The 48,235-nt window shown below is 68.8% G+C and carries 45 protein-coding genes, 3 tRNA genes and 1 pseudogene; 16 read left to right on the top strand and 33 right to left on the bottom strand.

Going from position 1 to position 48,235, the window contains the following annotated elements; translation table 11 throughout:
* Positions 1 to 239 precede the first annotated feature (239 nt).
* The 15 genes from VN779_RS07660 to clpS all read right to left on the bottom strand — a co-directional run bounded on the left by VN779_RS07660 (position 240) and on the right by clpS (position 15,888).
* Positions 240 to 2,630, bottom strand: coding sequence for an excinuclease ABC subunit UvrA (locus tag VN779_RS07660; protein ID WP_325721588.1), 2,391 nt, complete (start codon positions 2,628 to 2,630; stop codon positions 240 to 242).
* Between the two features lie 99 nt (positions 2,631 to 2,729).
* A complete protein-coding gene (locus tag VN779_RS07655; protein WP_325721586.1) occupies positions 2,730 to 3,020 on the bottom strand; it encodes a DUF1905 domain-containing protein in 291 nt (96 codons plus the stop codon).
* Positions 3,021 to 3,847: 827 nt separating this feature from the next.
* Positions 3,848 to 4,735: a carbohydrate ABC transporter permease gene (locus tag VN779_RS07650; protein ID WP_325721584.1), complete on the bottom strand. Its 888-nt coding sequence runs from the start codon at positions 4,733 to 4,735 to the stop codon at positions 3,848 to 3,850.
* Between the two features lie 2 nt (positions 4,736 to 4,737).
* The gene (locus tag VN779_RS07645; protein ID WP_325721582.1) at positions 4,738 to 5,649 is read right to left on the bottom strand and encodes a sugar ABC transporter permease; all 912 of its coding nucleotides are present in this window, start codon (positions 5,647 to 5,649) and stop codon (positions 4,738 to 4,740) included.
* A gap of 248 nt (positions 5,650 to 5,897) precedes the next feature.
* The gene (locus tag VN779_RS07640; RefSeq protein WP_325721580.1) at positions 5,898 to 7,166 is read right to left on the bottom strand and encodes an extracellular solute-binding protein; all 1,269 of its coding nucleotides are present in this window, start codon (positions 7,164 to 7,166) and stop codon (positions 5,898 to 5,900) included.
* 333 nt (positions 7,167 to 7,499) lie between these two features.
* Positions 7,500 to 8,108: an XTP/dITP diphosphatase gene (locus VN779_RS07635; protein WP_325721578.1), complete on the bottom strand. Its 609-nt coding sequence runs from the start codon at positions 8,106 to 8,108 to the stop codon at positions 7,500 to 7,502.
* Entirely contained in the window at positions 8,105 to 8,926 is an 822-nt protein-coding gene (rph, locus tag VN779_RS07630) for a ribonuclease PH (protein WP_325721576.1), read from the bottom strand. The genes VN779_RS07635 and rph overlap by 4 nt, the downstream gene beginning before the upstream one ends.
* A complete protein-coding gene (gene murI / locus VN779_RS07625) occupies positions 8,923 to 9,729 on the bottom strand; it encodes a glutamate racemase (protein WP_325721574.1) in 807 nt (268 codons plus the stop codon). Before murI ends, rph begins: the two co-directional genes overlap by 4 nt.
* 63 nt (positions 9,730 to 9,792) lie before the next feature.
* Entirely contained in the window at positions 9,793 to 10,740 is a 948-nt protein-coding gene (locus VN779_RS07620) for a cysteine synthase (protein WP_325721572.1), read from the bottom strand.
* A gap of 8 nt (positions 10,741 to 10,748) precedes the next feature.
* Positions 10,749 to 11,027, bottom strand: a complete 279-nt coding sequence (locus tag VN779_RS07615) for a MoaD/ThiS family protein (RefSeq protein WP_325721570.1) — start codon at positions 11,025 to 11,027, stop codon at positions 10,749 to 10,751.
* 144 nt (positions 11,028 to 11,171) lie between these two features.
* Positions 11,172 to 12,689, bottom strand: a complete 1,518-nt coding sequence (mptB, locus tag VN779_RS07610) for a polyprenol phosphomannose-dependent alpha 1,6 mannosyltransferase MptB (RefSeq protein WP_325721568.1) — start codon at positions 12,687 to 12,689, stop codon at positions 11,172 to 11,174.
* Between the two features lie 65 nt (positions 12,690 to 12,754).
* A complete protein-coding gene (locus VN779_RS07605; protein WP_325721566.1) occupies positions 12,755 to 14,293 on the bottom strand; it encodes a glycosyltransferase 87 family protein in 1,539 nt (512 codons plus the stop codon).
* 195 nt (positions 14,294 to 14,488) lie between these two features.
* Positions 14,489 to 14,902, bottom strand: a complete 414-nt coding sequence (locus VN779_RS07600; RefSeq protein ID WP_325721564.1) for a M67 family metallopeptidase — start codon at positions 14,900 to 14,902, stop codon at positions 14,489 to 14,491.
* 70 nt (positions 14,903 to 14,972) lie between these two features.
* On the bottom strand, positions 14,973 to 15,551 hold the full coding sequence (locus tag VN779_RS07595; protein ID WP_325721562.1) for a DUF2017 domain-containing protein: 579 nt from the start codon (positions 15,549 to 15,551) through the stop codon (positions 14,973 to 14,975).
* A gap of 34 nt (positions 15,552 to 15,585) precedes the next feature.
* Entirely contained in the window at positions 15,586 to 15,888 is a 303-nt protein-coding gene (gene clpS, locus VN779_RS07590) for an ATP-dependent Clp protease adapter ClpS (RefSeq protein ID WP_349260693.1), read from the bottom strand.
* Positions 15,889 to 15,978: 90 nt separating this feature from the next.
* On the opposite strand from clpS, the gene VN779_RS07585 reads away from it, so the two are divergent.
* Both VN779_RS07585 and VN779_RS07580 read left to right on the top strand, forming a co-directional pair.
* Complete coding sequence (locus VN779_RS07585; RefSeq protein WP_325721558.1) at positions 15,979 to 17,334, top strand: nicotinate phosphoribosyltransferase; 1,356 nt, start codon at positions 15,979 to 15,981, stop codon at positions 17,332 to 17,334.
* A gap of 69 nt (positions 17,335 to 17,403) precedes the next feature.
* Entirely contained in the window at positions 17,404 to 17,973 is a 570-nt protein-coding gene (locus VN779_RS07580; protein WP_325721556.1) for an isochorismatase family protein, read from the top strand.
* Between the two features lie 48 nt (positions 17,974 to 18,021).
* On the opposite strand, the gene VN779_RS07575 is transcribed toward VN779_RS07580, so the two are convergent.
* Positions 18,022 to 18,957, bottom strand: coding sequence for an aminoglycoside phosphotransferase family protein (locus VN779_RS07575; protein WP_325721554.1), 936 nt, complete (start codon positions 18,955 to 18,957; stop codon positions 18,022 to 18,024).
* A gap of 43 nt (positions 18,958 to 19,000) precedes the next feature.
* Between VN779_RS07575 and VN779_RS07570 the strand changes: the two genes are divergently transcribed.
* On the top strand, positions 19,001 to 19,408 hold the full coding sequence (locus VN779_RS07570) for a VOC family protein (protein ID WP_325721552.1): 408 nt from the start codon (positions 19,001 to 19,003) through the stop codon (positions 19,406 to 19,408).
* A gap of 117 nt (positions 19,409 to 19,525) precedes the next feature.
* Positions 19,526 to 20,089, top strand: a complete 564-nt coding sequence (locus VN779_RS07565) for a cysteine hydrolase family protein (RefSeq protein WP_325721550.1) — start codon at positions 19,526 to 19,528, stop codon at positions 20,087 to 20,089.
* Here the strand turns inward: VN779_RS07565 and VN779_RS07560 are convergent.
* The 3 genes from VN779_RS07560 to VN779_RS07550 all read right to left on the bottom strand — a co-directional run bounded on the left by VN779_RS07560 (position 20,086) and on the right by VN779_RS07550 (position 22,815).
* A complete protein-coding gene (locus VN779_RS07560) occupies positions 20,086 to 20,922 on the bottom strand; it encodes an ABC transporter permease (protein ID WP_325721549.1) in 837 nt (278 codons plus the stop codon). The genes VN779_RS07565 and VN779_RS07560 overlap by 4 nt on opposite strands.
* A 1-nt stretch (position 20,923) precedes the next feature.
* The gene (locus tag VN779_RS07555) at positions 20,924 to 21,694 is read right to left on the bottom strand and encodes an ABC-2 family transporter protein (protein ID WP_325721548.1); all 771 of its coding nucleotides are present in this window, start codon (positions 21,692 to 21,694) and stop codon (positions 20,924 to 20,926) included.
* Between the two features lie 110 nt (positions 21,695 to 21,804).
* The gene (locus VN779_RS07550) at positions 21,805 to 22,815 is read right to left on the bottom strand and encodes an ABC transporter ATP-binding protein (RefSeq protein ID WP_325721547.1); all 1,011 of its coding nucleotides are present in this window, start codon (positions 22,813 to 22,815) and stop codon (positions 21,805 to 21,807) included.
* 185 nt (positions 22,816 to 23,000) lie between these two features.
* Here VN779_RS07550 and VN779_RS07545 point away from each other — a divergent pair, with 185 nt between their 5' ends.
* Entirely contained in the window at positions 23,001 to 23,861 is an 861-nt protein-coding gene (locus VN779_RS07545; RefSeq protein WP_325721545.1) for a hypothetical protein, read from the top strand.
* Between the two features lie 40 nt (positions 23,862 to 23,901).
* Here VN779_RS07545 and VN779_RS07540 read toward each other — a convergent pair whose 3' ends face one another.
* A complete protein-coding gene (locus VN779_RS07540; protein ID WP_325721543.1) occupies positions 23,902 to 24,894 on the bottom strand; it encodes an RDD family protein in 993 nt (330 codons plus the stop codon).
* 123 nt (positions 24,895 to 25,017) lie between these two features.
* Between VN779_RS07540 and VN779_RS07535 the strand changes: the two genes are divergently transcribed.
* Both VN779_RS07535 and VN779_RS07530 read left to right on the top strand, forming a co-directional pair.
* On the top strand, positions 25,018 to 25,719 hold the full coding sequence (locus VN779_RS07535; protein ID WP_325721541.1) for a DUF5819 family protein: 702 nt from the start codon (positions 25,018 to 25,020) through the stop codon (positions 25,717 to 25,719).
* Entirely contained in the window at positions 25,716 to 27,338 is a 1,623-nt protein-coding gene (locus tag VN779_RS07530; protein ID WP_325721539.1) for a DCC1-like thiol-disulfide oxidoreductase family protein, read from the top strand. Before VN779_RS07535 ends, VN779_RS07530 begins: the two co-directional genes overlap by 4 nt.
* Here the strand turns inward: VN779_RS07530 and VN779_RS07525 are convergent.
* From VN779_RS07525 to VN779_RS07490, 8 genes are all read right to left on the bottom strand, one after another.
* Positions 27,243 to 27,893: an IclR family transcriptional regulator gene (locus tag VN779_RS07525; RefSeq protein ID WP_325721537.1), complete on the bottom strand. Its 651-nt coding sequence runs from the start codon at positions 27,891 to 27,893 to the stop codon at positions 27,243 to 27,245. The two genes, VN779_RS07530 and VN779_RS07525, sit on opposite strands and share 96 nt — an antisense overlap.
* A gap of 81 nt (positions 27,894 to 27,974) precedes the next feature.
* A complete protein-coding gene (locus VN779_RS07520) occupies positions 27,975 to 29,750 on the bottom strand; it encodes a DEAD/DEAH box helicase (protein WP_349260695.1) in 1,776 nt (591 codons plus the stop codon).
* Between the two features lie 65 nt (positions 29,751 to 29,815).
* A complete protein-coding gene (locus VN779_RS07515; RefSeq protein WP_325721535.1) occupies positions 29,816 to 31,240 on the bottom strand; it encodes an MFS transporter in 1,425 nt (474 codons plus the stop codon).
* A gap of 102 nt (positions 31,241 to 31,342) precedes the next feature.
* The gene (locus tag VN779_RS07510; RefSeq protein WP_325721533.1) at positions 31,343 to 33,829 is read right to left on the bottom strand and encodes a xanthine dehydrogenase family protein molybdopterin-binding subunit; all 2,487 of its coding nucleotides are present in this window, start codon (positions 33,827 to 33,829) and stop codon (positions 31,343 to 31,345) included.
* The gene (locus tag VN779_RS07505) at positions 33,826 to 34,530 is read right to left on the bottom strand and encodes a (2Fe-2S)-binding protein (RefSeq protein WP_325721531.1); all 705 of its coding nucleotides are present in this window, start codon (positions 34,528 to 34,530) and stop codon (positions 33,826 to 33,828) included. Before VN779_RS07505 ends, VN779_RS07510 begins: the two co-directional genes overlap by 4 nt.
* Positions 34,523 to 35,593, bottom strand: a complete 1,071-nt coding sequence (locus VN779_RS07500) for an FAD binding domain-containing protein (RefSeq protein ID WP_325721529.1) — start codon at positions 35,591 to 35,593, stop codon at positions 34,523 to 34,525. Before VN779_RS07500 ends, VN779_RS07505 begins: the two co-directional genes overlap by 8 nt.
* 5 nt (positions 35,594 to 35,598) lie before the next feature.
* Positions 35,599 to 35,895, bottom strand: a complete 297-nt coding sequence (locus tag VN779_RS07495; RefSeq protein WP_325721527.1) for a DUF3039 domain-containing protein — start codon at positions 35,893 to 35,895, stop codon at positions 35,599 to 35,601.
* Positions 35,896 to 35,986: 91 nt separating this feature from the next.
* Positions 35,987 to 36,559: a YqgE/AlgH family protein gene (locus VN779_RS07490; protein ID WP_325721525.1), complete on the bottom strand. Its 573-nt coding sequence runs from the start codon at positions 36,557 to 36,559 to the stop codon at positions 35,987 to 35,989.
* A 359-nt stretch (positions 36,560 to 36,918) separates the two neighbouring features.
* Between VN779_RS07490 and murA the strand changes: the two genes are divergently transcribed.
* Together murA and VN779_RS07480 are read left to right on the top strand one after the other, a co-directional pair.
* Positions 36,919 to 38,346 (top strand): UDP-N-acetylglucosamine 1-carboxyvinyltransferase, encoded by a 1,428-nt coding sequence (gene murA / locus VN779_RS07485; protein ID WP_325721523.1) that lies wholly within the window; start codon positions 36,919 to 36,921, stop codon positions 38,344 to 38,346.
* Between the two features lie 80 nt (positions 38,347 to 38,426).
* Positions 38,427 to 39,410 (top strand): quinone oxidoreductase, encoded by a 984-nt coding sequence (locus VN779_RS07480; protein WP_325721521.1) that lies wholly within the window; start codon positions 38,427 to 38,429, stop codon positions 39,408 to 39,410.
* Between the two features lie 141 nt (positions 39,411 to 39,551).
* Here the strand turns inward: VN779_RS07480 and VN779_RS07475 are convergent, their stop codons facing one another.
* Entirely contained in the window at positions 39,552 to 40,952 is a 1,401-nt protein-coding gene (locus VN779_RS07475) for an NAD-dependent malic enzyme (RefSeq protein ID WP_325721519.1), read from the bottom strand.
* A 128-nt stretch (positions 40,953 to 41,080) separates the two neighbouring features.
* On the opposite strand from VN779_RS07475, the gene VN779_RS07470 reads away from it, so the two are divergent.
* Both VN779_RS07470 and VN779_RS07465 read left to right on the top strand, forming a co-directional pair.
* Positions 41,081 to 41,647, top strand: a complete 567-nt coding sequence (locus tag VN779_RS07470) for a GNAT family N-acetyltransferase (RefSeq protein WP_325721517.1) — start codon at positions 41,081 to 41,083, stop codon at positions 41,645 to 41,647.
* Positions 41,648 to 41,700: 53 nt separating this feature from the next.
* A tRNA-Leu gene (locus VN779_RS07465) sits at positions 41,701 to 41,785 on the top strand.
* Positions 41,786 to 41,887: 102 nt separating this feature from the next.
* Here the strand turns inward: VN779_RS07465 and VN779_RS07460 are convergent.
* Positions 41,888 to 42,493 carry a malonic semialdehyde reductase gene (locus VN779_RS07460; RefSeq protein ID WP_325721515.1) on the bottom strand — a complete coding sequence of 202 codons (606 nt, stop codon included), beginning with the start codon at positions 42,491 to 42,493 and terminating at the stop codon, positions 41,888 to 41,890.
* 129 nt (positions 42,494 to 42,622) lie between these two features.
* Positions 42,623 to 44,380 carry a hypothetical protein gene (locus VN779_RS07455; protein ID WP_325721513.1) on the bottom strand — a complete coding sequence of 586 codons (1,758 nt, stop codon included), beginning with the start codon at positions 44,378 to 44,380 and terminating at the stop codon, positions 42,623 to 42,625.
* Positions 44,381 to 44,548: 168 nt separating this feature from the next.
* Between VN779_RS07455 and VN779_RS07450 the strand changes: the two genes are divergently transcribed.
* The 5 genes from VN779_RS07450 to VN779_RS07430 all read left to right on the top strand — a co-directional run bounded on the left by VN779_RS07450 (position 44,549) and on the right by VN779_RS07430 (position 46,152).
* Positions 44,549 to 44,621 (top strand) — tRNA-Thr (locus tag VN779_RS07450).
* Positions 44,622 to 44,686: 65 nt separating this feature from the next.
* Positions 44,687 to 44,762: transfer RNA gene (locus tag VN779_RS07445), tRNA-Met, on the top strand.
* Between the two features lie 102 nt (positions 44,763 to 44,864).
* On the top strand, positions 44,865 to 45,029 hold the full coding sequence (gene rpmG / locus VN779_RS07440; RefSeq protein WP_325721511.1) for a 50S ribosomal protein L33: 165 nt from the start codon (positions 44,865 to 44,867) through the stop codon (positions 45,027 to 45,029).
* A gap of 212 nt (positions 45,030 to 45,241) precedes the next feature.
* Positions 45,242 to 45,733 carry a MaoC family dehydratase N-terminal domain-containing protein gene (locus tag VN779_RS07435; protein WP_325721509.1) on the top strand — a complete coding sequence of 164 codons (492 nt, stop codon included), beginning with the start codon at positions 45,242 to 45,244 and terminating at the stop codon, positions 45,731 to 45,733.
* Entirely contained in the window at positions 45,733 to 46,152 is a 420-nt protein-coding gene (locus VN779_RS07430; RefSeq protein ID WP_325721507.1) for a MaoC family dehydratase, read from the top strand. Before VN779_RS07435 ends, VN779_RS07430 begins: the two co-directional genes overlap by 1 nt.
* A gap of 96 nt (positions 46,153 to 46,248) precedes the next feature.
* On the opposite strand, the gene VN779_RS07425 is transcribed toward VN779_RS07430, so the two are convergent.
* Both VN779_RS07425 and VN779_RS07420 read right to left on the bottom strand, forming a co-directional pair.
* Complete coding sequence (locus VN779_RS07425; protein ID WP_349260694.1) at positions 46,249 to 47,817, bottom strand: Rieske 2Fe-2S domain-containing protein; 1,569 nt, start codon at positions 47,815 to 47,817, stop codon at positions 46,249 to 46,251.
* A 206-nt stretch (positions 47,818 to 48,023) separates the two neighbouring features.
* Positions 48,024 to 48,235 (bottom strand): annotated as a pseudogene (locus tag VN779_RS07420) (UDP-N-acetylenolpyruvoylglucosamine reductase); the annotation flags it as partial.

Raw genomic sequence — 48,235 nt, 5'->3', positions numbered from 1 at the left:
CGTGTGCAAGGTGAAACCGGCGTCTGCCGCGAAGTGGCCGCGTGTCGCGTGCCTTCACGGCTGGCCGAACGCGATGTTAAGTCCGCCAACAGGCAACGTTCAGTGGGTGACGCCGCCCAGATCGCAGGAGGTGACCATACCAGAGCGATTATCACCGCGGAGCGGCGCGCTCCTGACATTGGCCGCGACCGCCGCCTCTTCGCGGTGCATCGGCCAGACAGGTCAATCGCAGGGTCATTTCACGCCCCGACGTAGCCCGCCAGGTGCTTGCCGGTCAGCGTGGAGCGGGCCGCGACCAGATCGGCGGGAGTGCCCTCGAAGACGATGCGGCCGCCGTCGTGTCCGGCACCTGGGCCGAGGTCGATGATCCAGTCGGCATGGGCCATGACCGCTTGGTGGTGTTCGATTACGATGACCGACTTTCCGGAGTCGACCAGCCCGTCGAGCAGGCCGAGCAACTGTTCGACGTCGGCCAGGTGAAGTCCGGTGGTTGGTTCGTCGAGCACGTAGACGCCGCCCTTCTCGGCCATGCGAGCGGCCAGCTTCAACCGCTGCCGCTCGCCGCCGGACAGCGTGGTGAGCGGCTGGCCGAGGCTGAGGTAGCCGAGCCCGACGTCGGCGAGCCGGTCGAGGATGGCCTGCGCGGCGGGGGTGCGCGCCACACCAGTGCCGAAGAATTCTGCCGCGTCTACTACGGGCATCTCCAGCACTTCGGCGATGTTGCGCCCGCCGAAGGTGTACTCGAGCACCGAGGCCTGGAACCGCTTGCCCTCGCAGTCCTCGCAGGTCGTCGAGACACCGGCCATGATCGCCAGGTCTGTGTAGACGACTCCGGCGCCGTTGCAATTGGGGCAGGCGCCTTCGGAGTTGGCGCTGAACAGCGCCGGCTTCACTCCGTTGGCCTTCGCGAAGGCGGTGCGGATCGGGTCGAGCAGGCCGGTGTACGTCGCCGGGTTGCTCCGGCGAGAGCCCTTGATCGGGGCCTGATCGACCGACACGACGCCCTCGCGGCCGGACACCGAGCCATCGATCAGCGAACTCTTTCCCGAGCCTGCGACGCCGGTCAGGACGACCAGCACGCCGAGCGGGATGTCGACGTCGATGTTCCGCAGGTTGTGCGCGTCGGCGCCGCGGATCTCCAGCGTCCCGGATGCCTTGCGCACCGAGGATTTCAGGCGCGCGCGGTCGTCCAGGTGCCGGCCGGTCAGCGTGTCGCTCGCGCGCAGCCCCGCCACGGTGCCCTCGAAGCAGACCGTGCCGCCAGCCGTGCCAGCTCCGGGGCCGAGGTCTACGACGTGGTCGCCGATCGCGATCGCCTCCGGCTTGTGCTCGACGACCAGCACCGTGTTGCCCTTATCGCGCAGCCGCAGCAGCAATTCGTTCATCCGCTGGATATCGTGCGGATGCAGGCCCACGGTCGGCTCGTCGAAAACGTACGTGACGTCGGTCAACGGCGAACCGAGGTGGCGGATCATCTTGACGCGCTGCGCCTCGCCGCCGGAGAGCGTGCTCGACGACCGGTCGAGCGAAAGGTAGCCCAGCCCGATCTCCACGAAGGAGTCGAGCGACTGCCCCAGCGAGGTCAGCAGCGGCGCGACTGACGGCTCGTCAAGCGCGCGCACCCACTCGGCCAAATCGCTGATCTGCATCGCGCAGGCGTCCGCGATGCTGACGCCCCTGATCTTCGAGGATCGAGCCGCCTCGCTGAGCCGGGTGCCGCCACAGTCGGGGCACGAGGTGAACGTGACCGCGCGTTCCACGAAGGCGCGCACGTGCGACTGCATCGACTCCTTTTCCTTGGACAGCATCGACTTCTGGATCCGCGGCACCAGACCCTCGTAGGTCATGTTGATGCCGGCGATCTTCATCCTGGTTGGCTCGTGATAGAGGAAGTCGTCCAGTTCCTTCTTGGTGAACTCGCGGATTGGCTTGTCCGCGTCGAAGAAGCCGGACTCGGCGTAGAGCCGGGTGTTCCAGCCGCCGCCGGTATAGCCGGGGACGGTGATCGCGCCCTCGCTGAGCGACTTGGACTGGTCGTAGAGCTGGGCCAGGTCGATGTCGGTTACCGCGCCCCGGCCCTCGCAGCGCGGGCACATGCCGCCGGTGATGCTGAACGCGCGGCGTTCCTTGACGGTCCTGCCGCCGCGCTCGAGAGTGACCGCGCCCGCGCCGCTGACCGAGGCGATATTGAACGAGAACGCCTTGGGCGAGCCGATGTGCGGCTTTCCGAGCCTGCTGAACAGGATGCGCAGCATCGCGTTGGCGTCGGTCGCGGTGCCGACCGTCGAGCGGATGTCCCCGCCCATGCGCTGCTGGTCCACGATGATCGCGGTGGTCAGCCCCTCGAGCACGTCCACCTCGGGACGCGCCAGCGTCGGCATGAAGCCCTGGACGAACGAGCTGTAGGTCTCGTTGATCAGCCGCTGGGACTCGGCCGCGATGGTGTCGAACACGAGCGAGCTCTTGCCGGATCCGGAGACGCCGGTGAACACGGTCAGCCGCCGCTTGGGGATCTCGACGCTGACATCCTTGAGGTTGTTCTCGCGCGCCCCGTGCACGCGGATCACCTCGTGGCTGTCCGCTCCGTGCGGTGCGGTCGAGTTCGTGTGCGTCTCCCTGGCCTTGCTCATCGTGTCTCCGTCTCTTGTGCATCGGCGCCTCTGCGATGCTACGAGCGGCCGGGGTGGCTTCGCTTCTCGATTCCTGACCTCAGGTCCACGGTGCAAAGCTCAAACGCCGATGACGGTCAACTCGACCTCGATCGTGTCGCCGAGCTCGACCGATTCGGCGCGGCGCACCGCGTCCTTGAGGGGCAGCACGTACCCGCCGTCCTTCGGGAACAGCGAAGTCTTCCAGGCGGTGCCGCCGAGCCGCACCTGTACCGGGATCATGCCCCAGCCGTACGTGACATCCGACGCCAGTGCCTGGATGTCCGCGGCCTGCTCCTCGGGGACCGTGACGAAGTGGAACGGCGCCGGACCGCGCCAGTGCCAGATCTCCCCAGTGAACTCGAATTCCACCAGACCCAGACCTCCCGCTCGACTCCTGCCCTATGCTTGCACCCGCCGGCGACATGTGCGCCGCTCAGGCGGGAGGGGCACGTGTTCGGGAGTGCATTGCGGCTGCGTTCTGCGGCCGCCTTCGGCGCAGCAGTCGCGGCGTTCGTAGCGTGCGCCACTGCGTGTGGCGGCGCGGGGCGAACTGAGCCAACGGCGCACTCGGCGACACCGGTCGCAGTGAGTACTAGCGCGAGTGCCTCGGCGGATTCGAGTCCGACGCCGTCACCCTCCGCGAGGGCGAATGCGGCCTCGCCGTCACCGACGCCGTCTTCGGTCCATTCACCGGCTGGGGCACATGGCGCGTCAGGCAGCTCGCCCAAGCCGGCCAAGACGACCGCACCCACTTCGCCGAAGCTCTATGCATCGCCGACAATCGCCTACGGTCAGATCGATTTCCTCTCACTGACCAGCGGCCGGTTGTGTGTGTCGATTCCGGTTACGGTCTCGGATCACGGCGACGGCCGCATCTATTCGATCGGGGTCTCCCTGGGCGTGGCGCAATGGCGCTTGCAAACAGGGAAGAGCACATTCCCGGTAGCTCCGCACTCGTCTCGCTCAGCAACCTTCACCGTGTGCACTTCGGGCTTCACACAGCCAGCGGGAGTCTGCTACTCGGTGTACGAGGGCGGCGTCGAATATTGGGGTGATCCCAACCCCGACATGGCCAGCATCGATGCAGTGACGCCTGGGACCGGATCCCTGTGCATTCCGCGCCAGCCGTAACACGCGGAAAGGCCCGGCTGTTGCCCGCCGGGCCTTCGCTGCGCCTTATCACTTCGCCGCTGCTGCTACTTCACCGAGCCGGCGGTGAGGCCGGAGACCACCTTGCGCTCGATGAGGGCGAACAGGACGATCACCGGGATCGTCGCGATGACCGAGCCCGCGAACAGGTGCTGCCAGTCCACCGAGTAGGCGCCGATGAAGTTGTTCAGGCCGACGGTCAGCGGCTCGTTGCTCGGCGTCGAGGTCAGCGTCAGCGCGACGATGAACTCGTTCCAGGCGGAGATGAACGTGAAGATCAGGGCCGTGACGATGCCGGGCAGCGCCAGCGGGATGATCACCTTGAACATCGCGCCGAGCCGGGTACAGCCGTCGACCAGCGCCGCCTCCTCCAGTTCCTTGGGGATGGCGCCGAAGTAGGCGTTGAGGATCCAGATCGCGAAGGCCATGTTGAAGCCCGCGTTGACCAGGATCAGCGCGGTCGGGTCGTCGATCATGCCGAGCTGGTTGAACTGGCCGAAGATGCCGACGACCAGGGCGGTCGGCTGGAACATCTGGGTGACCAGCACCAGCAGCAGGAAGACCGTGCGGCCGCGGAACCTGCGACGCGCCGTGTAGTACGCCGCGGGGGTCGCCACGAGCAGCACCAGGGCCGTCGCGCCGCCGGCGACCATCAGCGAGACCCGCAGGTTCGAGCCGATGCCGGTGGACCACAGCGAGGTGAAGTTGGACCAGGCGAAGTGGTGCGGGATGTAGTTCGCGTCCAGCAGTTCCTTCGGCGGGCGCAGCGCGGTCAGCGCCATCTCGAGGTAAGGCAGGATGAAGATCAGGGCCACGACATACGCCGCGGCGGCCAGGATGACGGTGCGCAGCCTCGGCGGCTTGCGGCGGGACTGTGGCGAGCGGGCGCTGTCGGGGACGGTCCGCGCGGCGGCGGGGGCGGTGGTCGCGGCCATGCTCAGGCCACCTCCTTCTTCCAGTTGCTGACCCGCAGGAACACCAGCACCATCACGATGATCACGGCGAAGTTCACCACCGACATCGACGCGGACTCGCCGATGAAGTTCTGCTTGAGGTTGAACATGTAGACGGTCGAGGTGTTCGTCTCGTAGCCGGGCCCGCCCCGGGTCATCTCCCAGATGATCGGGAACGAGTTGAACACGTTCATCACGTTGATCAGGGTCGCGACCAGGATCGCGGGGCGCAGCAGCGGCAGCGTGATGGCGAAGTAGGTGCGCACGTGCGACGCGCCGTCGATCTTCGCCGCCTCATACACCTCGCCGGGGATCGTCTGCAGCCCGGCCAGGATCGTGTAGGTGGCGAACGGGACCGAGACGAACACTGCTACCGCGATCATCCATAGGAACGCGGCGTCGGGGCGGCCGAGCCAGTCGGCCTGGCTGGTGCCGAGCTTGGAGATCAGGCCGAGATCGCGCAGCAGCAGGTTGATCGCGCCGGTGTTCGGGTCGAGCATCCAGCGGAAGATGATCGCGGTCATCATCACCGACGCGGCCCACGGCGCGATCAGCGCCCAGCGCGCGATGCGCCGGCCGGGGAAGCGCTGGTTGAACAGCTGCGCCACGCCGAGCGAGATCGTCATGGTCAGGCCGACCACCGCGACGACCCAGATGACGCTGCGCACCATGATCGGGCCGAAGTTCGGGTCCTGGAACAGCTTGGTGTAGTTCTTGAATCCGGCCGAGCCGAGCAGGAAGCCGTCCGGGCTGTAGTGCTGGAACGAGATCCGGAACATCTCGTAGACCGGCCAGATCACCGCGAAGGCGATCAGTGCGACGGCGGGGCCGACCCAGCCGAGAGGGGCCGCGGCTCGGCCGAGCCGCCGCAGCGGAAGGTTGGAGGATAGTGACATGGGTCTCTCCGCCGAGTTCGGGAAGGGCCTGGGCGGCCGGGCGGTCGGTCGGCAAGTGCGTCCCGCCGGACGGCTTGCCGCGCCGGACGCACCGTGCGGGTGCGTCCGGCGCGGCGCCGGTGGAGCCATCGTTCCGGAGCGCGATACATCAGGAGCCTGATGTATCAGGGGCCTTCGGGTCCCGGCCGAGCGCGCCGCCCGCGCCGAGGGGAACGCGGCCGGGACCCGAAGCTTTGGCGGCCTCGTCCTTACTGGCCGGAGGTGGCGGTCTGCTGGATCTGGCCGAGCACCGACTTGGGGTCGCCGGTGATCGCGGTGCCGATCTGCTTCTGGATCGCGGTCAGCACCGTGCTCCAGTTGGCCTGCGAGCTCGGGTACAGCGTCGCGGTGCCCAGGTTCTTCACGAAGCCGGCGAACTGCGGGTTGCTGGACATGCTGTTGGTCGCCGAGGTGGTGGCCGGCAGCAGGTCGTACTCGTTGTCGAAGGCCAGCTGGTTCTGGTCGTTGTAGGCGAAGTCGAGGAAGGACTTGATCGCGGCCTGGTGGTTGTTGTTGTTCAGCGCGACGACGTAGTCCGCGACGCCCACGGTCGAGGTCAGCGGGGCGCTCTTGCCGGGAACCGCGATCACGCCGTAGTCGGAGCTCTGCAGCACGCCGGCCTTCTGGATGATCGGGATCAGCGCCGGGGAGCCGTTGATCATGCCGACGTTGCCCTGCGCGAACTGCTGCCACAGGTCGGTGCGGTTCTTGGTGGCCGGGTCCGGCTCGGTGGCGCCGGACTTCACCAGGCCCTGCAGGTACTGGTAGGTGGCGATGTTCGCAGCCGAGTTGATCGCGTATTTGCCCGAGGCGTCGGTCAGGCCGCCGCCGTTGCCGAGGAACCACAGCAGCGACTCGGCCTGGGCCTCCTCGGAGCCGAGCGGCAGGCCGAAGCCGGTCTTGCCGGTCTTCGTCGCGATGGTCTGCGCGTCGGCCTTCAGCTGGTCCCAGGTGGTCGGCGGGGTGGTGATTCCGGCCTGGGTGAACAGCTTCTTGTTGTAGAACATGGCGCGCGACGAGGTGGTCCACGGTATGCCGTACTCGGTACCGCTGACCTCGCCGGCCTTGCCGAAGATCGGGTTGATGTTCGAGAGCGTCGAGGCGTCGAGGACGTCAGAGGCCTTGTACGCGATGCCGTCCTGGACGTACTGCGCGTAGGTCAGGCCTTCCAGGACATCCGGGTACTGCTTGTTCTGGATCATCGTCTGGACCTTGGAGCTCAGGTCGTTCCAGTCGATGGTCTGCACCTGGACGGTGACGTTCGGGTTCGACTTGTGGAAGGCGTCGGCCACAGCCTGCCAGTAGGTCTGCGAGGAGTTCGACGCGCCGGTGCCGTAATCGGCCGCGACCAGCTTGATGGTGACGGCGCCGGAGGCCGAGCCACCCGAGGAGGAGGATTTCGACGAGCTGCTACAGGCGGCGAGCGCCAGCGTTGCGCTGAGCCCGAGGACCGCCGCAGCCGCGAGACGTTGCTTCATGGGGATGCCTTTCACCGAAGGTGGCGTCAGTCCGGACCGGGAGGGAGATGGAGCGCCGAATTTTCCGGAGTGCGGTCACCGTAGGCCTGCCGGTTCGGTCTGGTCTAGACCAGAAGGCGGACCGGTCTATACCAGTTATCAAACTGTGACCTTTGGCCGAAGCCTGTGCGACCGGTTGGTGAAGGGCGGTGCGGATCCACTGTCGAGATCCACTGTCGAGATCCACCGCGCGGTGACAGTGCGGCGACGAATTGCCGAGCATGACGACGGCGCGGCGCCCGGCCGTAGAGCCGAGTGCCGCGCCGTGCCGCAGCGCAGGTCAGATGACGTGAGTCAGCGCAGAGCGGCCAGATCTTGCGCTAGTGCCTGGAAGGCCCGAGTGCGATGCGAGATCGCGTTCTTCTCATCGGCCGGCATCTCGGCAGTGGTCCGCTCGTAGCCGTCCGGGAGGAAGATCGGGTCGTAACCGAAGCCGTTGGCGCCGCGCGGGGCGTGCAGCAACGTGCCGTCGATCCGGCCCTCGCGCACGACCCGGGTTCCGTCGGGGAGGGCGAGCGCGGCCGCGCAGGCGAAGTGCGCCTGCCGATGTTCGTCCGCGATGTCGGCGAGCTGAGCGAGCAACAGCTCCAGGTTCGCCCTGTCCTCGCCGTGCTTCCCAGCCCAGCGAGCGGAGAAGATGCCGGGCGCGCCACCGAGCACGTCGACGCAGAGCCCTGAATCGTCGGCGATGGCGGGCAGCCCGGTGCGGCTCGCCACATCCACGGCCTTCAGCAGCGCGTTCTCGGCAAAGGTCACGCCGGTTTCGGCCACGTCGGGCAGGTCCGGGAACTCGGCGACGCCGAGCAGTTCGACCTCCACGCCCGTCGCCGCGAGGATCGCGCGCAGCTCATCGATCTTGTGCTTGTTGCGCGTAGCGAGCACCACCCGCGGCGCGTCACTCACAGCCCGAGCGCCTTGCGCTGAATGGCCGTCAGATCGCCGCAGCCGGCCGCCGCCAGGTCGAGCAGCGCGGTCAGCTCCGCGCGGTCGAAGGGCGCGCCCTCGGCTGTGCCCTGCACTTCGACGAAGCGGCCGTCGCCGGTGCAAACCACGTTCATGTCGGTTTCCGCGCGCACGTCCTCCTCGTAGCAGAGGTCGAGCATGGGCACGCCGCCGACGATGCCCACGGACACCGCCGCGACCGAGCCGGTCAGTGGCTCCTTGCCGCCGCGCAGCGAGCCGTTCTTCTTCAGCCAAGCCACCGCGTCCGCGAGCGCGACGTACGCGCCGGTGATCGCCGCCGTGCGCGTGCCACCGTCCGCCTGAAGCACGTCGCAGTCCAGCACGATCGTGTTCTCACCGAGCGCCTTGTAGTCCACCACGGCCCGGATCGCCCGGCCGACCAGGCGCGAGATCTCGTGCGTGCGCCCGCCGATGCGGCCCTTCACCGACTCGCGGTCGGACCGGTCGTGGGTCGCGCGCGGCAGCATCGCGTACTCGGCAGTGACCCAGCCAAGGCCGGAACCCTTGCGCCAGCGCGGCACGCCCTCGGTCACCGACGCGGCGCACAACACGCGAGTACGGCCGAACTCGACAAGCACCGAGCCCTCGGCGTGGTCGAGCCAGTCGCGGGTGATGGTCACCGGGCGCAACTGGTCGGCGCAGCGGCCATCGCCGCGGCCGCCGGACGCGGCATCCGATCTCGAAGCAGGGTTCGAAGCAGCGTTCGATAAAGGGCCGGTCGAAGGCTGCCTGGCAGCGGGGGAAGATCCCTGGGTCATGAGTCGAGCGTAGTCGCCGCGGAGACCCGGCTCAGTTCGGGTCCGAGAAAACGGCGTCCGATCTCCTTGAACCGTTCCGGGTCGCCGGTGGTGTGGAACTCGTGCACCGGCGCGGGCAGCGACTCGTCACGCATGAGGCCGAGCTTGGCCAGCCGCCGGTAGACGTCCTTCGCGGTCTCCTCGGCGCTGGAGATCAGCGTGACCCCCTCGCCCATGACGTACGAGATCACACCGGTGAGCAGCGGGTAGTGCGTGCACCCGAGGATGAGTGTGTCGACTCCGGCCGCGGCGACCGGGTCGAGATACTCGCTCGCGACCTTGATCAGCTCCTCGCCGCCGGTGACCCCGTCCTCGACGAACTCGACGAAGCGCGGGCAGGCCTGCGTGGTGAGCTTGATGTGCGGGGCGGCGGCGAAGGCGTCCTCGTACGACTCAGAGGTCTTGGTCGCCTGGGTGCAGATCACGCCGACTTGGCTGTTGCGGGTGGCGGCCACGGCGCGGCGGGTCGCCGGGTGAATCACCTCGATCACCGGGACCGCGTAGCGCTCGCGGGCGTCACGTAGCACCGCGGAGCTGGCCGAGTTGCACGCGATGACGAGCATCTTCACGCCCTGATCCACCAGCGTGTCCAGGCATTCGAGCGAGTATTTGCGAACGTCGGCGATCAACTTGGTGCCGTACGGCTGCCGCGCGGTATCGCCGAGGTAAAGGATCGGCTCGTGCGGCAACTGGTCGAGGACGGCACGAGCGACGGTCAGTCCGCCGTAGCCGCTGTCGAAGATTCCGATCGGTGCGTCAGCCACCGGGAAACCATAACCGCAGAAGGGCCGGCTTTAACGCGCGCATGGCGAAAGACGCGTGCGACCCTACGCCCACAACTGGCCTTCGAGCCGGTCGCCGGCCTCGTCGAGGGTGCCTTCGTAGGCGCCGGTGGACAGGTACTTCCAGCCGCCGTCCGCGACGATGAACGCGATGTCGGCACGCTCGCCGGACTGCGCGGCCTTGCGGGCGATGCCGAGCGCGGCGTGCAGCGCGCAGCCGGTGGAGATTCCGGCGAAGATGCCTTCGACCTCGAGCAGTTGCCGGGTGCGGCGTAGCGCGTCGGTCGAGCCGACCGAATAACGGGTCGTCAGAACCGACTCGTCGTACAGCTCGGGGACGAAGCCCTCGTCCAGGTTGCGCAGCCCGTAGATCAGATCGTCGTAGCGCGGCTCGGCGGCCACGATCTGAATGCCCGGCACCTTTTCGCGCAGATACCGGCCGACGCCCATCAGCGTGCCGGTGGTGCCCAGGCCCGCGACGAAGTGCGTGATGGTGGGCAGGTCCTCGAGCAGTTCCGGGCCGGTGCCCGCGTAGTGCGCGCCGGAGTTGGCCGGATTGCCGTACTGGTAGAGCATCACCCAGTCCGGGTGCTGCGCCGCGAGACCCTTGGCGACGCGAACCGCCTCGTTCGAGCCGCCCGCCGCCGGGGAGGGGATGATTTCCGCGCCCCACATGCGCAGCAGCTGGCGACGCTCCTCGCTGGTGTTCTCGGGCATCACGCAGATCAGCCGGTAGCCCTTGAGCTTGGCCGCCATCGCCAGCGCGATGCCGGTGTTTCCGCTGGTCGGCTCGAGAATGGTGGCTCCGGGGGCGAGCCGGCCCTGAGCCTCGGCGGCCTCGATCATGGCCAGGGCGGGGCGGTCCTTGACCGATCCGGTGGGGTTGCGGTCCTCGAGCTTCGCCCAGATGCGCACGTCGGGGCTCGGGGAGAGCTTGGGAAGACCGACCAGGGGCGTGTGCCCGAGCGAGTCGAGCAGCGAGTCGTAGCGCATCGTCTCGGTTAGCGCGCGCCGCCGGCTACCGCCGGGAGCACGGTGACCGCGTCGCCGTCGGCCAGCGGAGTGGTCAGTCCGCCGGTGAAGCGCACGTCCTCGTCGTTCAGGTACACGTTCACGAAGCGGCGCAGCTCGCCGTTCTCGATCAGCCGGTCGCCGATGCCGGGGTGCCGCTGGTCGAGGTCGGTGATCAGCTCGCGCAGCGTGCCGCCCTCGGCCTCGACGCGCTTGGCGCCGTCGGTGTAGGTGCGCAGGATGGTCGGGATAGAGACCTGGACGGCCATGAATTCAGCTCCTGGACGGTATCGGCTCTTGGCGCGTTGGCGGCCATGGGCACACCAGGCAACGCCAGAACCAATGCTATCGATTCCCGCCCAGGCGGCCGTTCGGTGCTCGCAGTGTGGTCAGCGGCGTGGACAGCAGTGTGGTCAGGAGTTCGCCCACGGCGCCGGGCCGCCGCCGGAGGAGTGCATGAGCGCGAGGAACACCGTGACCAGCGTCAGCCAGCGGGTCATCGGGTTGCGTGGCAGCAGCGCCAGGACGACCCAGGCCAGCGCGGCGTACCAGGGCAGCGACCAGGGCGCCACCACGATCCAGGCGAAGCAGAGCGCGAACGGCACGGTGACCATGGCCGGCTGGTCCGGGGAGAACCGCCGGTAGATCAGCACCGCGACCACGATCATGAGGATCGGCCAGAGGATCGAGGTGGCGGCCGAACCGATGCTCTGCCCCAGATCCCCGTGCCCGAACACGGCGAAGACGCCCTGCAAAGCCAGCTGGAACGCCCGCCACGGCGAGGGGGTGGCCACCAGGCTGGAGGCGGTGAGCAGCTGCTTGAGCGCGTGCAAGCCGTAGAACGAGTAGAAGAACACCACGGAGCCCACGCCGCCGATCGCCAGCCGCGCGAGGTTCCACCAGTCGCGCCGCATCGCCAGCGCCCAGGCGAGGCCCGCGCCGACCAGCCCGGCGTTGATCTTGAAGGCGCAGGCGATGCCGACCGCGAGCCCGGCCGCGAGGTAGCGCCAGCCCTGCGTGCCGCGCCGGGCGATCTGCACGCCGACCACCACCGCGGCGGCCGCGTAGGTGTCCAGGTGGCCGCCCGCGACGAGCTGCTGGATCAGCACCGGGTTGGCGACCCACATCAGCGAGGCGCGGACCGGGTCGTCCGCCGTTTTCAGCAGGAAGTAGCCGACACCAAGGAAGACCGCCCCGTTGAAGATCATCAGGTAGTGCACGGTCGAGCCGGGGCTCAAGCCGCCCAGCCAGGCCGCGAGCTGCTGCACCCAGGTGGCCATCGGCCCGTATACGGAGGGGGTGCGGGTCCACATCGGCCCGACCGACCGTGTGTACGGGTTCTGCTGGCCGAGGATGTCCGGGCCGTTCGTATACGGATCGAAGCCGTGATTGGCCACATGCCCGTAAGCCGCGTAGCTGGCCGCATCCGAGGAGCCGACCGGGGTGATGTTCACCATCACCGCGACGATCGCGCTCACCGCGAGGAACAGGTGCCGCGGATTCGGCCGCCAGCCGCGGCTGTTCGCCCACAGCAGCCCGGCCAGGCCGAGGCACTGCAGCACGATCGCCAGGTACGTCAGCGGGAAGGAGACGAACCAGGGCAGCTGCCAGAGGTGCCCGGACAGCGGCAGGACCAGCGGCTTGAGGTTGGCCGGGTCGCCGGTGTAGTTCGGCGGCAGCGTGTTGAAGTTCGGCGACAGGACACCGACGAGCATGATCAGCAGCAGACCCGCCAGCGAGACGCCGACCGCCACCCGTGGCGTGGCCAAGGTCGATCCGGCCAGTCGGTAGATGAACTCGATGAGTTCGCTGATCAGGCGGCGCGGCCCGGCCGACCTCGCGTTGCGCGGCGAGCGCTCGTCGAGCGGTCCGGGCAGCACACTCGGCGAGGTGGCGGTCCCGCCTCCTGGCCGCGCGGCCGATTCGCTCATCGCTCCCTCACACGTCCCCGCGACCCGCCGGATCCACGGTCGAGACCCGCGCGTGATGATAGTCCCTACGTGGTTGAGGCGCTCCTGGGTTCTGCGCCGGCTGGTGCCTGGCCGGCCCCCGCGGGCTGCAGGGCGACCAGGTCACCCTCGGGTTCCGCGATCGCGTCGGCTTCGGCGGTTGCGCCCGCCGTGGACCGCGCTCCGAGCAACTCGCCTGCCGCCGAGTCGGTCGGCTGCGGCCGCGTCGGTTCGTCCGCCACCGCTGTGGTCGCCGACCACAGCTTGCGCAGGGCGATGATCGTCGCCGCCAGCAGGACCAGGTTGCGTGCGGCCACCACCGCGGTGCCGAGGAATCCGTGGTGCATGACCTGAAGGAACAGGATCGGGAATTCCAGCTGGCTGACCAGGGTGCAGGCCATCACCATGCGCGCCGGCAGCGCCATCAGGGTGCCGCGACGCCCGCCGATCTCGTTGATCTGCGCGCTTTTCTTAGGTGTTGCCTCGGCGAGGCAGAGCGCGGACAGGCCGATCAGCCAGATCAGGTACTGCGGGCTGAGCACCCGGCTGGTGACCACCATGACCAGCAGCACGGTGAACCCGGCGTCGTACATCAGCGCCGGTGACCAGCGCTCCGGGTGGAAGCGCCGCAGCCGCCACCACAGCACGATGCCGAACCCGAGCAGCGTGGTCAGGATCGCGCCGGAGGCCACCAGGCTGGTGCCGGGCCCGGCGAGCTGGAAGTTGCCGTCCTCGTGCACCGTGCTGACCGGGTAGCCGAACCAGGAGGCGATCATGAACGGCGAGGCGAACACGGCCTCGACCTCGATGCCCCGGCTGGACTGATGGCCGAGGAAGGACAGCGCCCCGGAGAGCCCCGCGGCCAGCAGCCCGCAGATCACCACGACGCCGACGATCGCCGAGACCACCGCCCGCGCGCCGCGCCTGCCGCCCGGCAGCCCCGCGAGCAGCACCACCGGCCAGACCTTCACCACGGCGCCGAGCCCGAGCAGGACGCCGCGCAGGCTCCAGGTCCACTTGTCGGCCTGCTCCGGCGTGCGTCGGCCGACCGCTTTGACCGTCCCGATCATGCCGCCCACGGCCAGCGCGGTGACGATGACGTCGTACCGCATGAACAGGATGGGCCCGAGCGCGAAGCCGCCGAGCACCCACGCCCACACGCCGGACAGGTGCGGCTCTCGGCCGGTCTCCGCCGAGATCCGGTCCGCCTGCCCGATCAGCAGCGCGAACACCACGGCGTCCGCGGCCAGCGCGAAGAAGAAGAAAGAGTTGACGTACCCGATGCCCACGTGCGCGATCAGCTTCGGAAAGAGCATCACCAGCGCGGCGGCCGGAGGGTACTGCCACTGCGGATCGCTCGACGGGAACGATCCGTGGACCATCGTGTTGGCCCAGCCGTTGTAGATGTTCACGTCGCCGATCACCGCGCCGCGTGAGAAGTACGGCATGGCCTGCAGCGACCAGAGCATCAGCAGGAAACGCGACCCGGCCCACCAGAACGAGACGCGTCGGTACCGCGGCGCGAAGACGGGCGCCGAGGCGAGCCGGCGCGCGGCGCTCGTCCCTGGGCTCGTCTCTGAATTCAACTCTCGCTCATTCCTCCGTGGTCACCGGCGGTCCGGCCGTTGGCTGGCGGGGCGCGTCCGCGTCCCGGCACCGCCCCAGTCGATGGTACGGGCGGCAATCGGGGTAAATCGGCCCCGTACCGGGCTCAGGACGGGACCGTTGCCGAACCGTCATGCATGATTCGCCACGCGGAAAGCCGGGCGGCGGCTGCCCGGCTACCCGACGACGACCTCTTCCTCCGAGACGACTGCGTCCACGATCCGGAACGAGCGAAACTGAAACTCGCCGAGGCCGTCCGCGTCACGGGTGGAGACCAGCACGTAGTGCGCGTTCGGTTCCGAGGCGTAAGAGATGTCCGTGCGCGACGGGTACGCCTCGGTGGAGGAGTGCGAGTGGTAGATGACAACCGGTTCCTCGTCGCGGTCGTCCATCTCGCGGTACAGCTTCAGCAGATCGGCCGAGTCGAACTCGTAGAACGTGGGCGAGCGCGCCGCGTTGGCCATCGGGATGAACCGCTCGGGCCGGTCCGAGCCGGCCGGTCCGGCGACCACGCCGCAGGCCTCGTCGGGGTGGTCGGCGCGGGCGTGCTCGACGATCGCGTCGTAGATGGCCTTGTCGATGGTCAACACGGGACCAGGGTAGGGCACGCGCCCGCTGGCAGGCGGGTTCCCGGCCACCAGGCGAGGATCTTCGAACGGGTTATCCGGACAGCGCCTCGACCAGCGTCTCCTGGAGGTAGCCGAGGTAGTAGTAGACCGGGATGTACGCCGTACGGGGGTCGCTCGGGCCGAAGTCCTGGCCCGGTTCCTGGTCATCCGTGGTGATCTCCAGCCGGGTGCCGAGCACGAGCCGCAGGTCGTTGAGCGCGCCGAGCCAGGCGGCCGCCTCGACCGGGATGAGGCTCAATCGCCCGCCGCCCTTGATCCGTTCGAGGCTCTCCAACGCCACATTGGCCCGGCGCCGCCGCTCGGCGGTCAGGTCGGCTTGGGTGTACCTGCGGAACTCCGCCGTGGCGTCGGGGTCATCGGGATAGGCGTCGGGGAAGAGGCGAGCGAGGGCCGGGTCGTCCGGGCGGGCCGTGGGTGTGTCGTCACCGAACCCGTCGAGGCCGAGTTCGGCGGCCAGCGGATCGACCTCGTTCGACCGCGGCGGCTGCGGATCGTCGTCGGCCAGCAAGTCCAGCAGGTCGCCGAATAGGTCGGCGAGCAGTCGCGCCTCGGCCGAGCGCAGGTCGACGAGCACGGTCCCGTTGGGCCCGCTGGTGAACGCCGCGATCACGGCACGCCTGTCCTTTCGAAAGGGCACTAGTCGCTCACGCGCGCTGCATCGTGGCCCACAGGCCGTAGGAGTGCATGGCGGACACGTCCCGCTCCATCTCCTCGCGGGTGCCGTGCGCGACGACGGCCTTGCCGCGGTGATGGACGTCGAGCATGAGCTTGTGCGCCTTGGTCTTTGGATAGCCGAAGTAGCTCTCGAAGACATAGGTGACGTAGCTCATGAGGTTGATCGGGTCGTTCCACACGATGGTGGTCCACGGCCGGTCGGTCTCCTCGGCGACCTCCTCCTCGCCGCGGACGTCCGGCCGGTCGACTTCAACCGGTGCGCTGGTCACCATCCCATCTTCGCATCATCTGAGAGCGGCCTCACACCGCGGATCGGTCGCTTGGGCGAGACATACCCGACGCGTCGGAGTACACTTATCGTCATGATGACGATAAGTGGGGGTCAGGGGAGTGCGGAGCGCAGCACGGCGGCCACGGCCTCGACGGCGCTGCTGACGGACCATTACGAGCTGACGATGTTGCAGGCCGCGCTGCGCAGCGGGGCCGCGAACCGGCGGTCGGTCTTCGAAGTCTTCGCGCGACGGCTGCCCGATGGCCGGCGCTACGGCGTGGTCGCGGGAACGGGGCGGCTGCTGGACGCGATCGCGACCTTCCGGTTCGGCGACGAGCAACTGGCCTTTCTGGAGCGGACCGGCGTCGTCGATCGCGTCACGCTCGATTGGCTGGCCGAGTACCGATTCCGCGGCACCGTGCGTGGATACGCCGAAGGCGAGGCCTACTTCCCGCAGTCGCCGATCCTTGAGGTAGAGGGCACTTTCGCCGAGGCGGTGCTGCTGGAGACGCTGATCCTCTCCGTGCTCAACCACGATTCGGCCATCGCCGCCGCGGCTTCGCGAATGACCTCGGCGGCGGCCGGGCGCCCGTGTATCGAGATGGGCTCGCGCCGAACCCACGAGGAAGCCGCCGTCGCGAGCGCGCGAGCGGCGTACTTGGCCGGGTTCGCATCGACCTCGAACCTTGAGGCGGGATTCCGGTACGGCGTGCCGACTGTCGGAACGAGTGCGCACGCGTTCACGCTCGTGCACGACACCGAGCGCGAGGCGTTCCAGACTCAGGTGGACACGCTCGGCAAGGGCACCACGCTTTTGGTCGACACCTTCGACGTAACGGAGGCGGTGCGCGTGGCGGTCGAGGTGGCGGGGCCCGACCTCGGCGCGGTGCGGCTGGATTCCGGCGACCTGCTGTGGATGGCGCACCGGGTGCGCAAGCAACTCGACGAACTCGGCGCCCGCAATACGAAGATCGTGGTCACCAGCGACCTCGACGAGTACGCCATCGCAGCGCTCGCGGTCGCTCCGGTGGACGCTTACGGGGTCGGTACGCAACTGGTCACCGGGAGCGGCGCGCCTACCGCATCGATGGTCTACAAGCTGGTCGCGCGGGCGGAATCCGAGGAGCCGGACGGCGCGCTGGTACCGGTGGCGAAGCGGTCGCCGGACAAGCCCAGCCAGGGCGGCCGCAAGTACGCCTACCGACGCATCGATGAGGACGGCGTGGCCACCGCGGAAGTGATCGGCGTGGGCGAGGCTCCAGCCGATCTGCACGATCGCGGTCGCAGTCTGATCAGGACACTGATGGTGAATGGTGAGCCGGTGGACCGGCAGACGTTGGCGGACGGCCGGGAGCTGCACCGCCGTGCGCTGGCCGAGCTGCCGATCTCCGCGACACAGCTCTCGCGCGGTGACGCGGTGATCCCTAGCTTTTACGAGAACGCGTGAACGACTGAACGCCCGCATGCCTTATTGCCTGAGACCGCCTAGCCGAAGTGGAAGAGGACGAGCGCGCTGATGAACAGGGCACTGATCGTGGTGGACGTGCAGAACGACTTTTGCGAGGGCGGCTCGCTGCCGGTGGCCGGGGGAGCCGCCGCGGCCGAGCTGATCTCGCGGTATGTCGCGGCCGGTTCCGGCGGCGCGCAGTTCACCGTGGCGACCCGTGACTACCACGTGGATCCGGGTGCGCACTTCGGCACGCCGCCGGATGGACCGGACTTCGTCAACAGCTGGCCGGTGCATTGCGTCGTGGGGACACAGGGCGCTGATTTCCATCCCGCGGTCGCGGGTTTGTCGTTCGACGCCGAGTTCCGCAAGGGAGCGAACGAGGCGGCGTACTCGGGCTTTCAGGGTTCGACGATCGATGGCAAGTCACTGGCCGCTTGGCTGGCCGAGCATGACGTGACCGAGGTCGACGTCGTCGGCATCGCCACGGACCACTGCGTGCGCGCGACGGCGCTGGACGCGGCGGAGCAGGGCCTCGCGGTGCGCGTGTTGTTGGACAAGACCGCGGCGGTCTCACCGCTGACGCTGGCCAAGACGCTCGCGGACTTCGAGACGGCCGGGGTCGTCGCGGTGCCCTGACGCCGCCTGACGCCGAGCGCAGCATCGAGCGAGCTCGCCGGGATCGCGTTACAGCTCGGCGAGCTTCGCTAACGCCCGGGCCTTGTCGATCGAGCCGACTGGCGATTGCGTATCCGGATGCTCGAGACGCCACAATGCGGCTTCGATTTCGCGCGCCAGTGCCCAGGCCGCAAGCCGTCGCACGTCCTCGCCGGCCATGCCGGCGACCAGCGTCATGCGCTCAGTGAGGATGCGTTGGGCGTCGTCGTACGCAAACGGATCATCGATCTGCGATACCAGCGGCCACACGTCGTAGCCCGGGTCGCCGATCATCGGCTTGGCGTCGATCACGAGCCACGGCTTGCGCTGAGCCGAAAGGATGTTGCCGGGGTTGAAGTCGCCGTGCACGACCACCTCGCGCGCCGCGCCGCGGGGAAGCTCGCGCAGCAGTTTTGCGGCGAGCGCGACGAGGCCGGGATCGAAGTCCGGCTTGAATCGCGCCATCCGCGTCTCCACCAGGTCGGCCCACTCGGCGGTCACGTCGGCAAGCGACTCCAGGCCAGTGTGCTGCGGCAGCGGGACAGACCACAGTTCGTAGAGCAGTTGCGCGCCGATCAGCAGTCGCCGATCCGGGGTGAGCTGAGCCGACTCGGCGAGCGTGACTCCGGGCTCGCAGCGCTCGATGAGGACCGCGAGGTGGTCCCGGTCCTCCTCGAACAGAAGCACCGCGCCGCGGCCAGACCACAGCCGAAGGCCCTCCGCCTCACCCATCGCTTCGCGGTGCGGCCAGGTGACCTTGAGCACCGCGGGTTCGCCATCAGGCCGCCACACCGGCGCGACCCACGAGCAACTACCGCCGTGGAAAGGCGCGCCGATCCGCAACGACCAGCGTTCGCGCAACTCCTCGACGACGCTTGGCAGCCTGGCCAACCAGTCCGGGCCGCCGTCCTGATCGTTCGCGGTGGCGACGACCGGAAGCGAGGGAGGGAAGAGGTCGAGGTCCACGCAGTCCTCCCGGGGCGGTCGCGGCTGGGCGAGAATGGGCCGCATGTTGAGCCAGATCAGAATTCTCGTTGACGACTTTCCCACCAGCTACCGCTTTTACCGCGACGTGCTCGGGCTCACGCCGCAAGAACACGGCGGGGACCCAGCGCAGGCAGCGGAGGCCGGTCCGTACGGCAACTTCAAGGACGAGAGCGGCGGCACGGACGTGGCTCTGTTCGATCGCGCCATGATGGCCAAAGCGATCGGGGCGGATCATGCCGAGCGCGGTCCGGCGGATCACGCGGTCCTCGCCTTCCGGGTGCCGGACGTGGACGCCGCCTACGCTGACGCGATCGGGCGCGGCGCGCAGTCCGCGGCGACGCCAGTGGACCAGCCGGTCTGGGGCATGCGAGTCGCTCACGTGCGCGCACCGGAAGGCACGTTGATCGAGTTCTGCGCTTGGGACGACTGAGGCTGGAAGGACTGAGCCCGCGCCGACTGTCAGTGGCCGGGGCTACCGTGGTGAGCAGTTCCGGAAGAGGGACGGGGCAAGAGGAATAGCGCTGAGCCAGCAGAACAGGGGAGCACCATGACCACTCTGGAGAACCGGCCGAACACCGCGTTGCTGGTCATCGACGTGCAGAACTGCGTCGTCGAGAACGCACACGAACGTGACGCGGTCGTCGCCAACGTCGGCGGCCTGGTCGAGAAGGCGCGGCGGGAGCAGGTGCCGGTGGTGTGGGTGCAGCACCATGACCGGGGTGAAGACGGCATCGTGCGGGGTAGCGATGGCTGGCGAATAGTCCCCGAACTGGTGCCGGACGAGTCGGAGCCGCTTGTGGAGAAGACCTATGGCGACTCGTTCGAGGACACCACGCTGGAGTCGGTGCTCTCCGTTCTCGGCGTCGGGCGGCTCTTCGTCGTCGGCGCGCAGACGGACGCCTGTATACGTTCGACGCTGCACGGTGCGTTCGCGCGCGGATATGACGCGGTCTTGGTGAGTGACGCGCACACGACGGAAGACCTGTCGAAATGGGGCGCCCCGTCGCCGGACCAGGTCATCGCGCACACGAACATGTACTGGACCTACCAGGACGCACCAGGCCGCACGGCCGGGACGGTGAAGACCGAGCAGGTCGACTTCGCTAGCTAGCCACCGACTGACTCGTAGAGCCGCAGCGCGCGGTACCAAATCGCCTTGGCCAGCAGGAAGAATCCAAGGCCGCTGAGCGGTGCCGCCGCGGTCAGCCATAGCGGCAGGCCGGTCGTCGCGGTGTGGCCAGTGACGATCGCCGCGGGCAGGTACGCGATGAAAGCGACCGGGAACACGAAGGTCAGCGCATCCTTCGCCGGGCTCGGCAGTACGTTCAGCGGGTAGTTGCCGAAGGTCGAGATCGTCTGGTCCACCCAGCTGGTCCAGGTGAACAGGCCGGTGAACCGCAGCGCCCCGATCGCCAGCAGCGTTTGCACGCCGGCCTCGATTAGCGTGCCGCCGAGGATGCCGCAGACCACGTACGCCGCCTTTAGCGCTGTCCAGTGGAGGTCGAGCCGGAACAACGCGAGGACGAAGATGCCCGCGCCCGCGAGCAGGTCACCGAAGGAGTTGATCTGAAAGCGGGAGAGCAGCACCTGGCGGTACACCGGCATCGGCCGCATCAGGAAGCCGTCCATGCGGCCCTCCTGCACGGTCATCGACAGCATCGCGATGTTGCTGAAACTGGCCACGTACAGGCTGTGCGAGACGAGCCGCATCGAGGCGATCAGCAGCACATCGCCCTGCTTCCAGCCGCCGAGGCCCGGGAAGCGCAGCAGGAGTACCCCGGCGAACAGCACCATCGAGCCCTGCCATACCAGGCCGAAGAGCAGGCCAAGGACGAACTCGCCGTGGTACGCCGTCTGCGCCTTGAGGTTGAGTCGGCTGATCCGGTAGTAGAGCGCGGCCTGCTCGCGCAGGCTGGGTTTGCGGTCGAGATCTAACAGGGCCATCTCAGCCTCCGAGTACCGTGACGCGGGCGGCAGCGCGCCGCCAGACCAAGGTGGCGAGCGCCGCGAGGATGGCGATCCACAGCGCCTGCACCGCGAGGTTTCCGGCGAACTGGTTCACCGGCGTGCGCCCGATGTATAGCGACAACGGCACGTTCAGCGTGCCCTGGAACGGCAGCAGCCGATCGAAGGAGGCGAACCAGCCTGGAAAGAACCACAGCGGGATGAGAGCCCCGGCCAGCACGTTCTGCACGATCTCGTACATGATCACCAGCTGGTTGTTCACCACGGTCCAGAAACAGGCCAGGTCGATCAGCAGCCTGAGGTAGTAGAGGGTGATCAGGCCGAGCGCCAGGCACGCGAGCGCGGCTAGGCCCGCTTTCGCGCTAGCCGGCGGCGCGATGACGCCGAGGGCCAGGCAGACGACGTAGGCGAGTGCGCCCCAGCAGGCGCCGTAGGCGAGGTCGCCGCAGGCTCTGATGCAGTAGAACCGGCGCGGGCTCACCGGGCGCAGGAACCAGTAGGCGATCGTGCCCTCGAGCATGTGCTGGACCATGTTGTCGCGCGCAGCCCACCGATTGACCGTCCGGAACGCCACATAGAACACGCCGAGCAGGGCGTAGGTGGTGGCCTGGCGCGCGTCGAGACCGGCGCTGGACTTGGTCGTGGCGTACAGCGCCTGCCAAAGCCAGTAGGTGAGCGCGGCGCGGATCACCAGCATGCCGAGGGTGGAGGCGACACGCCCCCACTCATAGAACTCGCTGAGCACGGTCACGCGCGCCGCCCGCCAGGCTCGCCGGGACTGACGCGAATCGGCGGACGAGGACCGCCGGAACCGGAGTTGTGAGTTGCCAGGATCGGCCGGTGGATAGAGCGCCACATCGCTCACGACGAGATCGCCGCCTTCGACTTGCCGTCCGCGTCAGCGTCAGGACTGCGGCCGTGCTCGATGCCGGCAACACTGCTGGAGCTGGTGTCGGCATTCGACTCGGCTTCGGATTTGGCTTCGGTATCGACGCCGATATCAGGCCTCGCATCGACGCGATCGCCAAGCAGTTCGCTCGCCTGGCGGCCGAAGGCCCGTCGCATCACGTCCTCCAGATCCGCCTGCCCGTCGTCGCCATGGCCATCAGCACCCGTATGGTTCTTGCGCAGCGTGTCCAGGTCCCCGTCGTACACGATCCGGCCGTGATTGATCAGGATCACCCGTTCGGCCAGCCGCTCCACCTCGGTCATGTCGTGCGTCGTGAGCACCACCGTCCGGCCGCGGTTCTCGACCTGATCCCGTAGGAACTCCCGCACCTGTTCCTTGACCACCACGTCCATGCCGATCGTCGGCTCGTCCAAATACAACACGGACGGGTCGTGGATCAGCGCCGCCGCGAGGTCACAACGCACCCGCTGCCCGAGCGAGAGCTGCCGGGCGCGGGTGTCCCAGAACGCTGACAGCTCCAGGATCCGGTCGAACGCCGCGATCCGCTCGCGGAACCGCTCCGGGCCGACCCCGTGGATATCCGCCAGGACGCTGAGCGAGTCACGGGCCGGCAGGTCCCACCACAGCTGCGAGCGCTGGCCGAACACGGCGCCGACCCGGCGCGCGTTGGCGATCCGCTCCCGGTGCGGGACCAAGCCGTTGACCTCGGCGCGGCCGCTGCTCGGGGTCAGGATTCCGGTCAGCATCTTGATGGTGGTCGACTTGCCCGCGCCGTTGGGCCCGAGGAACGCGACGAGCTCTCCGCGCTGAATGCGGAAGCTGACACCGTCCACCGCGCTCTTCGCCACCCGCGGCGGGCTGATCAGGGATCTGACGGCGGAGAAACGGCCGGGCCGCCGGGCCGAGACGTGGAAGACCTTGGTGAGATTCTCGGCCATGATGCTGCCCCGAGTAATATTCATGGTCCCTCCCTATTAATTGGCTCCAGCTTCGCGCCCGCGTGACCGCAGCGCACGCGATTTCACGATGTGGACAGTCGAGGCTCGCGGTGAGGCCGGGAATCTTGTTCGGTTTAGTGGTGAATCGACGCCCCGAATTAACATCGTCCGCATTGTCGGGAGCCGGACGCAGCGCTACCGTGACCGACATGTCACAGGCAGTGCCGACGTTCCTTCTCAATGCGTTGCTGGACGACTTCTCGATGATCCGCAGGCCGGGCGCGGGATGCGGGGCTAAGCGCGGCGGGGGAGCGCCGCGAGCTGCGGAGCCGGCCTCTCCGGCGGTGGGGCGGCGGGTAGTGCAAGCCGAGGACTGGTCGGATGCGTTTACGGATCCTTCAGGCGCAGTACCCGGCCTGCCGGTGCTGATCCATGGACCGGCGGCGCGGGCGCTGGCCGGCTATCGAACCGCGGCGGCCGCGTGGCCGGCGGTGGGAATCGACATCGCGCAGGAACGGGATCGGCACTGCGGCGAGTCGGTACATCGGACTCTAGCCCATTTGACGCAACTTCCGAGATCGGTTCCGGTGACTGTCGGACTGACCCTGGGGCCCGGTTGGCGAGACGGGCTGAGCATGATCATCGCGCGTGGCCGCTCGGTCAGATTCGCGGTGTGCGGCGTGGACGCTCCGGACGCGGCGGTGCTGGTCGATGCGATTCGGGCGGCCGTGGCCGAGCGGTGTGCCTTCTCCTGGTCCTGCGGACTGTGGGGTGCGGTCACCGACTCCTGGGGCGCGGAACTGCCCGGCATTCTCAACGTACTGCTCGCCACTGCCGCAGCCTTGCGCGGTGATGGTGGCGCGGAGATCGGCGCTCAGCTGGCCCGGACGGATCGGGTGGAGATCGTCGATGACGTATCCGAGCTCGATGACGCGACCGCGCGGCAGATCAGAGCCCTGCTCGATGGTTTCGCGGTGCCGCGCGTCGCGCCGGTGGTGGACTCGCTGCGGGACCTCGACCTGCTGCCGAAAGCGTCTCAGGAATCGTTGGACAGGCTCGCGGTTCGGTAGCGTGCGCTAATGGGAGCTCGCCTATACGCTGCGCCGACCGCTAGGCGCGTATGGTCAGGGTCCTGCTCAGCTTCTCATGCAGCCCTTGCCGATAAGGCCGGCCCCACAGAACGCCGCCGAGCGCCAGCACATCCAGCACCGGGATCAGCGCCAGCAGCCAGAACAGGAAGGCGCGCGTCGCCGCCGCTGCGCCAGACACTTCCTCGGCCGTGCCTGCGGTGACGACCTGGACGCCCACCACCCGACGCCCGGTCGTCTGCCCAGTGCGCGGAAGCCGGTAGGACTCGATGATGATCGCGGTCAGCAACACGACCAGCGCGGTCGCAGCCCACATCGCGATGCCCATCGCGTCCATGCCCAGCGTGCGATACGTCGTCTTGGCGTGCAGCCGGAGCTGATTGACGTACGTGTGGTCGTGCCGGTGCGCGATGAGCATGAGCGTGACTGTTGCCGGCAAGGAGAGAACGACGGCGATGCAGAGGTCGATGATGCGCGCGAGGATGCGCGAGCCGGCCGAGGCCAACTCGACCACGCGGACCTCTGGCTCAGCGGCTTCCTCCTGCGCGGTCGCGCGGTACAGGCCCGGGATCGCATCGAATGGCGAGCCGCCGCCCCCGGACCAACCCGAACCGTAGGCGCCCCGATTGACGAACGCCGACGGAACCACCATCGTCGCCACGGAACTGACGACCTGGTTCTCGGCGCCGGTCTCCTCTTGCTCAGACGGATAACCGGTCTGTCGCGGTGCTGACTGAGGCTGCGGCGTCTGCGTCAACTGCGCGGCGACGGACTGTTGAAGCGCGGCCTGGTCATGGTCGTAGGCACTGGCGGCCGACACGGACTGCGCCTGCTGTCGCCGCTGCTGCTCGAAGTGTTGTTGCTCGTAGTGCTGCTGCTCGCGCTGTTCCGGCTGCTGCGGCAGATCCGGGGCCGGCCGGCTGGTGCCCGGCACCCACTGTGTGCCATCCCAGTAGCGGATATACCCCGGTATCGACGGATCGGCGTAGTAACCCGCCTCTGGTCCCGTAGTCATGACTCCGCCCCGCACTCCCCTAAGTCGCCGCGTCCCCGCAACTTGTACTACGGGAGATTAGCGGAAAGGCACCCATCCGAAGCAGTCCCGGCGCTGCACATCCGCAGGTACGCTCGGACGGCTATGAGCGCCTCGACACCCGGTTCCGGCCCCCCGACCGGGCGCGAGCCTGCGCTCGACTCCAGGCCGCTGACCCGTGGCTGGTCACGCGCCCTGGTCGGCGGCATGGCGCTGGCGGTAGCCGCCGTGGCGATCGTGCACCTCGCGGCGACCTTCCTTTACAACGCCCCGGCCAATCCCGTCTCGCAGCGCTACGCGCGGTCGGTGAACTGGTGGATGGAACCGCTGTTCAGCCAGAACTGGCGGCTGTTCGCGCCGAACCCGATCTCGGAGAATGTGGAGATCGACGCGCGCGCCAGCCTCGACCCGGATGGCCGGCTGACCGGTTGGGTGGACCTCTCGGCGCAGGACCAGGCGGCGGTGCGCGGCAATCCGGTGCCGGGGCACATCGCCGAGAACGAACTGCGCAACGCCTGGTTCCAATGGCTTCAGACGCACGACGGCAACGGCAACCCGACCGGCGCGAACGCCGCCGTCATGCAGAAGTACCTACTCAGCGTGGCGCTCGAACGGCTTGGCGGCCACGTTGGCGGCACGATTGGCTCGGTACAGGTTCGCGCGATCACGACGCTGATTCCCGGTCCCGGACGCACGCTCGCACAAACCGCGCCGCAGACCCGGACGCTCGACTGGTGGGCGCTACCGCAGGACACTGATTCATCCGCGAACACGGGCGTGAGCGCGCCGAATGCGGGCACCGGATGAGCCCGGGTCCGCTCGCCCGCGCGCTGTGGTGGTGCGGCGATAGGTACGAGGCGGTGACGACGCGGCTGATCGCGGCGCGCGGCCTCGCGGTGCTGCGTATCGGCTACGGCACACTGTGGGTCCTGTTCCTGCTGCGTGAATGGGTAGAGCGCGACGCCGCCTGGGGACCGGGCTCGGCCTGGAGCCCGGCGCTTGATCGCGAGTATGCCGCGGGCTCCGGATGGTCCGGGTTCGTGCACGCCTGGTTCACCGCGGTCTCGGCACTGACCCGCACCGAGTTCGACCTCTTCTACCTCGCCGCGATCGCGATCGGCGTCGCTTTCGCGCTCGGCTGGCACACCCGCGTCATCGCCGTTCTGTTCGCGCTCTTCGTCGTGGCTTTGGAAAACCGCGCGCCGCTGCTGACCGACGGCGGCGACAACGTGCTGATGCTGATGTCGATCTACCTGGCCTTCACCGCCTGTGGGACGCATTGGTCACTCGACGCCCGCAGGCGTGCCGCGATGATGACAAGAGCAGCGGAGCACGAACGCGAAAACGCGGACGCATCGGATTGGCGCGCCGAGCTGGCTGAGGCACGGCGGCGGATGGCGATCATCGTGCACAACGGCGCCGTGCTCGTCATCGCGGCGCAGATCTGCGTCGTCTACGGCACCGCGGGATTCCTCAAAGTCCAGGGCTCGATGTGGCAGGACGGCTCCGCGCTCGGCTACGTCCTGCGCCTGAACTGGTTCCACCCCTGGCCCGGCCTGTCCGCCTGGCTCGCCGGGCACACGATCGCCATCGCGATCGCCGGGTACGTCACCGTGTTCGTACAGGCCGGCTTCCCGTTCATCGTGTTCAGCCCGCGCCTGAAATACCCGGCGCTAGCCGTGCTCGTCGGCATGCACGCTTCCATCGCGGTCCTGCTCGGCCTGCCGTTCTTCTCCGCGATCATGCTGGTCGGCGACGCGGTTTTCCTGCCCGACCGGTTCTGGGCGGCGGTCGGGCGCAGCGTGCTCGGACCGGCCTACGCTAAAGGCATGAGCGCAGGAGAGACGAGTACCGACGAGATCCGCGCTGGCCGAAACCCCGTGACACCGCGTCCGACGCTGGTCTTCGACGGCGACTGCGGCTTCTGCACCGCCTCAGTGCACGTGCTCGAATCCTGGTGCCGGCCGGACGTGCGATTCGTGCCCTGGCAGATGCTCGACCTCGCCGCGCACGGGCTTACCGAGCAGCAGGTAAGTAAGGCCGTGCAATGGCTGCCGGTCTCGGCGGACGCGCCGATCCGTTCCGGCGCGGCTGCGGTGGCGCGAGTACTGCTGCGCTCGCGTTGGCCGTGGCGGCCGATCGGCGCGCTGATGCTGGTGCCGCCGATCTCCTGGCTTGTCGCCGGGGCGTATCACGTGATCTCGGCGAACCGTTATCGGCTGCCGGGCTCGACCCCGGCCTGCGCCGTCGCCGCGCAGAACCGCCGGACCGATCAACTCAGTCACGACGGCGAGAACGGAAGCGAAGGCAGTCAGAGTCAGCTCGGCGGGTCAGCGCAGCGCCTTGGCGACCTCGGCGGCGGCGCGCACGATGCGGGGGCCGGTGCGGGCCGGGTCGAGCTCGCCGAACGAGATCACGCCGACTGACGCCTCGATTCCCGGCACGTCGACCAGCGGCGCGGCGATGCCGAAGGCGCCGGATTGCAATTCCCCGTGCGTGACGATGAACGTCTTCGTCCCGTTGTCGCGGTACGCCACGATCGCCCGGCCGGCCGCGCCCCGATCCAGCGCGTGCCGCGAACCGACCCGATACGCGACGTGATAATCCGTCCACGTCGGCTCGACCACCGCGACCGCCAGTGCCTCGGTGCCGTCGACGACCGTCAGGTGCGCGGTCGCGCCGACCTCCTCCGCCAGTCGGCGCAGCGGAATCGCGGCCGCGTCGCGCAGCAGCGGCTGTACTCGGCGCGCCAGCGCCAGGACGCCGATGCCGAGCCTGGCCCGCCCGGCCGCGTCCCGGCGAGCCAGGCCGTGCAGCTCCAGGGTGGCCAGCAGCCGGTAGACGATGGTGCGATTCACCCCGAGATGATCGGCCAGTTCCGTGACGGTGAGCCCCGTGGGTGCGTCGGCCAGCTCTTCGAGCGCGCGCAGGCCCCGGTCGAGGGTCTGCGAGGTCTCTGGGTGGTGTGTGGTCGTCGTCACAGCGAGAGTCTAGGCCGCGAAGTCGAGAACCTGGTCAAGCCCGGGTCACCGGACCTCGGCCCGCGCGTACGCCCGCACCCGTCATGAGGCGCGGCTCGCGGCCCACTTGCGCACCGTGTCGATCCGGTTGCGCAGCTCGGCCGCCGTGGCCTGCGCGGTCGGCGGGCCGCCGCAGCTGCGCCGCAGGTCCGCGTGAATCACCCCGTGCGGTAGCCCGGTCTGGTGGTGCCAGGCACCGACCAGGTTGTTCAGCTCCCGGCGCAGCTCAAGCAGCTGCTGGTGGCTGACCACCGGACGCTGCTCGGCCGGAACCGCGTCGCCGCCGCCGCGCGCCCCGCGCTGGCGGGAGATCTGCCGCGCCTGCCGCTTCTGCAGCAGGGTACGTACATGCTCCGGTTCGAGCAGGCCGGGGATGCCCAGGAAGTCGGCCTCCTCCGCGCTGCCGATCTGCGCCGCCACGCCGAACTCGCCGCCGTCGAAGAGCACCCGGTCGAAATTGGCCTCCGACTCCAGCGCCTTGAAGGTGAACTCCTCCAGCGGCGCCTCGTCCTTGGTCTTGTTGGCGTCCGCGAGCAGGTCCTCCTCCTCGCTCCACAGGTCATCCTCGCCGCGCTTCTTGCGGTCGAGCACGTGGTCGCGCTCGAGCTCGAGCTCGTTGGCGAACTGGACCAGCGACGGGATCGAGGGGAGGAACACCGACGCGGTCTCGCCGCGCCGCCGCGCCCGCACGAACCGGCCGACCGCCTGCGCGAAGAACAGCGGAGTGGAGATCGAGGTCGCATAGACGCCGACCGCCAGCCGCGGCACGTCCACGCCCTCGGAGACCATCCGCACCGCGACCATCCACTTGTCCTCGGACTCGCTGAACTTCGCGATCCGGGTCGACGCCTTGGGATCGTCGGACAAGACGACCGTCGTCGACTTGCCGGTGATCTCCCGCAGCATCTTCGCGTAGGCACGCGCGGTGTTGTGGTCGGTCGCGATGACCAGGCCGCCGGCGTCCGGGACCGCGCGGCGCACCTCATCGAGCCGGCGGTCCGCGGCCCGCAGTACAGCGGGCATCCAGTTGCCCTCCGGGTCCAGCGCGGTACGCCAGGCCTGCGCCACCGCATCCTGCGTCATCGGCTCGCCGAGGCTCGCGGCCACCTCGTCGCCGGCCTTGGTGCGCCACCGCATCTGTCCGGCGTAGGAGAGGAAGATCACCGGTCGCACGACGCCGTCCGCGAGTGCCCCGCCGTAGCCGTAGATGTAGTCGGCGACCGAGCGGCGCACGCCCTCGGCGTCCGGGGCGTACGTCACGAACGGGATCGGCGCGGTGTCCGAGCGAAACGGCGTGCCAGTCAACGCCAGGCGGCGCGCGGCCGGCTCGAAGGCCTCGAAGACCGCGTCACCCCAGGAGAGCGCGTCTCCGGCGTGGTGGATCTCGTCCAGGATCACCAGGGTCCTGCGGTTCTCCACCCGGCGCCGGTGCAGCATCGGGTGCGCGGCGACGCCCGCGTACGTGACCGCGATGCCGGTGTAGTCGCGCGAGGTGCCGCCGGACGCGCCCGAGTAGGTCGGGTCGATCCCTATCCCGACCTTCTTCGCCGCCTCGGACCACTGGTGCTTCAGATGCTCGGTCGGGGCCACGACCGTGATCTGCTGCACGATGTGACGGTCCAGCAGTTCCGTGGCGACGCGCAGCGCGAACGTGGTCTTGCCCGCGCCGGGCGTGGCGACCGCGAGGAAGTCCCGCGGCTCGCCGTCCAGATACAGCCCGAGCGCGGCCTGCTGCCAGGCGCGCAGGCGGCCCGCGGTGCCCCACGGGGCGCGGTCGGGATAGGCCGGGGACAGGTGGGACGCTGCGGACGTGCTCAGTGTTCTGCCCCCAGTTCGTTCAAGCTGCTATTCGGCAGCCGGCCACAAGCGTGAAGCGCGGAGATCTACCGTACCCGGACCCGGGGCGCGATCAGCCACGCGACCGCGCCGACGGCGATGAACATGCCGTACATCAGCGCGAATACCGGCCGATCCGCTGCCGCCGTGGTGTGTAGCGCATGGTAGACGGCCCCGGCGACAGCGATCGAAAGGGTGCTGCCGAGCCCGTCCGCGACCTGCAACGAGGCGGCGTTCGCGCCCTGGTCGCCCGGATCCGAGAGCTCCAGCGTCAGCACACTGACGTTCGGCCATACCAGGCCCATCCCGATCGCGCCGAGGAACATCGCCACGGCCGCGGTCCACTGCGGGGCGTGCGGGCTGATCGCCACTATCGCGAGCAGCAGGGAGCCGGCCGTCACGCCGGCGCCGAGCCGCACCATGCCCGCCTGGGAGAGCCGCGCACGCAGCCACGGCCGGTTGATCGACCAGGCCGCGAGCGCCCAGCTGATCGCCGCGCCGGTGAGCGAGAATCCGGCGCCGGTCACGCTCATCCCGCGCTCCTGAACCAGCATCAGCGGAATGAACGCCTCGATACCGAAGTAGGTCGCGGCCATCAAACCGCGGATCGCGACCACCGTCGGCAGACCGCGTCCGGCCCGGAAGATGCCGCGCGGCAGCAGCCTCGGCACGCTCGGCACCAGGAGCACCAACGCGAGCGGCACCAGCACCAAGCCGATCCAGTTGAGCTGCTGGCTGCCGAACTGGAACAGGCCGGCGCCGAGCGCGGTCAGCGCGGCGCAGATCCGGACCGTGCGCTGCCGGGCCCGGTCAGTCTCCGTGGCGGGCTGCGCTGGATCCGGCGCGTCGGGCACGTTACGCAGCGGCTGAATAAGGAAGGCGAGCGGAATGACGATCAGTACCGCGACACCGAGAAACACCCAACGCCAGGAGACGTCCTCGGTGAGCACCCCCGCGATGAGCGGTCCGATGATCGCCGGCAGCACCCAGCAGCTCGCGATCACCGAGAAGGCCTTGCTGCGCAGATACTCCGGGTACGCCCGCGCGACCAGAATGTAGAGCGAGACGATCATCAGCCCGGCGCCGAAACCTTGGAGTGCGCGGCCCAGTACGAACTGCGCCATGCTCGTCGCGGTCCCCGCGGCCAGCAGCCCCACGCCGAACAAGCCGAAGCCGCCGAGGTAGGGCAGCCGCGGACCGCGAGCGTCGGCGCGCTGACCGGACAGCACCATGCCGAGCAGGCTGAGCGTCAGGAAGGCACTGAAGGCGAGCGAGTAGTACGGCAGGCCGCGCAAGTCGGCGACCGCGACCGGCATCGCCGTGCTTACCGCCATGGCCTCGAAGGCGGTCAGCAATACCGAGGAGATGATGCCGATCGTCACGGCGAGATGCTTGGGCGAGAAAAGCCCGTCGAGCTGGGCGGTCTGGGTGGTCTCCACGGGATTCGCTGAGGTCTCGACGGAACTGGCCATTGGTCCAGCGTACGTCATGGGCGCAAGTGGTTTTCGGCTGTTACGTGCATCAGTGTTGTATCAGTGTTTTGTTTCTCGCTGGGCTTGGCAATGACACCCAGATCACCTGTCCCGGCCGGTCTCCCAGGGCCGGATCGGGATCGCCGTGCGGTGCGCGCCTAGAGCGTCCCGCGCCGCGCAGGCCAGCGCCGCGGCCGCCGCGGCATGCGCGATCCGGCCCACCGGCTGATAGCCGAGCGGTAGCGGCGCCGAGAAGCCGCGTCGCCGCAGCGCCGTGGTCTCCAGTTCCCCGATCGAGGACTGGATCGGCGCCAGCACGTCCACCTCCGGCAGATCCAGCGCGGTCGGCAACTGCGCGCAGGCCAGCGCGCCGGCCGCGCCGCGCGCCGCCGGGGCCTCGTCCGCGAACATCGCCGAGGCCGCCGCCATCACCCCGGCCGCGATCGCCGCATCGATCCGGCCGGGCACCAGCGCGCGGCCCACATCGTGCGCGGCTGTCACCCGCACCGGCCGAATCAGCCCGAGTTCCGTATCCGCGTCGACGACCGCCCGGTGCACCGCGAACACCACGTGCGCCTGACCGGGCTCGGGCACGAATACGCCGGGCTCGGCCGGTCCGGAGCCGCGCACTCGGAACTCGCCGTCAGCCAGGTACACCGCCGCTCCGCGCAGCGCGGCCCGATAGACCTCGTCCAGCGGCCGCGAGAGCATCCCGTCATAGCTGACCACGCGATCGCCGCGCACCTCCAGCAGTTCCGGCGAGATCGCCAACTCCGCGCCGACCGCCGCGAGCGCCTGGGCACGAACCGCCTGCGCCGCGCGCTGCACCGCCATGCCGTGCAACCACGCCGCACGCCCTGACGCCAGCGGTGTGGCTGGAAGCGCGCCGGGCGCGGTCGGCCGGCGCACCAGCACCCGCTGCACGCCAAGCACCTCGCGCACTATCCGCCGCAGCATCGCGTGCTGCCCCCCGCCGGTGTCCACCATCGAGGTGCTCACGTGCGCCAGCGGTCCGTGCACGTCCGAGGTCAGCGCCACCTGCGCCGTGGCCAACTCCTCCGTCAGGCCCGGCGGCACCAGATCGACCATCGCCAGCGCCACGCCGACGCCGCGCCGCAGCCGGGTCATCTCCCCGGTGCGTCCGACCGTGCCGGGGAACTCGCGCACGTCAGGGCCGGGCGGGAACGACGGCACCGGAGCGTCCAGCACCGCGGTGACCAGTTCTGGGAGCACGTCGGCGGCGACCACCTTGCGGCCGTCCGGCAGCTTGTCCCCAGTGCGCATCAAGTTCTTGACACGAACTTCGAGCCCGGTCATGCCGAGTTCCGCGGCCACCGCGTCCATCTGCGCCTCGGCGACCACCGCGGCGAGCGCGGCGCCGCCGCCCGGCCACGGCGCGAGCGGCGGGTTGTGCGTGCGCACGACCCAGCCCTGTACCTCCACCTTCGGCACCCGGTACGGGCCCGCGGCCAGCCGGCAGTACTCGTCAAGAAGTGCCTCGGCCGCCGCGGGTTCCGCGCCGCCGTCGATCACCAGCTCGATGCGCACCTCGCGCAGCGTCCCGTCCTCGTCAGCGACGTGGATCGCGTGCACGCGCGCGGCGGGTTCGGCGGTACCGGCCGGCCAGTGCCCGACGCTGCCGTCCACCGCCTTGACCGGCCTGCCGGTGCGCGCGGCCAGCAGCGCGGCGGCGACTCGCAGGTCCGCGTCATCCGCGATCGAGCCGCCGGTGAACGGCGCGGGCACCAGCCGGATCTCCGCCTCCGGCCGGCCCAACGCGGCGGCCAGCGCTCGGCGGTCGCGGCCCGGGTCCACGCTCAGTGTGTGGATTTCGACGCCGTCGCCGTGCGGAACGGCGAACACCGTGCCCGGGCCGGCGGGCCAGTTCGCGGGCCGGGCGAATTCGTACCCGTGGATGACCGAAACGCTGCGCGGCGCAGCCTCAGGCTCTTCGTCGGGGGACTGCGCCTTCGACCCGGCCGTCAACCCCGTCAACGCTTCCGCGCGCCGCTCCGACGGCGAGGAGCTGCGCAGCTGCGCAGCCGGCACGTCATGCGCCGTGCTGAAGAACCGGTGCGCGGCCACGTTCCCGTCCGAATGAATCGGCGCGGCGTTGAACGCCTGCCGCGGATCGGTCAGCGGCTCCTGCTGCTGATAGTCGATCACGACGCGATCCAGCGCGGCCCGAGCGATCGCGGGGTGCTCGGCGGCCGCGATGGCGACGCATTGGCCGAGATAATCGACGTGATTGACGCCCAGGTCCGGGCCCGCGAGCACCGCGTGCACGCCCGGCAGCGCCATGGCCGCCTTCGTATCGCAGCCCGCGATGATGGCGCGCGGATGCGGGCTGCGCGTCATCGCCGCCCACAGCATCCCGGGTACGCCCAGATCCGCCGCGTATGGATAGCGGCCGTTGGCCTTGGCCGTCGGCACGACCTTCCCGACGCCGTCTGCGGTCGCCGGGCTCGGTTCGCTCAGGTTCGGACCGTACTCGGCCAGCTCAGACTCGATCGGCTGCGCGGTGCCGTCCGGCAGGTCCGGAAGCTGCTCGCCGATCAGGAAACCGGGCAGCGAGGTCGGGGTCGTCACCTGGGTGCCCCGGTCTGCCCATGGTCGCCGGCCTGTCGGCTGCGGCCTGTGCCTTGAGCCGGGACCCGAGCGAAGTTCGCGGACGTCATCACCTGCGACTCGCGCAGCGGCTGCGCTTGCGCATCAAGTTCCGCTTGCGTAAGTGCCTCGGCCTGCGCTTGAGCCTGTGCACGCTCGCGCGCCAGCGCATTGGCGGCCTCGTCGACTGAAGCGATGAACCGCTCCGGCGGCAGACAGCGGCAGCGGTGCCCGCTCAACGCCTCGCGGACCGCAGCCGCGCTCGGCTTGGCGTTGCGCTCCAGCAGCGCACGCACTTGCATCCCGATCCCGGGCAGGCAGAACCCGCAGCCGGCGCCGGCGTTCGCGGCAAGCGCGCGAGCCACCGAGTCCGGCTGCGGCACCGCGTGCAACTCCGGCGTCTCGATCGCGCGGCCCGTCGCGGCCGCCGCGGGAACCAGACAAGCCGCCGTCGGCTGACCATCCATCAGGACCGTGCACGCACCGCACTCGCCCTCGCCGCAACCGTCCTTCACCGCGGTGAACCCAAGTCGCTCACGCAGCACGAACAGCAGATTCTCACCGATCCACGCGTCAGCCACCGGCTGCGCGGTGCCGTTGATCGTCAGCTCGTAACCGGCGGTGGCCCACGCCACGGCGCCCGGATCCGGCGTGCCCGGCTCGTTCACACCCGGCTCACTCACCGCGTCCCCCTCCGAACCCGGACTCCTGCCCAGGTACCGGCGGCTCCGCGGGCAGGCCGCGCTCCGCGCGGTCCACTCGAGCCCGGTGCCGCAGGAACTCGGCGCGCCGCTGGTACTCGGCCACCTGCTCCAGCCAGCCGGCCGGCGGCAGCGCCCGAACCAGCGCCCGCCGAGCGCAGACCTCGGCGGCCTGCTCGCGGTACTCCTGCGGCACCGCGGCCGTGGTCCAACCCGCCGGACCGGCCGAACCGGGCACCACCAGGCCCTCCGCGATCAGCCGGGCGAACCGTGGATACGTCGTCGGATCGGAGATCGCGCCGTTTTCCCAGTCGACATGCTCGGCCAGCCACTGACCCGCGTGGTCCACCCGCACCGCCGCCGGGGAAAAGCCGCCGATCGCGCAGGTCACCGTGCGAGCAGGCAGGTCGGCAGCCAGCGCGAAAGTCACCAGCGGACGCGCGCCCCCGGCCCGCGTTCCCACCTTCATGAAGCCCTGCGGACCACCGCTCATCGGCACCCGCAGCGCGGTAAGCAACTCACCGGGCCGTAGGTCAACGCCGCCGTCTCGCGCGTACAGCTCCAGCACCGGAATCTGCCGCCAGCCGTCCGCCGACCGGCACACCGCCACCGCGTTCAGCGCGACCAGCACGGTCAGCAGGTCGCGGGTCGGCGCCGCGGCGGTCGGACCACCGGACCGCTTACCCGAAAGCAGATTCCCGCCGAGCGTCGCCCGGCTGCGAATGCCCGGGGTGGCGATCGCGCGCGCCGCCTGGCCGAGAGCCGGCAGCATCCCGCGCACATCGCTGTGCATCAGATCCGCGCACGTCGTCGCGGCGCCCAGCACGACTTCCTGGTCGGCGAACCACACCCCGCGCAGCTCCGCGACCCGATCGATCACGATCAGGCAGGACGGAACCAGCGTGCCCGCGTTGACCAGGGTCATCACCTCGGTGGCACCGGCCACCACGGTCGCGTCAGGGCGCGCCGCGAGCAGGTCGAGTGCCTCCCGCACCGAGCCGGGGAACGCGACCGCCCGCTCGGCGACCGCGGTCCCCGATCCCATCGCCGTTACTTCTCTCCGCTGCCGGCGCCGGACGACTCGTTCTCGTCGTCGTAGAAGAACTTCGGATCGTCGAAGATCTCCTTGCAGGTCGGGCAGATCGGGAAGCGGCTGGGATCACGGCTTGGCACCCACACCTTGCCGCACAGCGCCGTCACCGGAGTGCCGAGCACCAGCGCCTCGGTGATCTTGTCCTTCTCCGCGTAATGGGAGAACCGCTCGTGATCCCCGTTGTCGGTGCTGTACTCGACCCGCTCATCGGTGATCGTGGCGGTACCGCCCGAGAGCTTTTCTGCCGTACTCATGAGGCGAGTCTACGAGTGCATCAGCCCCGCTGTGCAGCAGTTGGCGATACGAGGTAACAAAACGCGTAACGAATCACACCCAGCCGAGGCGCTAATTCATCGCCGGGTCCTCCGGGAAGGTCGACAGCAGCGCCAGCTCGCCGCGCTGCCTGCGCAACACCGCCCGCCAGGTGCGATCCGGATCGAGGGTGAAGGCGTCACCGGGCGCCGGATCGACCACGTACCAGGCGCCCTGAGCCAGCTCACGCTCCAGTTGCCCCGAACTCCAGCCCGCGTACCCGGCGTACACCCGGAACGCCGATATCTCCGTGGCCAGCATCTCCGGCGGGATGTCCAGATCGACGAGACCGAGATCGCCGTGCACCCGCCGCCAGCCGAGCGGCTCGCCGGCCCCGGGCCGCGGCACCGAACGCAACTCGGCCAGGCCGAGCGCCGAGTCCAGTGCCACCGGGCCGCCCTGGAACACCATCGGCAACGGTTCGGCCAGCTCACTCCACGCGGGCAGCACCTCGCGCACCGGCACCGCCGTCGGCCGGTTGACCACCACGCCCAGCGTGCCGTCGCCGTCGTGATCGAGCACCAGCACCACGGTCCGGTCGAAGTTCGGGTCCACCAGCAGCGGCGTGGCGACCAGCAGCCGCCCGGTCAATGCGACCTCGGTCATGGAGCCATCTTCTCAGGAGGATCATCCGGCGCGGCGCGTTGGTCGCCGACGGGTGTCGGCCGCGTGCCGGGCCGATCCACGGCGTACGACGCGCCACGCCGCTCACTCTTCTCACCGAACCTGAACTGCCCAACCGCCGCATTTTCGAGCGCTACCGCGCTGATCCGGCGGCGAGGGCCGGTTGCGGCGCGGCTGATGCGCGTGTTCGAACCGCCGCGCAGCGGTGTTGGAACCCGGCCCCGCGTCTCTGGCAGACTTGGCGCTTGTTCCGCCCCGAGATCCGGAGGGCCGCCGGAAGCAGGATGGGTCGGGACTCCACGTCCTCAAGCCCGCCCGCGGGCCGAAGCAGACACGGAGCCATGAACAGCGCACCCGCAACCGCCCTGCCCCGTCCGTCCGCAGCGTCCCGTTCAGCTGCCCGCACCGGCCATACCCCGCAGCTGCGGCCGGACCGCATCCACGTCACCGGCGGCACCCCGCTGACCGGCGAGGTCACCCTGCGCGGTGCGAAGAACCTGGTGCCCAAGGCCATGGTCGCCGCACTGCTCGGCAGCAGCCCGAGCCGGTTGCGCAACGTCCCGCGGATCAGCGACGTGCGGATCGTCACCGGCCTGCTGGAGGCGCACGGCGTCACGGTACGCACCGGCGATGTGGTCGACGAGCTGGTGCTCGACCCCGCTTCGGTGGACGCCGCGGACCACGCCGAGATCGCCGCGCACGCCGGGGAAAGCCGAATCCCGATCCTGTTGTGCGGCCCGCTGCTGCACCGCAACGGCCACGCCTTCATCCCGGACCTCGGCGGCTGCCGCATCGGCGACCGGCCGATCGACTTCCACCTCGACGCCCTGCGCGCGTTCGGCGCCGTGGTCGACAAGCGGGCCGACGGGCTGCACATCGAAGCCCCGCAGCGGCTGCGCGGCACGAAGATAACGCTTCCGTACCCGAGCGTCGGCTCTACCGAGCAGGTACTGCTGACCGCGGTGCTCGCCGAGGGCGTGACGGAACTGCGCAACGCGGCCACCGAGCCGGAGATCGTGGACCTGATCGCGGTCCTGCAGAAGATGGGCGCGATCATCTCGGTGCTGGACAACCGGGTCATCCACATCACCGGCGTCGACCGGCTCGAGGGCTACAGCCACCGTGCGCTGCCGGACCGGCTCGAGGCGGCTTCCTGGGCCTGCGCGGCGCTGGCCACCGGCGGCGACATCCTGGTGCGTGGCGCGCAGCAGGGCTCGATGATGACCTTCCTTAACGTGTTCCGCCGGGTCGGTGGCGCGTTCGAGGTCGACGACGTTCAGAGCGATCCGGGCATCCGGTTCTGGCACCCCGGCGGCGCGCTCAAGGCGCTGGCGCTGGAGACCGACGTGCACCCCGGGTTCCAGACCGACTGGCAGCAGCCGCTCGTGGTCGCGCTGACGCAGGCTCAGGGGCTGTCCATCGTGCACGAGACGGTGTACGAGAAGCGGCTCGGCTTCACCAGCGCCCTGATCTCGATGGGCGCGCAGGTGCAGTTGTACCGCGAATGCCTCGGTGGCACGCCCTGCCGGTTCGGTCAGCGCAACTTCATGCACTCCGCGGTGATCTCCGGGCCGACCAAGCTGCACGCGGCCGAGTTGCAGATCCCGGATCTGCGCGCGGGTTTCTCGTACCTCATCGCGGCGCTGGCGGCGCAGGGCACCTCGACGGTGCACGGTATCTCGCTGATCAGCCGCGGTTACGAGGACTTCGCGGACAAGCTGGCGGCGCTCGGCGCACGGTTCGAGTTCGGCGAGAACCTGACCGACTGAGCGGAATAACCCGGCCCGGCACACCCTTTGGCTCGATAACCATCGATGTTCGATAACTATCGACCAACGCGGAGGCGCGCATGAACGCGATCGTTGTCAGCAAGACCGGCGGCCCGGAGGTACTGGAGTACGCCGAAGGGCCGCGGCTGCACGCGGGGCCCGGCCAATTACTGGTCAAGGTGGCTGCGGCCGGCGTGAACTTCATTGACACCTACTTCCGGAAGGGCGCCTATCCGCGCCCGGTGCCCTTCACGCCGGGCGCGGAGTTCGCCGGCACGGTCGAGGCGGTCGGCGAGGGCGTGACCGGGTTCAACGTGGGCGACCATGTCGCCTCGGTGGACAGCGTCAGCGGCGCCTACGCGCAGCACACGCTGGTAGAGGCGGCCCGCGCGGTGCGTATCCCGGACGAGATCCCGCTGGAGACCGCGGCCGCGGCGATGCTCCAGGGCCTGACGGCGCATTACCTCACCACCTCGACGTGGCCGATCAAGGCGGGCGACACAGCGCTCGTACACGCGGCGGCGGGCGGCATGGGTCTGCTGCTCACCCAGATGATCAAGGCACGCGGCGGCCGGGTCATCGGCACGGTGTCCACGAAGCAGAAGGAAGAGCTGGCGCGGTCGGTGGGCGCGGACGAGATCATCCGCTACACCGAGGTCGACGACCTGGCCGGCGCGGTGCGCGACCTGACGGAGAACAGGCGAGGCGTCGACGTGGTCTACGACGGCGTCGGCAAGACGACCTTCGACGCGTCGCTGGGGTCCCTGCGCCCGCGCGGCCTGCTGGCGCTGTACGGCGCGGCGAGCGGCCCGGTCCCGCCGTTCGACCTCCAGCGACTGAACTCGGCAGGCTCGCTGTTCATCACCCGCCCGACACTCCAGCACCACGTCGCGGAGCCGCAGGAGCTGGCATGGCGCACCGGCGAGCTGCTCGGCGCGATCGCGGACGGATCGCTCAGCATCACGATCGGCTCCCGCTACCCACTCGCTGAGGCCGGGGCGGCGCACACGGCCCTCGAGTCGCGCGCGACGACCGGCAAGGTCCTGCTCATCCCCGAGCAGTAGCCGCGGTCCCTGGCCGCACTCTCTCGTGCGGACATCACCGATCCCGACTATCCGGTCATCAGAATTCTGATGACTGGATGGTCAGGATTCAGTGGGACGCCTGAGTCGCCATCCTGCGCGGTCCCGGCCGCTTCTTCCCGGCTACTTCTTCCCGTCCACGGCCTCGCGGACGGCCGCCGCCACCGCCGGCGCCACATCCGGGTTGAAGACGGACGGCACGATGAAGTTCGCGTTCAGCTCGTCCTCCTTCACCACATCCGCCAGCGCGCGCGCCGCCGCCAGCAGCATCGTCTGCGAAACCTTGTGGCCGTGCGCGTCCAGCAGCCCGCGGAACACCCCGGGGAACGCCAGTACGTTGTTGATCTGGTTCGGGAAGTCGCTGCGGCCGGTCGCGACCACCGCCGCGTGCTCCTGCGCCGCCGCCGGATCCACCTCCGGGTCCGGGTTCGCCAGCGCGAACACGATCGCGTCGGGAGCCATCGTCGCGATGTCGTCCCCGGTGAGGATGCTCGGCGCGGAGACGCCGATGAACACGTCCGCTCCGGCCAGCGCCTCGCGCAGCGTCCCGGTGTATCCGCCGGGATTGGTGTTCTGCGCCACCCAGCGCAGGTCCGAGTCCGGCCCGCCGAGGTCATCGCGCCCGGCGTGCACCACGCCGAGATAATCCGCGACCGTTATGTCCTTAGCTCCCGCTTCGCGCAGCAGCCGCAGGATCGCCGTTCCGGCCGCCCCCGCACCCGAGCCGACGATCCGCACTTGGCCGATCTCTTTGCCCACTACCCGCAGCGCGTTGGTCAGCGCGGCAAGCACCACGATCGCGGTGCCGTGCTGGTCGTCGTGGAAGACCGGGATGTCCAACTGCTCGCGCAGCCGCCGCTCGATCTCGAAGCAGCGCGGCGCGGAGATGTCCTCCAGTTTGATCCCCGCGAAGCCCGGCGCGATTGCCTTGACCGTGCGGATGATCTCCTCGGTGTCCTGGGTGTCCAGGCAGATCGGCCACGCGTCGATCCCGGCGAACCGCTTGAACAGCGCCGCCTTGCCCTCCATCACCGGCAGCGCGGCCTGCGGCCCGATATTGCCGAGGCCGAGCACCGCCGAACCGTCCGTCACCACGGCGATCGCGTTGCGCTTGATGGTCAGCCGGCGCGCGTCCTCCGGATTCTGCGCGATCGCCATGCAGACGCGCGCGACGCCCGGCGTGTAAGCCATCGACAGGTCATCGCGGTTGCGCAGCGGAACCTTCGACTGCATCTCGATCTTGCCGCCGAGGTGCAGCAGGAAGGTGCGGTCCGAGACCCTGCCGACCTCGATCCCGTCGATGGCGTCGATGGCCTCGGTGATCCGCTTCGCGTGCTCGCTGCTGGACGCGGCGATGGTCGCGTCGATGCGCAGCCGCTCATTGCCGGAGCCGGAGACGTCCAGCGCGGTGAGCGCGCCGCCGGCTTCCTCGACCACCCTGGTGAGGTGGGACACCGCGCTGCCGCGCGCGGGCGCCTCAAGCCGCACCGTGATCGAATACGAGACGCTGGGCTGCGCCGTCATCGCGATCGCCTCTTTCCGACGTTTCCGACTGCCAGCCCATGCTGCCACGCGGTGCCGATCCAACCAGCGGGGTTTTGCCGTTACGGGTTGTGATTCCACTCTCAAACGCGACCTGCGAAGCTGGACCGATGCTCGTGCGCATGTTTCCGATGACCGAACTCAAGACGGCGCGGCTCCTGCTGCGCGCGCACCGCGAGCAGGACGTCGAACCCACCGTCGCCATGTTCGGCGACGAACTGTCCAAGCGCTGGCTCTCCGCTCCCCAGCCGTACACCCTCGAAGACGGCCGCCGCTGGTGCGTCGACACCGCGCACCTGTTGCGCGCGATGGGCGACGGAATCCACTGGACTATCACCGACGCGCACACGGACCAGTACCTCGGCGGCATCGGCGTCAGGAGCACCGACTGGCTGCGCCGCTCCACCGAGATCGGGTACGCGATGGCACCGTGGGCGCGCGGGCGCGGCTACGCCCCCGAGGCGCTACGCATCGCTGCCGAGTGGATTCTGCGCGAGCACGCCTTCAACCGAGTCGAACTCTTCGCGGCCACCGGCAACACCGCTTCACAGCGCGTCGCCGAAAAGGCCGGCTTCGTGCGCGAGGGCGTGGCCCGAAACGCCGGCTTCACCCACCATGGCCAGCAGGACATGGTGACCTTCTCCCTCATCCCCGCCGACCTGATTGCCGAGCCCTGAGCGGCAGCTATCTGACCGTTCTCAAGCGGGCCGGTACCGTACGATGGTCGCGCGCGCGAGTGGCGTAATTGGCAGCCGCGCTGGGTTTAGGTCCCAGTGCCCTAATAAGGCGTGCGGGTTCGAGTCCCGCCTCGCGCACCGCGGAATACACGATGGCCCGCCGGGTTTCGGCGGGCCATCGCAGTGTGCTGGGGTGCGCGGCGCTCGTATCGGGGTCCGCCCGAACCTGATCGGGCTGGCTCAGACGGCGGTGACGACCTGCTCGAAGTCCAGGCGCGGGTTGCGCGGGAACCAGGCGTTCTCGCCGGGCCGGCCGATGTTCACCACGACCAGGGTCTTGTAGCCGGAGTCGGCGAAGAACTCGCGGTCGATGCCCTCGGCGTCGAGGCCGGTCATCGGGCCCGCGGCGAGGCCGGCCGCGCGGACACCGAGGATGAAATAGCCGACCTGGAGCAGCGCGTTCAACTTCGCCGTGTCGTGGCGGTGCGGCTTGCCCTTGAACAGATCCTGCGCGCCTTGGAAGTGCGGGAAGACGGTCGGCAGGTGCTCGTGGAACTCGGGGTCGTAGGCGAGGATCGCGGTCAGCGGCGCGCTCTGGGTCTTGGCCTTGTTGCCGTCGCTCAGCTGTCCGACCAGTCGCTCGCGAGCCTCGGGGGTGCGCACCAGCACCACGCGCAGCGGCTGGATGTTCATCGAGGTCGGCGCGTACTTGATCAGGTCGTAGATAGCGGCGACCTGCTCCTCGCTGACCGGCTCGTCGGTGAACGTGTTCGCCGTGCGCGCGGAGCGAAACAGCAGGTCCTGGGCGTTCTTGTCCAGTTCGAGAACGTCGTGCAGCTCAGTCATGGGATTCAACTCCTGTGCTCGTGCCGGGATCGGGTGGGCGCCTCACCCGCTGCAACTAGGTTGAATCCTAAACTATTCCAAAGCCTCGTTATTGAATTCGGGACAGTGTCGTGGCTCACGTTTCCCGGCTCAGCCCAGCATTCCGGAGCCGCCACGGGCCAGCGCACGTGACGCGCCGGCGACGATCGCGATGCCGAACGCCCAGCCGAGGTACGGCAGTCCCCAGGCCACGACCGCCGCGAAACCGTGCGACTGGAACGCGTCCGCCTGCCCGAAGTGCACGATCGGAACGAACAAATCCGCAGCGTAGAGCGCCGGGTAGTAGACCACGTGCTCGTCCGGCCGGATCTGTGTCGGCCGGTCGGCCGCGAAGAAGCCGATCGCCGCCAACTGGATCAGGATGCTGAAGAACACGGCCCGCATCGGCCGATACCCGTAGCCGACCAAGGTGCCGAACATCACTCCGACGAACCGGTCCCAGCGCCGGCTGTCGGTCCGACGCACCCGCTCCTTCTCGATCAGGATGGTGCGCGCGTCCTCCTCGTGTCCGAGCGCGCGGTAATACGCAGCCATGAACTCGTACGGTTGTGCGCGGTAACCGTCCCTTTGGCGGCGTAAGAGCGCGAGACGGTCCTTACCGGGCAGGTATGGATCGAACGCGTTGTAGGTAAGGCCGTCGAGCAGTACCTCGTCCGGCCACGTCTGCGGTCCGCCGTCGCGGATTGTCGCCACCGCCGCGTGGTAAAGCGTGATGGGACCCGAGTCCCTCGCGATGCCGACCAAGTCAAGGTTGCCGCCGACCCGCGAGCCGATCAGCCGCACCTCGCCCTTCGCATGGAAGCCACCCGTGAGGTAGAAGCCACGGGCGACCTGCATGCCGCCGCAATGCAGCGCGGGATCGTTGTTGACTGATTCAAGCCGCGCACCCCGGAAAGAAAGCACGCCGCCGAAGCTCGCGGCGATAAGTGCGACCTGACCCTCGGCGTGAAAGCCGCGTTCGAACAGCCCGTCGCCGGCGGCCGTGAAGCTTTCGCCGGCTAGGGCGACGCCCTGCCGGCCGACGATCTCGACGCCGCCGATATCCGTGATCTTGGTGCCGGAGAACAGCGCTATCCCGTCGACCGACGCGCCCGGCACCCGCAACTGCCCGTGGATCTGCGCGAAGCCGAGCAGCAGGCTGCGGCCGATGTGCGCGCCGCCGAGGCTGACCGCGGCGTTCCCGGGATGATGCAGCTTGCTGCGAACGAGATCCAGCACGGCGCCGATCCGCGCGCCGATCAGGCACACCGGCCCGTCACAGTGCAGCGCCCGCGCGGCGAGGTCCGTGTCGATCGTGATCTCGTCAAGGTGCAGCGCGAAATCAGGGTCACCGCACACCCGCACGTCGTTCAGCTTCAGCGAGCCGCGTACATGTGCGCCCTCGGCCATGATCCGGCCGGTCTGCGAGCCGGTGAGGTCGATCGACTTGGTCACCGCCTCGTCCAACCGCATCGTGTCCTCGATGCGGCAGTGCCGCAGGGTGAGCGGCACGTCAATTTGGCCGTGCCGCAGATCGATCTGCCCGACGATGCGCGCCCCGATGATCCGGACGCCCGCGGTGCGCCCCGGCACCGGCTTGCAGGCGCCGAGGGCCAGCGCGGCGATCACTGCCGCGCGAATCGTACGATCGTCACTCCACTCATCGGCCTGAGCCGGATCGTCGAGCTCGGGGTCGCCGGACAGGTATTCGACTGTCGCGCCATAGGGGAACGCCTCCCACAGGCGGCGCTCGGCTCGGGTGAGCTCAGGCAGCCAGCTTGGTATCTCCCCGTCCGGAGACTCGTTCTCAGCACTCGGCCCGCTCGACGCGGCTGTGCTCGCGGTGCTCGCCCCCGGCTCATTCGTCACGCGGGATATGTTGGCGTATCCGGGTACGCGTTGTCCGCCGGTCGCGGGGTCGCGAGTTCGGGTATTGCGACGCCGCCGATGTCCGGCCAGCTCGACGCCTGTCGCCACTCGCCCGGGCGAAACCGGATTTCGCTGCGCGCGGTCCGCCGTGTATGGTTTTCCTCGCTCGCCCCAATAGCTCAGTCGGCAGAGCGTCTCCATGGTAAGGAGAAGGTCTACGGTTCGATTCCGTATTGGGGCTCTGTGATCGGCGGCCCGCCTGTGACGTCATGATCGAGCGTCGCCCGGCGGGCCGTAGTCGATCATGGCGGTGTAGCTCAGTTGGCAGAGCAAGCGGCTCATAATCGCTGTGTCACCGGTTCAAGTCCGGTCACCGCTACCACAACCCGAAGCATGACGCGGGCGTCCGAGGCACCCGGCTCGATCCGGTAGCCTAGTCTCGTCCGCTTTTCAGTCTGTCCGCTCGCAAACAGGAGTAGCTCCCGTGGCCGCTACCGACGTCCGCCCGAAGATCACGCTGGCCTGCGTGGAGTGCAAGGAGCGGAACTACATCACCAAGAAGAACCGGCGCAACGACCCGGACCGCCTTGAACTGAAGAAGTTCTGCCCGCGGGACGGCAAGCACACCGTCCACCGCGAGACCCGGTAGTCCGCGCCCGCGAACCTCGGAAGCCGCCCGCTCTGTGCCGCGATCACCAAGCCGTGATCACGCCGCGCAGCGCGGAGCGGCTTCTCGTGCGTCTTGACGACGAGCGAACAGTCCAAGAGCGAACCGCACAGTCAGACGAAAGCCCAATCCGACGCGGCGCGCGCGTCTGAGACCGCGCCGGTGTCACGAGCAGAGGGGTGACGGGCCGGGCCATGCCGCTGGATCAGTCGTTCGTCGGCCGGACGTATCCGCCTACCGCGTCCTACGAGGTGGGGCGCGAGAAGATCCGGGAGTTCGCCACCGCGGTGCGCGACCTGCACCCGGCCTATCTGGACCCCGAAGCGGCCAAGGCGCTTGGCCATCCCGATGTGATCGCCCCGCCGACCTTCCCGGTCATCATCGCGATCCCGGCCGCCTACCAGGCCGTCAACGATCCCGAGTTCGGCCTGGGCGATTCCTGGGTGGTACACGGCGACCAGCGGTTCGTCTACCAGCGGCCGATGCGCGCGGGGGACCGGATCGAATGCGTCGTCAAGATCGAGGCGATCAAGTCCATCGCCGGCAGTGACATGATCACGCTGGTCAGCGAGCTGCGTACGGTTGAGGGCGAGCCGGTCTGCACGGCGTACGGGCTGTTCGTCGTCCGGGAAGACACCTCCGCCAAGAACGGCGGGGCGGACAAGGCCGAAGCAGGGGAGTCCTGATGCCGCGTTACGAAAACCTGGCGGTCGGCGACGAACTGCCTGCGCAGAGCTTCCCGGTGGACCGGGCCGATTTGGTGCGTTACGCCGGAGCGGCCGGGGACTTCAACCCGATCCACTGGAACGAGCGCTTCGCGGTGCAGGTCGGCCTGCCGAACGTGATCGCGCACGGCATGTTCACGATGGCGCAGGCAATCCGCGTGGTCACCGACTGGGCCGGCGATCCGAGCGCGGTCGTGGAGTACGGGGTGCGCTTCACCAAGCCGGTGATCGTCCCGGATGACGGTGTCGGCGCCAGCATCGAAGTGTCCGGGAAGATCAGTGCGCTGCTCGAGGACAACAAGGTGCGCGTCGAGCTGACTGCGGTGAGCGCGGGCCAGAAGGTGCTCGGCCGCTCGGTCGCCGTCGTCCGGTTGCTCTAGCCGACCGGAAACGGAATCTGTCAGATCTGACAGCCGGCGGACCTTCCCATACGGGCAGGTCCGCCGTTTCTCAGGCGCCGGTGTCCCAGGGCGGCACTAGGACGCCGCGTCCGATTTCCTGTCGGCGGGCCGTGAACGCAGCTGATGGCCCGCGCTGGTGAGGCACCTGCCACTGGGCAGGTCAAAACGCCAGCCATGCAGCTGGCAGGTGAGCGTCTCACCTTCCACGATTCCGAAACGAGTCAGGTCCGCCTTCAGATGCGGGCAGCGTCGCTGGAGGGTCCAATCACCCATCGTGATGTCTTCGGCATCCGTGGTGCGTTCGTGCTCGTCGTACCAGCCCTCGGCGTACTGGAGCCGCTCCTCGGAGAGGCACTTGAAGAACGAGTACACGAACTCGTTGTACTGGCCGATCCGAGTGGCGGTGAACCGGCAGGAGAGGAACAGCGAGTTCGACCAGTCCACCTCGCCAGTAAACAGCAAGTGCTCGATCAGCCGGCGCTCGGTGCGAAAGCGATAACGCACCTTCTCCTCGGCATACGGGCGCACCTCCCCGTTCGGGAAGTCCACGACGATTGACTCGACGACCTCACCTTCCGGGTCGGTCAACTCGAGCTGCACCGGCCCGCCCACGCCCTTAGCCATGTAGATCGATTCCTCCAGCAGCGGTTCGATCTGTCGGCGTAGGCCGTCAAGCACGTCGATCTCCGGGTGCGCCCAGGTGCGCTTCGCGGCTTCAATGACCGGGCGCTGCCGCTCCTGGTACCCCCTCAGATGCATTTCCTTGGCGGCGAAGAATGCGTCAACGTCCGCGACAGGGTGCTTGGTCGTGCAGTCGTCGGCGGTGAGAGTGCACACCGAGCCGGGCAGCAGGATATGCGAGTTATCGCCACCGACCTTGGCATACTCGACCTGGAAGGCGTGCTGGTCGGGGAAGATGTTGCCTTCGTCGCCGAAGATGTCGTTGTACTGCCAGAGCGCGTCGTCCAGGAAGCACGGCGGGCCGGCGATGGGGAAGACGTTGGCCGCCTTCAGATCGTCGATGTAGCGAAAGGTGCGGTCGAACTGCCGCTCGCGTTTCTGCTTACCGAAGGCGGTCTTCGCGTTGTGCGGAAGGTCGTAGACCATCGGGTACCAGATGGCGCCGGAGAACTGGAGCATGTGCCCGTGGACCGGACCCAGGTCCGCGAACCGCGTCAGATCGGTAGGGCGGGCGTCGTTCTGGTTCAGCAGCCGCACGCCGTCGTACTCGACCCAGAGCGAAGAGTCGCCGATCGGCCCGTCGGTGGGGGAGATCAGCGCCTGGACCATGATGTTCAAGCCGCCGTCGAGTTCCACTACCTCGTCGCTGACAGTGCGCAGGAAGTCGGTGAAGCCAAGCGCCCGCAGCTGGTCTTCCAGCTCATCGGTCGGGTACTCAGGCAGCAGGACCGTGGCCTTCTTGGAAACGTTGCGAGTAAGGTTCACTGCGTCGAAGTGATCACGGTGAAGATGACTGACGTACAGATAGTCGACTTGACCGAGCGCTTCCCAGTCGAGACCCGAGTTGTCCGGGAACGGGAACCAGGACGCGAAAAAGGCAGGATTGACCCAGGGATCGCACAGGATGCTTCCCGCGGGCGTATCGATTCGCATCCCGGCGTGACCGGTCCCGGTGATCTGCAGCACCGTTCGTCTCTTCTCTCTCATGCCACCCGCCGCGGCGTGCACGTACGCGGAAACGCACTGGCCGATGACATGCCCGAAGCCACGGGGGAAGACGCCGGTTGAATGGACGCGGGCGAGCTATAGCCCGGTTTTGTGGGCGGCCGCGACCTGCCTGACGGTGACGGAGCCTATCACCGAGGCCTTCCCGGAATCGGCCGTTGTGCTCAATACGAGCAGTTGACCAGGTCGCACTCCGGACCGAGCCGGATGTCGAAGCGGGCCTCGACCCCATCCCTGATGTGTGCGGCGAACTTCATGACGTCGGATGTGGTCGCGCCGCCGCGATTGGTTACGGCGAGTGCGTGACGACTGGAGAGGGCGACGGTGCCGTTGCCCCAGTCGTGGCCGAATCCGGGCGCGAATCCCGCATTGTGGA

Source organism: Actinocrinis sp. (assembly GCF_035605935.1).
In the GTDB taxonomy this organism is placed as follows: Bacteria; Actinomycetota; Actinomycetes; order Streptomycetales; family Catenulisporaceae; genus Actinocrinis.
The sequence above is the reverse complement of the archived record's forward strand: the minus strand, read 5'-3'. Positions and strand labels throughout refer to the sequence as shown.

Excerpts from the sequence above, each read along its gene's own strand:
- VN779_RS07570 (WP_325721552.1), top strand. The coding sequence starts at position 19,001 with ATGTTGAGCCAGATCAGAATTCTCGTTGACGACTTTCCCACCAGCTAC.
- VN779_RS07550 (WP_325721547.1), bottom strand. The coding sequence starts at position 22,815 with ATGAATATTACTCGGGGCAGCATCATGGCCGAGAATCTCACCAAGGTC.
- VN779_RS07530 (WP_325721539.1), top strand. The coding sequence starts at position 25,716 with ATGAGCCCGGGTCCGCTCGCCCGCGCGCTGTGGTGGTGCGGCGATAGG.
- mptB (WP_325721568.1), bottom strand. The coding sequence starts at position 12,689 with ATGAGCGAATCGGCCGCGCGGCCAGGAGGCGGGACCGCCACCTCGCCG.
- rph (WP_325721576.1), bottom strand. The coding sequence starts at position 8,926 with ATGACCCAGGGATCTTCCCCCGCTGCCAGGCAGCCTTCGACCGGCCCT.
- VN779_RS07660 (WP_325721588.1), bottom strand. The coding sequence starts at position 2,630 with ATGAGCAAGGCCAGGGAGACGCACACGAACTCGACCGCACCGCACGGA.
- VN779_RS07560 (WP_325721549.1), bottom strand. The coding sequence starts at position 20,922 with ATGGCCCTGTTAGATCTCGACCGCAAACCCAGCCTGCGCGAGCAGGCC.
- VN779_RS07585 (WP_325721558.1), top strand. The coding sequence starts at position 15,979 with ATGATGACGATAAGTGGGGGTCAGGGGAGTGCGGAGCGCAGCACGGCG.
- VN779_RS07470 (WP_325721517.1), top strand. The coding sequence starts at position 41,081 with ATGCTCGTGCGCATGTTTCCGATGACCGAACTCAAGACGGCGCGGCTC.
- VN779_RS07650 (WP_325721584.1), bottom strand. The coding sequence starts at position 4,735 with ATGGCCGCGACCACCGCCCCCGCCGCCGCGCGGACCGTCCCCGACAGC.
- VN779_RS07620 (WP_325721572.1), bottom strand. The coding sequence starts at position 10,740 with ATGCGCTACGACTCGCTGCTCGACTCGCTCGGGCACACGCCCCTGGTC.
- VN779_RS07535 (WP_325721541.1), top strand. The coding sequence starts at position 25,018 with ATGAGCGCCTCGACACCCGGTTCCGGCCCCCCGACCGGGCGCGAGCCT.
- VN779_RS07545 (WP_325721545.1), top strand. The coding sequence starts at position 23,001 with ATGTCACAGGCAGTGCCGACGTTCCTTCTCAATGCGTTGCTGGACGAC.
- murA (WP_325721523.1), top strand. The coding sequence starts at position 36,919 with ATGAACAGCGCACCCGCAACCGCCCTGCCCCGTCCGTCCGCAGCGTCC.
- VN779_RS07515 (WP_325721535.1), bottom strand. The coding sequence starts at position 31,240 with ATGGCCAGTTCCGTCGAGACCTCAGCGAATCCCGTGGAGACCACCCAG.
- VN779_RS07430 (WP_325721507.1), top strand. The coding sequence starts at position 45,733 with ATGCCGCGTTACGAAAACCTGGCGGTCGGCGACGAACTGCCTGCGCAG.
- VN779_RS07580 (WP_325721556.1), top strand. The coding sequence starts at position 17,404 with ATGAACAGGGCACTGATCGTGGTGGACGTGCAGAACGACTTTTGCGAG.
- VN779_RS07645 (WP_325721582.1), bottom strand. The coding sequence starts at position 5,649 with ATGTCACTATCCTCCAACCTTCCGCTGCGGCGGCTCGGCCGAGCCGCG.
- VN779_RS07435 (WP_325721509.1), top strand. The coding sequence starts at position 45,242 with ATGCCGCTGGATCAGTCGTTCGTCGGCCGGACGTATCCGCCTACCGCG.
- VN779_RS07475 (WP_325721519.1), bottom strand. The coding sequence starts at position 40,952 with ATGACGGCGCAGCCCAGCGTCTCGTATTCGATCACGGTGCGGCTTGAG.
- clpS (WP_349260693.1), bottom strand. The coding sequence starts at position 15,888 with ATGGTGACCAGCGCACCGGTTGAAGTCGACCGGCCGGACGTCCGCGGC.
- VN779_RS07480 (WP_325721521.1), top strand. The coding sequence starts at position 38,427 with ATGAACGCGATCGTTGTCAGCAAGACCGGCGGCCCGGAGGTACTGGAG.
- VN779_RS07640 (WP_325721580.1), bottom strand. The coding sequence starts at position 7,166 with ATGAAGCAACGTCTCGCGGCTGCGGCGGTCCTCGGGCTCAGCGCAACG.
- VN779_RS07490 (WP_325721525.1), bottom strand. The coding sequence starts at position 36,559 with ATGACCGAGGTCGCATTGACCGGGCGGCTGCTGGTCGCCACGCCGCTG.
- VN779_RS07540 (WP_325721543.1), bottom strand. The coding sequence starts at position 24,894 with ATGACTACGGGACCAGAGGCGGGTTACTACGCCGATCCGTCGATACCG.
- VN779_RS07615 (WP_325721570.1), bottom strand. The coding sequence starts at position 11,027 with ATGGCCGTCCAGGTCTCTATCCCGACCATCCTGCGCACCTACACCGAC.
- VN779_RS07495 (WP_325721527.1), bottom strand. The coding sequence starts at position 35,895 with ATGAGTACGGCAGAAAAGCTCTCGGGCGGTACCGCCACGATCACCGAT.
- VN779_RS07460 (WP_325721515.1), bottom strand. The coding sequence starts at position 42,493 with ATGACTGAGCTGCACGACGTTCTCGAACTGGACAAGAACGCCCAGGAC.
- VN779_RS07565 (WP_325721550.1), top strand. The coding sequence starts at position 19,526 with ATGACCACTCTGGAGAACCGGCCGAACACCGCGTTGCTGGTCATCGAC.
- VN779_RS07500 (WP_325721529.1), bottom strand. The coding sequence starts at position 35,593 with ATGGGATCGGGGACCGCGGTCGCCGAGCGGGCGGTCGCGTTCCCCGGC.